Annotated in this window: 52 protein-coding genes and 1 pseudogene (1 of these 53 cut by a window edge); 30 read left to right on the plus strand and 23 right to left on the minus strand. The window is 72.3% G+C overall.

Features of this window, described 5'->3' with window-relative positions:
• The 3 genes from PV682_RS36820 to PV682_RS36830 form a co-directional block, all read left to right on the plus strand.
• Positions 1–836 (plus strand): ABC transporter substrate-binding protein (locus tag PV682_RS36820; protein ID WP_319736093.1); only part of this gene is annotated, 836 nt, incomplete at its 5' end.
• An 82-nt stretch (positions 837–918) separates the two neighbouring features.
• Entirely contained in the window at positions 919–2,124 is a 1,206-nt protein-coding gene (locus PV682_RS36825; RefSeq protein ID WP_319736094.1) for a sensor histidine kinase, read from the plus strand.
• Positions 2,121–2,774 (plus strand): response regulator, encoded by a 654-nt coding sequence (locus tag PV682_RS36830; RefSeq protein WP_109362541.1) that lies wholly within the window; start codon positions 2,121–2,123, stop codon positions 2,772–2,774. The genes PV682_RS36825 and PV682_RS36830 overlap by 4 nt, the downstream gene beginning before the upstream one ends.
• Positions 2,775–2,815: 41 nt before the next feature.
• On the opposite strand, the gene PV682_RS36835 is transcribed toward PV682_RS36830, so the two are convergent.
• Positions 2,816–4,264, minus strand: coding sequence for an alpha/beta hydrolase family protein (locus PV682_RS36835; protein WP_319736095.1), 1,449 nt, complete (start codon positions 4,262–4,264; stop codon positions 2,816–2,818).
• Positions 4,265–4,567: 303 nt separating this feature from the next.
• Here PV682_RS36835 and PV682_RS36840 point away from each other — a divergent pair, with 303 nt between their 5' ends.
• The 3 genes from PV682_RS36840 to PV682_RS36850 all read left to right on the plus strand — a co-directional run bounded on the left by PV682_RS36840 (position 4,568) and on the right by PV682_RS36850 (position 6,639).
• Positions 4,568–5,752: a sensor histidine kinase gene (locus tag PV682_RS36840; protein WP_319736096.1), complete on the plus strand. Its 1,185-nt coding sequence runs from the start codon at positions 4,568–4,570 to the stop codon at positions 5,750–5,752.
• Complete coding sequence (locus PV682_RS36845; protein WP_319736097.1) at positions 5,749–6,411, plus strand: response regulator transcription factor; 663 nt, start codon at positions 5,749–5,751, stop codon at positions 6,409–6,411. Before PV682_RS36840 ends, PV682_RS36845 begins: the two co-directional genes overlap by 4 nt.
• 84 nt (positions 6,412–6,495) lie before the next feature.
• Complete coding sequence (locus PV682_RS36850) at positions 6,496–6,639, plus strand: hypothetical protein (protein ID WP_319736098.1); 144 nt, start codon at positions 6,496–6,498, stop codon at positions 6,637–6,639.
• A 104-nt stretch (positions 6,640–6,743) separates the two neighbouring features.
• Here the strand turns inward: PV682_RS36850 and PV682_RS36855 are convergent, their stop codons facing one another.
• From PV682_RS36855 to PV682_RS44435, 8 genes are all read right to left on the minus strand, one after another.
• Positions 6,744–7,631: an alpha/beta hydrolase family protein gene (locus tag PV682_RS36855; RefSeq protein ID WP_319736099.1), complete on the minus strand. Its 888-nt coding sequence runs from the start codon at positions 7,629–7,631 to the stop codon at positions 6,744–6,746.
• 145 nt (positions 7,632–7,776) lie between these two features.
• Positions 7,777–9,585, minus strand: a complete 1,809-nt coding sequence (locus tag PV682_RS36860) for a family 43 glycosylhydrolase (protein WP_319736100.1) — start codon at positions 9,583–9,585, stop codon at positions 7,777–7,779.
• Between the two features lie 4 nt (positions 9,586–9,589).
• Positions 9,590–10,939: a right-handed parallel beta-helix repeat-containing protein gene (locus tag PV682_RS36865; protein ID WP_319736101.1), complete on the minus strand. Its 1,350-nt coding sequence runs from the start codon at positions 10,937–10,939 to the stop codon at positions 9,590–9,592.
• A gap of 76 nt (positions 10,940–11,015) precedes the next feature.
• The gene (locus tag PV682_RS36870; RefSeq protein ID WP_319736102.1) at positions 11,016–11,870 is read right to left on the minus strand and encodes a GDSL-type esterase/lipase family protein; all 855 of its coding nucleotides are present in this window, start codon (positions 11,868–11,870) and stop codon (positions 11,016–11,018) included.
• A 49-nt stretch (positions 11,871–11,919) separates the two neighbouring features.
• Positions 11,920–12,948: a rhamnogalacturonan acetylesterase gene (locus PV682_RS36875; protein ID WP_407705809.1), complete on the minus strand. Its 1,029-nt coding sequence runs from the start codon at positions 12,946–12,948 to the stop codon at positions 11,920–11,922.
• Between the two features lie 111 nt (positions 12,949–13,059).
• Positions 13,060–14,118, minus strand: coding sequence for a glycosyl hydrolase 53 family protein (locus PV682_RS36880; protein WP_319736104.1), 1,059 nt, complete (start codon positions 14,116–14,118; stop codon positions 13,060–13,062).
• A gap of 209 nt (positions 14,119–14,327) precedes the next feature.
• Positions 14,328–15,560 carry a glycoside hydrolase family 5 protein gene (locus PV682_RS36885; RefSeq protein ID WP_319736105.1) on the minus strand — a complete coding sequence of 411 codons (1,233 nt, stop codon included), beginning with the start codon at positions 15,558–15,560 and terminating at the stop codon, positions 14,328–14,330.
• 612 nt (positions 15,561–16,172) lie between these two features.
• A complete protein-coding gene (locus PV682_RS44435) occupies positions 16,173–16,688 on the minus strand; it encodes a helix-turn-helix domain-containing protein (protein WP_407705804.1) in 516 nt (171 codons plus the stop codon).
• A gap of 418 nt (positions 16,689–17,106) precedes the next feature.
• Between PV682_RS44435 and PV682_RS36900 the strand changes: the two genes are divergently transcribed.
• Positions 17,107–17,691: an AAA family ATPase gene (locus PV682_RS36900; protein WP_319736150.1), complete on the plus strand. Its 585-nt coding sequence runs from the start codon at positions 17,107–17,109 to the stop codon at positions 17,689–17,691.
• A 146-nt stretch (positions 17,692–17,837) separates the two neighbouring features.
• The gene (locus PV682_RS36905) at positions 17,838–19,196 is read left to right on the plus strand and encodes an alpha-L-fucosidase (RefSeq protein WP_319736106.1); all 1,359 of its coding nucleotides are present in this window, start codon (positions 17,838–17,840) and stop codon (positions 19,194–19,196) included.
• Between the two features lie 7 nt (positions 19,197–19,203).
• Here PV682_RS36905 and PV682_RS36910 read toward each other — a convergent pair whose 3' ends face one another.
• From PV682_RS36910 to PV682_RS36925, 4 genes are read right to left on the minus strand one after another with little or no spacing between them, the layout of a single operon-like run.
• Entirely contained in the window at positions 19,204–20,136 is a 933-nt protein-coding gene (locus tag PV682_RS36910; RefSeq protein ID WP_319736107.1) for an ABC transporter substrate-binding protein, read from the minus strand.
• Between the two features lie 12 nt (positions 20,137–20,148).
• The gene (locus tag PV682_RS36915; protein ID WP_319736108.1) at positions 20,149–20,811 is read right to left on the minus strand and encodes an ABC transporter permease; all 663 of its coding nucleotides are present in this window, start codon (positions 20,809–20,811) and stop codon (positions 20,149–20,151) included.
• A 1-nt stretch (position 20,812) separates the two neighbouring features.
• Positions 20,813–21,454, minus strand: a complete 642-nt coding sequence (locus PV682_RS36920; RefSeq protein WP_319736109.1) for an ABC transporter permease — start codon at positions 21,452–21,454, stop codon at positions 20,813–20,815.
• Entirely contained in the window at positions 21,451–22,509 is a 1,059-nt protein-coding gene (locus PV682_RS36925) for an ABC transporter ATP-binding protein (protein ID WP_319736110.1), read from the minus strand. The genes PV682_RS36920 and PV682_RS36925 overlap by 4 nt, the downstream gene beginning before the upstream one ends.
• 142 nt (positions 22,510–22,651) lie before the next feature.
• Between PV682_RS36925 and PV682_RS36930 the strand changes: the two genes are divergently transcribed.
• From PV682_RS36930 to PV682_RS36940, 3 genes are all read left to right on the plus strand, one after another.
• The gene (locus PV682_RS36930; RefSeq protein ID WP_319736111.1) at positions 22,652–24,166 is read left to right on the plus strand and encodes an aromatic amino acid ammonia-lyase; all 1,515 of its coding nucleotides are present in this window, start codon (positions 22,652–22,654) and stop codon (positions 24,164–24,166) included.
• Between the two features lie 81 nt (positions 24,167–24,247).
• Complete coding sequence (locus tag PV682_RS36935; protein WP_319736112.1) at positions 24,248–25,864, plus strand: glycoside hydrolase family 13 protein; 1,617 nt, start codon at positions 24,248–24,250, stop codon at positions 25,862–25,864.
• Positions 25,865–25,919: 55 nt separating this feature from the next.
• Positions 25,920–26,975, plus strand: a complete 1,056-nt coding sequence (locus tag PV682_RS36940; protein ID WP_319736113.1) for a LacI family DNA-binding transcriptional regulator — start codon at positions 25,920–25,922, stop codon at positions 26,973–26,975.
• On the opposite strand, the gene PV682_RS36945 is transcribed toward PV682_RS36940, so the two are convergent.
• Genes PV682_RS36945 through PV682_RS36960 form a run of 4 tightly spaced genes read right to left on the minus strand, consistent with a single transcriptional unit; the run spans position 26,938 to position 31,485 of the window.
• Complete coding sequence (locus PV682_RS36945; protein ID WP_319736114.1) at positions 26,938–28,287, minus strand: glycoside hydrolase family 32 protein; 1,350 nt, start codon at positions 28,285–28,287, stop codon at positions 26,938–26,940. The genes PV682_RS36940 and PV682_RS36945 overlap by 38 nt on opposite strands.
• Positions 28,284–29,144 (minus strand): carbohydrate ABC transporter permease, encoded by an 861-nt coding sequence (locus PV682_RS36950; protein ID WP_319736115.1) that lies wholly within the window; start codon positions 29,142–29,144, stop codon positions 28,284–28,286. The genes PV682_RS36945 and PV682_RS36950 overlap by 4 nt, the downstream gene beginning before the upstream one ends.
• Entirely contained in the window at positions 29,141–30,079 is a 939-nt protein-coding gene (locus PV682_RS36955) for a carbohydrate ABC transporter permease (protein WP_319736116.1), read from the minus strand. Before PV682_RS36955 ends, PV682_RS36950 begins: the two co-directional genes overlap by 4 nt.
• A complete protein-coding gene (locus PV682_RS36960; RefSeq protein WP_319736117.1) occupies positions 30,076–31,485 on the minus strand; it encodes an ABC transporter substrate-binding protein in 1,410 nt (469 codons plus the stop codon). The genes PV682_RS36955 and PV682_RS36960 overlap by 4 nt, the downstream gene beginning before the upstream one ends.
• A gap of 176 nt (positions 31,486–31,661) precedes the next feature.
• Between PV682_RS36960 and PV682_RS36965 the strand changes: the two genes are divergently transcribed.
• On the plus strand, positions 31,662–33,179 hold the full coding sequence (locus PV682_RS36965; protein ID WP_319736118.1) for a glycoside hydrolase family 32 protein: 1,518 nt from the start codon (positions 31,662–31,664) through the stop codon (positions 33,177–33,179).
• A gap of 28 nt (positions 33,180–33,207) precedes the next feature.
• Positions 33,208–33,812: pseudogene (locus PV682_RS36970) on the plus strand (DeoR/GlpR family DNA-binding transcription regulator); the annotation flags it as partial.
• Positions 33,813–33,829: 17 nt separating this feature from the next.
• Here PV682_RS36970 and PV682_RS36975 read toward each other — a convergent pair.
• Positions 33,830–34,309 (minus strand): hypothetical protein, encoded by a 480-nt coding sequence (locus PV682_RS36975; RefSeq protein ID WP_319736119.1) that lies wholly within the window; start codon positions 34,307–34,309, stop codon positions 33,830–33,832.
• A gap of 22 nt (positions 34,310–34,331) precedes the next feature.
• Positions 34,332–35,399, minus strand: coding sequence for a MerR family transcriptional regulator (locus PV682_RS36980; RefSeq protein WP_319736120.1), 1,068 nt, complete (start codon positions 35,397–35,399; stop codon positions 34,332–34,334).
• Positions 35,400–35,806: 407 nt separating this feature from the next.
• Here PV682_RS36980 and PV682_RS36985 point away from each other — a divergent pair, with 407 nt between their 5' ends.
• Positions 35,807–36,463 carry a hypothetical protein gene (locus PV682_RS36985; RefSeq protein ID WP_319736121.1) on the plus strand — a complete coding sequence of 219 codons (657 nt, stop codon included), beginning with the start codon at positions 35,807–35,809 and terminating at the stop codon, positions 36,461–36,463.
• 91 nt (positions 36,464–36,554) lie between these two features.
• Here PV682_RS36985 and PV682_RS44440 read toward each other — a convergent pair whose 3' ends face one another.
• A complete protein-coding gene (locus PV682_RS44440) occupies positions 36,555–36,821 on the minus strand; it encodes a hypothetical protein (RefSeq protein ID WP_407705807.1) in 267 nt (88 codons plus the stop codon).
• 266 nt (positions 36,822–37,087) lie between these two features.
• Here PV682_RS44440 and PV682_RS36995 point away from each other — a divergent pair, with 266 nt between their 5' ends.
• From PV682_RS36995 to PV682_RS37015, 5 genes are all read left to right on the plus strand, one after another.
• Positions 37,088–38,098: an ABC transporter substrate-binding protein gene (locus PV682_RS36995; protein WP_319736122.1), complete on the plus strand. Its 1,011-nt coding sequence runs from the start codon at positions 37,088–37,090 to the stop codon at positions 38,096–38,098.
• 56 nt (positions 38,099–38,154) lie between these two features.
• Positions 38,155–39,120 (plus strand): FecCD family ABC transporter permease, encoded by a 966-nt coding sequence (locus tag PV682_RS37000; RefSeq protein WP_319736123.1) that lies wholly within the window; start codon positions 38,155–38,157, stop codon positions 39,118–39,120.
• Between the two features lie 20 nt (positions 39,121–39,140).
• Positions 39,141–39,938, plus strand: a complete 798-nt coding sequence (locus PV682_RS37005) for an ABC transporter ATP-binding protein (protein ID WP_319736124.1) — start codon at positions 39,141–39,143, stop codon at positions 39,936–39,938.
• 542 nt (positions 39,939–40,480) lie between these two features.
• The gene (locus PV682_RS37010; RefSeq protein ID WP_407705808.1) at positions 40,481–41,686 is read left to right on the plus strand and encodes an FAD-dependent monooxygenase; all 1,206 of its coding nucleotides are present in this window, start codon (positions 40,481–40,483) and stop codon (positions 41,684–41,686) included.
• Positions 41,687–41,794: 108 nt separating this feature from the next.
• Positions 41,795–42,454, plus strand: coding sequence for an MSMEG_1061 family FMN-dependent PPOX-type flavoprotein (locus tag PV682_RS37015; protein WP_319736126.1), 660 nt, complete (start codon positions 41,795–41,797; stop codon positions 42,452–42,454).
• Between the two features lie 34 nt (positions 42,455–42,488).
• Here the strand turns inward: PV682_RS37015 and PV682_RS37020 are convergent, their stop codons facing one another.
• Complete coding sequence (locus tag PV682_RS37020; protein ID WP_319736127.1) at positions 42,489–44,150, minus strand: TIGR03086 family metal-binding protein; 1,662 nt, start codon at positions 44,148–44,150, stop codon at positions 42,489–42,491.
• A 150-nt stretch (positions 44,151–44,300) separates the two neighbouring features.
• Between PV682_RS37020 and PV682_RS37025 the strand changes: the two genes are divergently transcribed.
• The 4 genes from PV682_RS37025 to PV682_RS37040 all read left to right on the plus strand — a co-directional run bounded on the left by PV682_RS37025 (position 44,301) and on the right by PV682_RS37040 (position 46,221).
• The gene (locus PV682_RS37025) at positions 44,301–44,486 is read left to right on the plus strand and encodes a hypothetical protein (RefSeq protein WP_112476295.1); all 186 of its coding nucleotides are present in this window, start codon (positions 44,301–44,303) and stop codon (positions 44,484–44,486) included.
• Positions 44,483–44,794, plus strand: coding sequence for a hypothetical protein (locus PV682_RS37030; RefSeq protein ID WP_319736128.1), 312 nt, complete (start codon positions 44,483–44,485; stop codon positions 44,792–44,794). The genes PV682_RS37025 and PV682_RS37030 overlap by 4 nt, the downstream gene beginning before the upstream one ends.
• A gap of 171 nt (positions 44,795–44,965) precedes the next feature.
• Complete coding sequence (locus PV682_RS37035) at positions 44,966–45,715, plus strand: dienelactone hydrolase family protein (protein ID WP_319736129.1); 750 nt, start codon at positions 44,966–44,968, stop codon at positions 45,713–45,715.
• A 191-nt stretch (positions 45,716–45,906) separates the two neighbouring features.
• Complete coding sequence (locus PV682_RS37040; protein WP_319736130.1) at positions 45,907–46,221, plus strand: VOC family protein; 315 nt, start codon at positions 45,907–45,909, stop codon at positions 46,219–46,221.
• 118 nt (positions 46,222–46,339) lie between these two features.
• Here the strand turns inward: PV682_RS37040 and PV682_RS37045 are convergent, their stop codons facing one another.
• Positions 46,340–46,768 carry a MarR family winged helix-turn-helix transcriptional regulator gene (locus tag PV682_RS37045; RefSeq protein WP_319736131.1) on the minus strand — a complete coding sequence of 143 codons (429 nt, stop codon included), beginning with the start codon at positions 46,766–46,768 and terminating at the stop codon, positions 46,340–46,342.
• Between the two features lie 89 nt (positions 46,769–46,857).
• On the opposite strand from PV682_RS37045, the gene PV682_RS37050 reads away from it, so the two are divergent.
• Complete coding sequence (locus PV682_RS37050; protein WP_319736132.1) at positions 46,858–47,226, plus strand: winged helix-turn-helix transcriptional regulator; 369 nt, start codon at positions 46,858–46,860, stop codon at positions 47,224–47,226.
• A gap of 76 nt (positions 47,227–47,302) precedes the next feature.
• Here the strand turns inward: PV682_RS37050 and PV682_RS37055 are convergent, their stop codons facing one another.
• Entirely contained in the window at positions 47,303–47,698 is a 396-nt protein-coding gene (locus tag PV682_RS37055; RefSeq protein WP_319736133.1) for a nuclear transport factor 2 family protein, read from the minus strand.
• 387 nt (positions 47,699–48,085) lie between these two features.
• Here PV682_RS37055 and PV682_RS37060 point away from each other — a divergent pair, with 387 nt between their 5' ends.
• The 6 genes from PV682_RS37060 to PV682_RS37085 all read left to right on the plus strand — a co-directional run.
• Positions 48,086–48,943, plus strand: coding sequence for a hypothetical protein (locus tag PV682_RS37060; protein WP_319736134.1), 858 nt, complete (start codon positions 48,086–48,088; stop codon positions 48,941–48,943).
• Positions 48,940–53,235, plus strand: a complete 4,296-nt coding sequence (locus PV682_RS37065) for a caspase family protein (protein WP_319736135.1) — start codon at positions 48,940–48,942, stop codon at positions 53,233–53,235. The genes PV682_RS37060 and PV682_RS37065 overlap by 4 nt, the downstream gene beginning before the upstream one ends.
• A gap of 138 nt (positions 53,236–53,373) precedes the next feature.
• Positions 53,374–53,541: a hypothetical protein gene (locus PV682_RS37070; protein ID WP_162947387.1), complete on the plus strand. Its 168-nt coding sequence runs from the start codon at positions 53,374–53,376 to the stop codon at positions 53,539–53,541.
• Positions 53,542–53,604: 63 nt separating this feature from the next.
• Complete coding sequence (locus PV682_RS37075; protein WP_319736136.1) at positions 53,605–56,067, plus strand: DUF6624 domain-containing protein; 2,463 nt, start codon at positions 53,605–53,607, stop codon at positions 56,065–56,067.
• Positions 56,064–57,260 carry a hypothetical protein gene (locus PV682_RS37080; protein WP_319736137.1) on the plus strand — a complete coding sequence of 399 codons (1,197 nt, stop codon included), beginning with the start codon at positions 56,064–56,066 and terminating at the stop codon, positions 57,258–57,260. The genes PV682_RS37075 and PV682_RS37080 overlap by 4 nt, the downstream gene beginning before the upstream one ends.
• Positions 57,257–57,400 carry the beginning of a JmjC domain-containing protein gene (locus PV682_RS37085; RefSeq protein ID WP_319736138.1) on the plus strand. Its footprint extends 1,029 nt past the window's final position, so the window shows 144 of its 1,173 coding nt (coding positions 1–144); the start codon lies at positions 57,257–57,259; the stop codon falls past the right edge of the window. The genes PV682_RS37080 and PV682_RS37085 overlap by 4 nt, the downstream gene beginning before the upstream one ends.

Raw genomic sequence — 57,400 nt, forward strand, 5'->3', positions numbered from 1 at the left:
AGTACCACGACGTCCGCATCGACAACCAGCTCGCCACCGGCACCCTCGTCCCCGACGTCGTCCAGCTCCAGACCCTCCAGGACTTCACCCGCTGGAAGCGCCAGGAGCAGCTCCTGCGCTACAAGCCCGCCGGATTCGGCAAGCTGCACCCGCAGTTCCGCGACCCGGACGGCGCCTGGGTGGCCGGCGCGGTCATCTCCTTCAGCTACCTGTACGACGTCGCCGCGGCCGGCGCGAACGCGCCGCGTACCCCGCTCGACCTGATAGACCCGCGCTGGAAGGGCGCCATCGCCTCGACGTACCCGCACGACGACGACGCGTCGCTGTACCTCTTCGCGCTGTACGTCGAGAAGTACGGCTGGGACTGGGCCGCCGCCTTCGCCGCGCAGCAGCCGCAGTTCGCGCGCGGCTCCTTCTCGCCCGGCGTCGCGGTCAACAGCAAGCAGAAGGTGATCGGCGTCGGCACGGGCGCCAACCCGACCGTCACCGGCCCGGCGAAGATGGGCATGACCGAGGGCCACCCCTTCATGGCGTGGGGCCAGCGCATCGCGATCCTCAAGCAGAGCCCCCGCCCCACCGCGGCCAAGCTCTTCCTCAACTGGCAGATCTCCACCGAGCGCCAGTCCTCGGCGAGTTGGTCGGTCCGCACGGACGTCCCCGCGCCCACGGGCCTGAAGCCGGTGTGGGAGTACCCGGACGCCCACCTCGACGGCTTCCCCCGCTTCATGGAGGACCGCGCCGAGGTCGAGCGCCTGAAGCAGACGTTCGCGCTGTACTTCGGCGAGGTCAGGGGCGAGCCCACGCCGGGCTGGCCGGGCCTGCACCCCGGGCGCTGAGCCGTGGACGTCTCGGGTCAACTCCCTTGATCGAAAGCAGGTTTACACTCGGTGATCCGTCGTCGGACCCGAGGACCGCCCCGTGCCGCCTGCCACCTACAAGGGCCTGCCGCTGCTGCGGTCGCTCCCGCACCTCCTGCTCCTGATCGTCGTCCTGAGCACCCTGGCCCGGCTCGTCCGGGTGCCGAGCGCGCTGTGCTGGTCCGTCGCCCCGCCCGTCGTCCTCCTGGCGACGGGCTACGGCCTGGGCCTCGGCCTGTGGGACCGGATGGGCCCCCGGGTACGGCGTGTCTGGTTCGCCCTGCTCCTGGGCCTGTGGGCGTGGGTGGCCTGGGTGCTGCCGACCAGGCTTGCGGGCGGCTACATCTGGCTCGCCGTACCGCTGGCGGTGCTGGCGCTGCGGATGTTCCGGGACTGGGCCGCGCCGGCCGCCGTGGGGCTGATCACGGTGCTGCTGGCCGCCGCGATCCTGCGGACGGAGGGCACGCTCAAGCCGGACCTCGTCGTGCCGCCCGCGGCGGCCGTCTGGTTCACCGTCGCCCTCTACCGCAGCCAGCAGGGGCTCGTGCACGAACTCGCGCGCACCCGGGACGAGTTGGCGCGCCGGCAGCGGGAGGCCGGGGTTCTCGCGGAGCGCTCCCGCATCGCCCGCGACCTGCACGACACCCTCGCCCAGGAACTCTCCGGCAACCGCATGCTCCTCCAGGCCGCCGAACGGGACTGGGACCGCAGCCCGGAGTCGGCCCGCCGGCAGGTCCACGCGGTCGCGGAGGCGCTCGGCGCGAGCCTCGCGGACACGCGCACCATCATCCGCGACCTGACCCCGGCGCCCCTCGCGAACGGCGATCTGACGGCGGCGCTGCGGGAGGTGTGCACGCACAAGGGCACCCTCGAGGGGATGCCCCGCATCTCCTTCGCGACGCGGGGCGAGCCGCGCGAGGTGCCCCCGGAGCAGGCCGCCGCGCTGCTGCGCGTCACCCAGGGGCTGCTGGCCAACGCGTGCGAACACGCGGACGCGGCCCAGGTGCGGGTGACGGTGGACCACCGGGAACCCGACGCCGTCACGGTCGAGGTCCACGACGACGGCATCGGCTTCGACACAGCCGCCCCCGGAACGGCGACCGCGCCTGCACCGGAAAAGGCCGGTCGCGGCTTCGGCCTCGCCGCCACCCGCGACCGCCTCGCCGCGTACGGCGGCACGCTCACCGTCGACAGCACGCCCGGACACGGCACGAGAGCCCGCGCGACCCTGCCCGTCCCGGCCCTCGTCACCGGAGCCCCCCGATGACCGGGCCCGTCCGCATCCTCCTCGTCGACGACCACGCCGTCGTCCGCGCGGGCCTGTTCGCCCTGCTCGACGGCGAGGACGGCTTCGCGGTGGTCGGCCAGACCGGCGACGGCTACGAGGCCGTCCACCTCGCCGAGGCCCTGCGCCCCGACGTCGTCCTCATGGACCTGCGCCTCACGGACGCCCCCGGCGTCGGCGAACGGGACGACGGCATCGAGGCGACCCGCCGGATCGTCGCCGTCCTGCCGGACGTACGGGTCGTCGTCCTCACCAGCTACCAGGGTCAGGGGGACGTCGTCCGGGCGATGGAGGCCGGCGCGCGCGGGTACGTCCTCAAGGCGGGGCCGCCGGAGGAGCTGTTCCGGGCGGTGCGTACGGCGGTCGCCGGGGGGACGGTGCTCGCGCCCGAGGCCGCCGAGCGGCTGGTCGGGCACGTGGCCGATCCGGCGTCGGCGCTGACCGGCCGGGAGACCGAGGTCGTCCGGCTGCTGGCGCGGGGGCACAGCAACCGGGGGATCGCGGGGGCGCTGTTCCTCACCGAGGCGACGGTGAAGACGCACCTCGTGCGGATCTACCGCAAGCTCGGCACCGAGAACCGGGCGAGCACGGTGTCGGAGGCCGTCCGCCGGGGGCTGATCGAGCTGGACTGAGACCGCCCCCGACTCGCATGACGCGTCAACTATGTCGGAGTTCATCGAGAGCGGTACCTTCCGCTGTCGCCCGGGCGGTGGACGGTGAGGTCGCCGTAGGACGACAGGACGCCGGCCAGGTCACCGGGCTTGTGCCGCAGCGTGCTGTCCAGGAACGCGAGCGTGATCGCGGCGACGACGCGCGGGCTCTCGGCGCGGCCCAGGGAGCCGATGATCGAGGGCACGGGCGGCAGGTACAGGGGGCCGTCCATGAAGGTGAGGTGCGCGGCGCCGGGGACGGTCAGCCGGTAGCTCGTCGCGGCGCCGGACCTGAGGGCCTCGGTGAGGCGGGGCAGGTACTGCGGGTCGGTGTCGGGGGTGATGGCCTGGGTGAGGGCCAGGGTGGGCCGGCGCAGGGGCGGGGAGGCGGGGCCGTGGGGGTAGCCGTCCAGGTCGACGACGGCGTCGAACCGGCCGTCCCGCCGGGCTGCCTGGAGGGCGGCGGCACCGCCCAGGGAGTGGCCGGTCACCGCGACCCGGCCGGTGTCCAGGCGTTCGCTCAGCGGGCCGGTGAGGTGGTGGCCCAGCTGGGTGAGGACGAAGCTGAGGTCGGCGGCGCGGACGGCCGTCCACTCGGCCGCCAGCACGTCGTCCTTGGCCCGGTCGCCGGTGGACGCGGTCCTGCCGCGCAGCGTCCGGCCGTCGGCGAGGACCACGGCGGCGGAGTCGTACGGGTGGTCGAGGGCGGCGACCACGTAGCCGTGACTGGCCAGTTCCTCCGCCCAGGCCGTGTTCTGGGTGCGCACCCCGCCCGACCCGGGGGAGAACAGCACGACCGGGAAGCGCCCGCTCCCGCCGGCCACCGGGGCGTCGAAGACCGAACGGGTCCGGGCGCGCGGGACGCCGTCCATCAGGAAGCCGGGCACGCCGACCTGCCGGGCGAGCGCGTCGGAGACGATCCGCGCCTCGTGCTCGGTGCGCCCCAGATACTGGGCCCGCCGCGCGCCCGCGGGGCTCTTTCGCGCGGGATACCAGAGCTGGACCACGACCGTGCGCCGGTCGGACGGGTCGGCGGTGAAGGTCTCGGCGCGGTGCGGGTCGGTCCACTGCACCACCCGGGTGCCGACCGCGTAACGCCCCGACGGCTCGGGAAACACGGGGACGGGAAAGGCCCACGCGGCCACCGGGCCCAGGGCGATCAGCCCGACGCAGGCCGCCGACCCCGGCAACGCCAGCCACCAGCGCGCCCGCCACGCCGGACGGCCGCCACGGCGCCGCAGGAGCGGAGAGACGGCGAACGGCAGCGCGAGGGCGGCCCCCGCCAGCACCGGCAGCACCTGCCAGCGGACGCCCGCCACACCCAGCGCGAGCGCGCACAGCGCCCCCGCCGCGATCGTGACACGCGGGCGGGCGGCGGGAGGAAGCCAGCGCGCCACCACCAGCGCGACGGCACCCAGCACGGCAAGGAATTCCAGCGGGGACAGGTACAACCCCGTGACGATCTCGGTCATACGGCCATGCTCGGCGCGGGGCCCGCGATGCCACATCGCTCCCCGGTCGCCGCCGCGTGCGACTCCGGTCGCAGGCCGGGGCCGGTCCCCCGTGCGACCGCGGTCGCAGTCGGACACGCCGGTTCGGCGGCCGTTTTACGACCACGGGGGTAGCGGGACTCCTCCTGCGGTCGTACCCCGGCGCGGTGCCCTCCGACGGTGGACTCATGCGGGCAGCCGGAACCGCGGCCTACCGTGACAGGGCCGTACGCGGTGGTGTCCCCGGCCGGGGACACCAGGACGCTCGATCGACAGGGACGTGTGATGACCCAGGTGGCCGCGGCATCCGGGCGACCGGTGAGAACCGCCCGGCGCCGGGGTCTGGGGCTGCCGCCCGTGGTGGTGCCGGTACTGCTCCTGCTCAACATCGTGACCACGTACGCCCCGCACCGGCTCCCGGTGCCCCTGGCCCTCACCGCAGCCCTCGCGCTGCCCCTGGTGTGGCGGCGCCGGGCCCCGCTCACCGTGTTCGGCGCCGTGACCGCCGCCGCCTTCGTCCAGTTGCTCGCGGACGTCCAACTCCCGGCCGACATCGCCCTGTTGGTCGCGCTCTACACGGTGGCCGCGCACCATGGCCGACGCACCACGCTCGCCGCAGCCGCCGTCGTGGAGTGCGGGGCCCTCCTGGCCTGTCTGCGCTGGGCCACGGACGGCGCGTTCCTGACCCCCTTCGTCGCGCTGACCGCGATGGTCGTCGCCTCCGCCGTCCTGGGCATGAACGCGCGGACCACGCGCGCCTACCTCGCGGCCCTGGAGGAACGGGCCGCACGCCTGGAACGCCAGCACGACCAGCAGGCACGCCTGGCCGTCGCGGAGGAGAGGACACGGATCGCCCGGGAGATGCACGACATCGTCACCCACAACCTGTCCGTCATGGTCGCCCTCACCGACGCCGCCGTCTACGCCCAGCACCGGTCGCCCGACCGGGTCACCACCGCGCTGCACCAGATCGCCGAGACGGGCCGCCAGGCCCTGACCGACATGCGGCGCACCCTGGGCCTCCTGCGGACCGACGAACCGGACGCGGAGCGCCACCCGCTGCCCGGCATCGCCCAACTGCGGGCCCTCGCCGACCAGATGGCCGCCGCCGGGCTGCCGACCCGCGTCGAGATCCAGGGCGGCCACACCCACATCCCCGCCACCGCCCAACTGACCGTCTACCGCCTGGTACAGGAAGCCTTGACCAACGCCCTCAAGCACACCCCCGCCGGCACCCGCGCGACGGTCCGCATACGGTGTTCGGCCGAGACCGTCACCGTCGACGTCACGGACACCGGCCCCCGCCCGCCCCGCCGCGTCGCCACACCGGCCGGCCACGGCATTCCCGGCATGCGCGAGCGCTCGGCCGCCTACGGCGGAACGCTGCGGACCGGACCGCTGCCCGGTGGCGGCTGGGAAGTCCACACCCGCCTCCGCCTCGGCGGCGCCGCAGGAGAGGTCCCCGCATGACCGTCCGCATCCTCATCGCCGACGACGAAGCGCTGCTCCGCATGGCTTTCGGCACGGTCCTGGAGGCCCAGCCCGACATGGCACCCGTCGGCGAAGCCGCGGACGGCGCGGAAGCGATCCGCCTCGCCCGGGAACTGCGCCCCGACGTCGTCCTCATGGACGTCCGCATGCCCGGCACCGACGGGATCGAGGCGACCCGGCAGGTCGTGCGCGTCTCCCCGCGCAGCAGAGTGCTCATCCTCACCACCTTCGACCTCGACGAGTACGCCTTCGCCGGGCTCAACGCCGGCGCCTCGGGCTTCCTGCTGAAGAACACCCGGCCCGAGGAACTCCTCACCGCGATACGCAGCGTGGCCGCCGGCGACGCGGTGGTCTCCCCGCGCATCACCCGCCGCCTGCTGGACAACCTCCGCCCCCACATCCCCGACGGCAGCAGCGCCGAACGCGACGAACGGCTCGGCCGGCTCAGCGCCCGCGAGCGCGACGTGCTCGTCCAGGTGGGCCGCGGCCTGTCCAACACCGAGATCGCGGCCACCCTGTACCTCGCGGAGGCGACCGTGAAGTCCCATCTGGGGCGCGTCCTGCACAAGCTCGAACTCCGGGACCGGATACAGGCCGTGATCTTCGCCCACGAGAGCCGCCTCATCGACCCGGCATGACCCCGCCGCGCCGGCCCCCCTCCCGAGCCGGCGGCCGAGGAGCGCCCCAAACCCGTACGCCGGGCCGGACCCACGCCGGTCCAGATGCGCGCGGCGACGGTCGGCCAACTCGCGAACTCCCTGCGCACGGGGCACTTCGGGGCGCTGCCCGGCCCTGTTGCCCGAGCGGTGCCCGACGACCGGTCCCGGTCAGACCCGGCGGCGGGTGAAGCGCTGTTGCCGCTGTAGGTCCACTGGGAGATGCGGGCACCGTCGGCGGTGGAGGCCCCGTTGGTCTCGGAGGCCTTGCCGCTGTGCTGGGCCGGCAGGGGGGAGCGGCCCGGGACTCCGGGCTAGTTGCCCAGCCGGGCTTCCCACCGGGTGTTGGACCCGGACGCGTCGGCCGGGAGGCGGTCCCGTGCGGCGGTGTCGCCGTACATGGTCCAGCGGGCCCAGTCGACGACGGTCCTCGGGAAGCGCTGGTCGCTCCAGAAGCTGGTGTGGCTGCCGCCGACGAAGGTGAGGAACGCCTTGGGCCAGGTGATCTCCGAGTACGCCTGCCGGGCGGAGGAGTACTGCGTGGTCGAGTCCCGGTCGCCGTGGACGAACAGGACCTTGGCCGAGACCGAGCTGGACGGGTTGCCCATGTCCACGCAGGACTGCGGGTTGGCGGAGACGATCCGGCTGTCGGGCCAGGAGGTCAGCAGACCGTGGGTGACCATGCCGCCCAGGGAGTGGCCCGAGACGCCGACGCCGATGCGGGTGTCGATGTGCCCGGCCAGCGGTCCGTTCGCGTTGAGCGCGAGGGTGTTGGTGAGGATCTGTGAGACGTCCTTGGAGGTGTTGCCGTTGTTGACGTCGTTGAAGTTGTGGTTGAAGTGCGGGGCGGGGACGATGAAGCCCGCCGAGGCCAGGGCCCGGATGATGAACAGGGAGTTCTGCGGGCTGCTCCCGTAGCCGTGGGTGAAGTTGTAGACGGGGAAGACACCGGCGGCGACCGGGGCGTTCGTCACCGGACTGCCGCCGGCGGTGCCGGTGGCCGGGTAGTAGACGTACGTGGTGCACGGGCGGTTGCCGCGGGTCCAGTTGTACCGGCGCACGCCGACCGCGAACGGCGTGGTCGGTGCTGTGCCCAGTGGCGCGGCGGCGGCCGGTGTCTGGCCCGCCCCCAGCAGGGACAGGCCCACGCCCGTCGCTCCGGCCGCGGTCATGCCGAGGAAGGTCCGTCGTCGCAAGGTCATGGTGACTCCGTAAGGTGTTGGTCGGCCCGGGACGCGTGTTCGCCGTGGACCGAGGTGTCCGACTGCTTCGTGGTGGGCGTGAGGCCGGCGCCGATGGAGGCGGGCCGGCCCACGACGACCAGGACGGTGCTGAACTGCGCCGGAGCTAACGCCCCGGACGCGCTGGTGTGCCGGCGGAGGTCTTGACGAGGGAGAGCTGGTCGACGGTGACGCCGCCCGAACCCGATGCCCGCACGGTGACGGTGACGGCCCCGCCGGGCAGTTCGACACCGGTGAGCTCGCGCTTGGTCCAGCCGCTCGACGACGGGATGGCGAGGGTGCGCCGGCTGCCGTTGGCGCCGGTGATCACGGCTTGTCCGGCGCTGCCGCGGGTGTGCAGGGACAGGGTGTAGGTGCCTGCGGGCGCCGACTCGATCCGCTGCTCGACGCCGCCGCTGTTGCTCACCTGGAGGGCGAAGCGAGACCCGTTCACCCCACCGTTGACGTTGGTCACCGAACCGCCGAGGTTCCGCCATCCCCGCACGCCGGAGACGATGACGCGGTCGGCCTGGATGTCGGGGTTGAGGATGTGGTTGTTCGCCGGCCCGACGCGCCACTCCCCGGTCGTGGCGTTGAACTGCCACTGGCTCACCGAGTGGAACTGCGGCCGTGCGCCGGTCTTGGTGATCGGCACCCACTGGTTGTACCCGATGCCGTTCCAGGCGAAGTCGGCCCAGCGGTCGCCGGCGTAGAGCACCGTGTTCTGCTTGGTGCCCTTGACCGTCACGAAGAACCCGGTCTGGGTCACGTGGCTGTAGTCCATCTCGGTGCCGGCAAGGACGTACTCGCTGCTGTAGGAGCCCTGGACGTTGCCGCTGGTCGACTCGTTGACGTAGTTGACGGAGGTGTTCCAGCCGTGCAGGTCCGACGCCGCGTGGTAGTACCTGCCGTCGAGCTTGAACATGGCGTTGCCCTCGCGGCCGGCGCCGCTGCGGATCTGCACGGCCGGCTCGATCCGCAGCGAGTCGGACTCCCGGAACTTGGCCACGAAGCCGCGCGAGCGTCCTTCGCGGTTGGAGAAGACCAGGTAGTCCTTGCCGTCCTCGTCGGTGAAGACGGTCTGGTCTCCGGTGCCGGTCGTCGGCGAGTTGGTGATCTGGGTCTGGAAGTAGCCGTAGTCGAAGGTGTCGGTGGGGGAGTCGCCCTGGAGCAGCAGGACACCGTGCCCGCCTCCGACGTAGGCCTGGGTGGCGAGGACGTACTTGCCGGTGTTCTCGTTGTACGAGACCCCGAGCCGCCCGACCCATCCCGCCTGACCGAGGGTGGCCCCGTTGTTGATCTTGGTCGAGCGCGTCGCGACGTTGTTCTCGAACTTCCAGTTCACCAGGTCCTTGGACGAGTACACGGGGACCGAGACGAAGCTGACGTTCCTGTCGTACTTCCTCGTGGGATTGGCGCGGTAGAGCTCGGCGCCGGTGTAGTGCACGCCGTACCAGTAGTAGGTGTCGCCGAACTTGAAGACCCCGCCGCCCTGCGAATAGATGGGGTTGCCGCTGGTGTCGTTCCAGAAGGTGTCGTTCGTGATGGTCTGGAACGTGCCCTCGTCGGCGGCCTTCAGATCGGCGGCGGCGCTCATCAGTGCCGTCTTCGCGTCGGCGACGTCCGACGTGGTGGCCGAGGAGTCGCCGGCGACCTCGGCCGCGGCGGTCAACGCCTTGGCGAAGGGCTTCCAGGAGTCAGCCGTGTACTTGGCCGGAGTGCGCTTCTGGTAGTCGGACACCAGGTATTCGAGGCCGCGATCCACCACCGGTCCAGCAGCGGCCCCCTGGCCTTGGAGCTCCGTTGCCTGTGTCTGTGTTGCGGGTGTCTCCGCCGCGGCGGTGCTCGCCGAGAGCGGCGCCGCCAACGCCACGGACAACAGGGTGGCGGCGGCCAACTTCCCGTACGGGGAGACGACACGCGATCTTTGTTTCACGAGGTCACCTTCCGTCATTCTCGAAGGCGCCGAGATCCGGCGCACTTCCGCTGAAGGGGAGTCCCACGTCGGTGCCCTTGTCGATCAGGGCACTGGTCGCCGCGAGACGCAGGTGGGGCAGCACGGGCAGGCTCCCGTCGCTCTGGCGGGGCGCGTCCCAGCCCGACGTCGACACGCTGCGGAACTGGGAGTCGGACAGGGGGACGCCGAGGTTCCAGGAGTTGTGAGCGGCGTTCGTGCCGCTCATGTTCGATGTCGCCGTTCCGGTGTAGGCGATGTTGTTGCGCAGGGTGCCCCGGCCGACGGCGGCGCCGCGCGAGTCGATTCCCAGCATGTTGAAGTTGGGGTGGTTTCCGTAGCCGGTGTTGTTGAAGAAGTCGTTGGCCACCGGGTGGTGGTTGGCGTAGAAGCCGGCCGCCTTGTTGAGGAACGCCACCGAGGAGCGGACGGTGTGCTTCGGCGCGTTGGCCTCGTAGTCGCCCCCGTAGCCGCCGGACTTGAAGCCGGCTCCGTTGCCGGAGGGCGTCGTCGTCCCCGGCACGTACCCGTTGCGCCAGGCCCACGAGTTCTCGATGAGCACGGGCGAGTAGGTGGAGATGAGGTCGAACCCGTCATCGGCGTTCCACCACGATCGGCAACCCCGGAACACGTTCGCGGGGCGGCCGGCCGGCGTGTAGTGCGAACCGAACCCGTCGGCGTTCTCGCCGGGCCCGTCACTGCTGCGCAGGTCGTAGTTGTCATGCGCGTCCGAGTCGAGGACGAGGTTGCCGGCCCCGCCGCTGATGAACAGGCCGGTCCCCATGTGGTGGTGGGTGTCGATCTGCTCGAAGACGTCGTTGCTGCCGGAAACCCAGATCCCCCAGGACTCGGCGTTGCGGTTGTTGTTCTGGGGAACCCCCTTGACTTCCAGTCCTTTGAGGTGGATCCAGCTGCCGGTGACGCTGAAGCCCTTGATGCGGCAGTCGTCCGTCATCCGTGAGAAGTCGAAGACCGGCTTCTCGCCCGGCTGGGCCCAGTACCGGATCGGGTTGCCCGAACTGCCGCTCTTGCCGAGGGTGATCGCGTCGACCCTGGCGGTCTGACTCGAACAGGCGCTGTTCGCGCGGGTGTAGGCGTAGGTGCCGCCCCGGAAGTAGACCGTGTCGCCCGCCTTGGCGACGGCCTGCGCACGGGCGATCGACGCCCACGGAGCGGCCTGCGTACCTGCTGCGCCGTCGTTCCCGTTCGGGGCGACGTAGTAGATGTTTCCCGCCGCGGAGGCGCTCGCGGACGCCGAGCCGGGGGACATGGCGACGGAACTCGCCACGACCACCGAGAGCAGAAGCGCAAGGGTGCCGAACTGCGCGGTTCTCACAGCGTCATCTCCCGAGTGGACCGACTTCGTGACACTGCCATGGACGCGTGTACCACCTTCCGAATCCGTGTCCGCACTACCTGAGATATCCGGCGAGCGGGAGGTTCTGGCGGCGTACGTCACCGGCGACGAGCCCCGCGACGCGCTGGGCGCCGTAGGTGTCGAAGTGGGTGTGGTCGTCGCAGAAGAAGGTGCCCAGAGGGCCGCTGCCTCCGTAGTCGCCGTTGTTCGGGCAGAAGCGCAGACTGTTGTAGAGCGAGACAGAGAGTGTCTGGAGGTCGATGACGGGGGCCCTGGTGGCGGACCCGGCGGCGAAGGTCTCGTTCACGAAGCCGCGGTTCTTCGTCGCGGTGTCGCCGGAGCAGGTGATGGCGGCCACCGGGGTGAGCAGCACCGGGTGCGCGCCCCGGGCCAGGGCGGCCTGGGCCATCGTGGTCATCAGCTGTCGGTACCGGGCCGGGCCGACGTGCCGGGGGCAGGTCGAGGAGGAGTCGTTGATGCCGAACTGGATGAACAGGTAGTCACCCGCCTTCATCCCGGTGCTCGCGTTCAGCATCGCCTGCCAGCGGGATGAGTACGCGGTGGAGGTGAGGCGGCACTCACCGTCCGAGCCCTTGGTGCCGCTGACGTTCCCCTCGTACATCCAGGTCTGGATGCTGCGGCCTCCGACGGCCTGGTTCTTGACCGTCACGTCGCTGTTGAACAGGGCGTCGAACTGGCTGCCCCAGCCGACCGGACACCGGCCGGAACTCGGGTTGGCCATGGTGGAGTCGCCGGCCAGCCACACGGTGACCGGCGCGGCGACCGCCCGTGCGGCCGGGGCCTGGGCGTGGGAGGCGCCGGTGCAGTCCGTGGCGACGCGGTCCGCCGCGGACGCGGCGCTGACACCGAGGCTCGACAGGGCGATCACGAGCGCGGTCGTGATGAGCATGCGTAGGTTCCTCAACGGGTCCCTCCTTGGGGCTGGTGCCGGGCGTCGGTCAGCGCAGGTACGCGGCCAGGGGCAGGCGCTGCTCGCGGATGCTCTGGAGCACCAGCCCGCCCATCTGGCTCGCGCCGTACTGCGAGAAGTGGGTGTTGTCCGTGACGCCGTCGACGGAAGAGCGAAGGTAGAGCTGTGCGGAGGCGGACGGGCCGAGGGACTCGACCAGCGTCCTGCTCTTGGTGGTCAGATCGATCACCGGCACGTTCTGCGCGGTGCCGACCGAGCGCATCTCGGCGGGCAGGTCCACTCCGATGCCGTTGACATGCAGTGCTGTGGACGTGAGCCGGCTGCCGTTGAACTGCCGGCGGACCGGCGGGGTCACCAGGACGGGGACGCCGCCCTTCGCGCGGACCTGCGTGACCATGGAGGTGAGGTTGCTCCGGAAGGCCGATGCGCTGGTCTGCTTGTCGTTGTGGCCGAACTGGATGAAGACCGCGTCGTTCGCCCTGACCTTCGCCAGCAGCGCCGGGAAGAGCGCCGAGTTCCGCAGGAAGCTGCCCGAACTCTCCCCCGAGTCGGCGTAGTTGGCGACGGACGCGCCGGGACCCACCGCCGGCGTGATCATCTGGCCCCAGCCCGTGTACGGGGCGACGGGCTGGTCGCACACGGTCGAGTCACCGGCCAGGTAGGCGACCAGCGGCTGGGCCGCCGGTTTCACGGAGACGGCCGACACCTGCGGGCTGGTCCCCGCGAACCGGAGGTCAAGACCGGGGTTTCCGGTGCCGCCCTGGCCGGTCGGCTGCCCCTCCGGCTGCCGCACGTTGACCGTGAACGAGTACGTGGCGGCGGCACCGGCCGCCGTCTTCGTCGCCGGAAGCATCAGGCGCCGGGCCTCGGCCCACATGTCGGTCTCGGCGGCACCGGCACCGCCGAGGGAGACCGTCACGTCGTAGTTGCCGGGGGAGACCGCGTAGTGACACCTGATCGGCGCACTGCCGGAACAACCGGCCGGCAGCGCCCGCGTGGCGGCACCGGCCTGCGCCGTACCGGTGCCGGCCAGTGTCGCGAGGGTCAGCAGCCCCACTGCTCCCAGCCTGACCCCGTACCCTTCCAGACTCAATGTCATGCTCATTACAATCACCAATCCCAGTTCTCGACCGTGGAGTTGCCCGGGTTGAGGTCCCTGGCCTGCCGCTCAGGCCTCGGTGAAGCCGTTCATGATCGCGGTGGGCCGCTTGCTGGAGGAGTCCCAGGCGCCCATGGCGTAGCCGGTGAACGGGGACATGCACTCCGGCTCCCAGTAGAAGATGCCCTGTCCGCCGTTGGCCTTGAGGGCCTTGATGTAGGCGACCAGCGCGGCCCGGGTGGCGGAGACGCGGTCCGCCCGGCCCCCGAACTCGCTCTGTAGGAACGGTTTTCCGTACTGCGCGGAGATCTTCTTCATGTTCGCCACGATCCCGGGGGCGAGGTCGGCGCTGCCGTAGGAGGAGAACACCGACATGTCCCACTTGCCGCCGCTCGCCGCGTAGCGGCTGAAGAACGTCGTCATCACGTCGTACTTCTGCGGCTGGGCCAGGTGGATACACACGGTCGAGTTCGGTGACACCGCCTTGACCTGGTCGTACGCGGCGTTGAGCAGCCCTGTCATCTGCGCCCCGTTGGAGACGCTGCCGACCGGGCGGCAGATCCCGCTGTTGATCTCGTTGCCGATCTGCACCCAGGTGGGCAGCACGCCGTTGTTCTTCATGACCGTCATGGTCCGGTTCACGTACGTGCCCATCGCGGTGCGCATCTGGCTGTAGCTCATGCTCCGCCAAGCCGCGGGCGGGTTCTGCACGCCGACGGAGTTCCAGGTGTCGCCGAACATGTAGTCCAGCATGACCGACATCCCGGCGGCCTTGACCCGCTTGGCGAAGGCGGCGACCTCGTCGATGGAGCAGTGCCCGTCGGTCGGGCTGCCGGAGGGGTTGACGAAGGTGCGCAGGCGTACGGCGGTGATGCCGTAGCCCTTGAGGATGGTCAGCAGGTCCTGCGTCTGACCGCTCGAGTTCTTCCAGGAGTAGCCGCGCGCCTCCATCTGCGGCGCCCAGCTGATGTCCACGCCGTTGACGAATCCGGCGGCGGCCTCGGCAGGGGGCGCGAGTTCGGCGAACGCGGCGGCGGTGGCGAGCGCCCCGGCCGTCGCGGTGGTGGCCCTGAGCAGAGTCCGGCGGCTGATGCGCCCGGCAACTGGTGTGGGGGGTTGCGGGGACATGGTCGGTCCTTTCCTTGCGTTGGCCGCGGGTGGGACGTCGCGGCGGCGGAGCGGGGCGGGGAGACCTTCAGGAGCGAGGCGGGTGCGCGGGGCAACGGACGCTCAGGTCCATGGGGTTCGTGTAGGGACTGTGAGCGTTCACAGAGGGGGTGCATCACGCAGCAGCGTGATTTCTCCGACTGGTACCCGTCGCCGGGATGCGGGTCCTGCTACGTGCCGGACGCAAGGCCGGAGCCGGAGCCGGTGACGCCATTCATGATGGCGTTGATGATGCCCTGTTGGGTGACCGTGAGGGAGCGGCGGTTGAACAGCCCGAACCCGTACCGATCGGTTGCACCGTTGTCCCAGTAGATGGTGGCTGCGCCGTATTTCTTGGCCGTGGCCACGACGGCCCGTGCGAAGTCCGCGCGATACCTGTTGTTCGACGAGTCGAAGGATGACTTGTCGATGGCACCGTATTCGCCCACCACCACCGGATACCCTTTCGAGACGAACACATCGCGCATCAACTTGAGCTGCGCGTCCAGATAGTCCTCCTGTCCCCAGGTCGACGTCCTTGACGGGTCGGTCGCCGCTCGGCCCCATTGTGTGATGGTGCCGTTTTCCTCTCCGGCGAAGTCCCAGGGGCTGTAGTGATGGACGGATATCATGATCCGTCGCTCATTCGCGGGAATGGAGGGGGAGCGGTACTGGTCGGATGGGAGCGCGAAGCCGTAATTCCCTGCGGTGTAATCGACGTTCGTGTTCCAGCCGGCCACGAGCAGCCACCGCGAACTGTTGTTTCCGCCCGTTTTCCGCACGGTGTCCACGAAGATCTGGTTGTAGCTGTTGATGTTCGAGTAGCACGGTTGGGTCGGGCGGCCGTACTGCCCGTCGAACTCCTCGTTCATGGACTCCAGGATCAGGCGCTGGTCGTAGTTCCTGAACTTGTTCGCGATCTGCTGCCAAGCTTTCTCGTACTTGGCCTTGATCGTCGACTGGGAAGGCGAATCGCAGATCAGCCAGGAGCCGTTGACGGTCTTGTACCCGTCGCCGTGCATGTTGATCAGCACATGCAGGCCCCTGTTGTAGGCGTAGTCGACGACTTCTTGGACTCTGTTCAGCCAGGAGGCGTTGATCGTGTAATTCGGGCCGGGGCCTATGTATCCCAGGTAGGAGACCGGGATTCTGATCGTCTTGAACCCTGCCGCCCTCACTTTGTCGATGAGGGCCTGGGTCACCGTCGGCTGGCCCCATGCTGTTTCACTGGGGTATCCGTTGGTGGTGGCTTCGAGTTGGTTCCCCAGATTCCAGCCCGCTCCCATGTCGGCCACGATCTGTGAAGCGCTTGACTGTGCCGCGGTATCGGCCGATGCCTGATGCGCCGCGCCGTAAACCGATGCGGTGACTGCCAACAGGCCGGCAAGGAAAATTACTCTGATCTTCCCTGCTGGTGAAACCATGAGCTTTCCTCTCCTGCGTCCTTGAGGGCGAGTACAGCCGATCACGGCAGACGCACGTGGGTGCTCTTCAACTCAGAGCGGATTCCCAGGTGGTCGTGCTGGAGGTGGCGTCGGAGCGAAGGCGGTTGCGCGCCGCGGAAGGTGCGGCCCGCGCCCGCGGCTTTGGCTGCGCTCGGCGTCATGGGACTGCGCCGCTGCATGGTCATGAAGACTCCTGGTGGGGGGTGCGGAGCGTTGTTCGGTCAGGTGCCGGGGGAGGCGGGGGTGATGCCGCGGCGGTGAGACTGACCTGGGTGGTGGGGGAGTTGGCGGTGCGGGTGGTCGGGGCGGCGAATCGCGCGCGGTGGAGGACGTTCCGGTCCTGACCGTGGTGGTCATCGGCGTGGTACGGCCTTGTGCGAAGAGACGTGTCTAGCCGCTGAACACCGGCCGGACCGTGACTCGCTGAGGGAGCGGCTCCTTGGCGCTCACCTGCTCACCTGGCTGACAGGTGGTGTCGATTCCGCAGCCACGGTGCAGGGGTGCCTCTCCTTCCGTTCGTCGTGTGCTGCGCCTCTGGGAGCGTTCCCACATGTCTTGCAACAGGTACATTCCCGATCGGGTGCCGGTCTGTCAATCATTGGCGCTCAATTCGGTTCTCTTCGACGCGGATTCGACAGATCGCGGGCGCTGGAGGCACGGTGTGACGTCTTCGGGGCCCGCCCGATCACACGCGCGGCGGCCCGCCGTCACCTGTGGCCGATGCCCGCACTCATGCCGGCGATCGTGGGCCCTGATGCCGGGGTGAGGTCCCTGCGCGGACCGGGTCGCCACGGAGCGGACCGGGCGGCGCGGCCGGGACCGGGCGGTGCGGTGGCGTACGAGGTCGAAGAGGTGGCCGCGCTCGTCGTGGGACAGTCGCAGCGCACGCGCCACGGAGTCCAGGACGGCATCGGAGACGCGGGGGTGACGGCCCTGTTCGAGGCGGGCGTAGTAGTCCGCGCTCACCCCGGCGAGCCGCGCGACCTCCTCGCGGCGCAGACCGGGGGCCCGGCGGACACCGGGCCCCGGAGACGGCCCGGCGTCGGCCGGGTTCAGGCGGGCTCGTCGGCCGCGGAGGAAGTCTCCGAGTTCGGCGTCCTGCTCCATCGCCTCAGCATTCGGCCCGGCCGGCAGGCGCGCCGCGCCGAAGGTGGCCCACCTGGACCCCGGCTCGACCGGGCCACGTACGGCGCCGGACGAGCCGCAGGGCCGGGAGAGCCTGGACGGTGTCCCCTCGGCCACGTCCCCCGGAGCGCCACGCCTGTCCTCGTGTACCTCCTCGGCCTCGGCGCCTTCGCGCAGGGCACCTCGGAGTTCATGCTCTCCGGGCTGCTGCCCGCCGGCCGACGACCTCGGCGTGTCCCTGCCGGACGCCGGGCTGCTGGTCCCGGCGTTCGCGGCGGGGACGTGGCCCGGACGTGAACCCGCCAGTCGCGGCGGCGGGCTCGCCCTGTCGCGCGGCGTGCGCCCGAGAGCCCTCGGCGTCGGGCAGCGTGTGCCAGGGAGCCCGCGGTGTCGGCGGCGTGTGCCAGGGCGCCCTTGCCGTCGGCGCCGATCAGCTCCCCGGTGCCGCGGAAACCGTTTCCGCCACCCGCGACGCCTCCGCGAGGATGACCGGATGAGCGCGCGCCCCGACCCCGTACTGATCCTCCTCTGCGGCCTCCCCGGCGCGGGCAAGACGACCCTCGCCAAGCGTCTCGCGCGTGAGATCCCGGCGGTGCGGCTGTGCCCGGACGACTGGCTGGACGACCTCGGGATCGACCTGTTCGACGAGGGGACGAGGGAGCGGCTGGAGCGGCGATTCTGGGGGCACGCCCAGGAGTTGCTGAGGCTCGGGCAGACCGTGGTGCTGGAGTTCGGGTTCTGGGGGCGGGCCGAGCGGGACGAGAAGCGGACGGCGGCGCGGGCGCTCGGCGTCGGCGTCGAACTGCGGTACCTCGCCGTGCCCGTCGAGGAGCTGGCCCGGCGTCTCGAAGCGCGGGGGCGGGAGGGCGGGCCGGGGACGGTCCCGGTCGGGCGGGAACTGCTCGACGAGTACGCGAAGGTGTTCCAGGCACCCGACGCGGAGGAACTGGCGCTTTTCGACACCCCTCTGAGATCCGACCTTTAGCGGACCGGGTGATGCATCGCCGCGCACCTCTGGACGTGATCGTGATCCACCCCCCAGAATTCATCCGATGTGTGACGCCGGGCCCCACGCCCATGACGACCCGTCACGCGCCGCCCCGCTGTCCCCGGACCCCCAGGAGCCGCTCCGTGTCCAGCCTCAGCCGACGTTCGCTCATGAAGGCCGCCGCCCTCGCCGGAGGCACCGTCGCCTTCGGACTGCCGGGGACGGCCCAGGCGTACACCGTCCCCGCGAAGATGGACTGGTGGTACCGAGCGAGGTTCGGGATGTTCATCCACTTCGGCTCGTACTCCTACCGGGGCCACGGCGAGTGGGCGTTCTACAACGAGAACTGGGCCAAGGCCCCGTACCAGAACCAGGTCAGCGCCCCCTTCGCGCCTACCTCCTTCAGTGCCGCCGCCATCGCCGAACTCGCCGCGAACGCCGGCATGAAGTACCTCGTGATCACCGCCAAGCACCACGAGGGCTACGCGATGTGGGACTCGGCCGTACCGGGCTTCACGGACACCACCGGGACGAAGGAGTACAACCTCCACGACTACAGCGGCTACCGCCCCGACCTGCTCGCGGAGCTGAAGCGGGAGTGCGAGCGGCGCGGCGTACGGTTCGGCCTCTACTACTCGATCATGGACTGGAGCCACTCCTCGCAGACCGCCAACCACCGCACGAACTTCTCGTCGGTGTCGTCCCTGTCCGCCCGCACCGCGTACATCGCCGACATGAAGGCCCAGCTCCAGGAACTCCTCGACCGCTACGACCCGGCGGTCCTGTGGTTCGACGGCGACTGGTGCGGCAACCCGGCGACGCCGACGCTGGACGACTGGTGGGTGGAGTCCGACGGCCGGGAGCTGTACGACTGGCTGATCGCCCGCAAGCCGAACCTGATCGTCAACGAGCGCGTGAAGCGCGACCTCGGCCTCGGCGACTTCGCGTGCCCGGAGGAGAAGGTGCCCCCGGCCCCGCTGAACCGGCCGTGGGAGACTTGCGTGACCATGAACGGCGCCTGGGGCTACAACGAGGCGAAGGAGAACTCGTACCGTTCGGTCCACGCCCTGCTCCAGGAGTTCGTCACGGTCGTCTCCCGCGACGGCAACTACCTCCTCAACATCGGCCCCACGGGCGCGGGCACCGTCACCGCCGGCACGACCAAGGTCCTGACCGCCTTCGGCGCGTGGACGGCCACCTATGGCGACAGCGTCTACGGCACCACCGGCAGCCCTTTCGCCACCGAGCCCGCGTGGGGGAAGTTCACGGCGAAGGACGGCAAGCTCTTCGCGCACGTCTTCACCTGGCCGGCCACCGGAACCCTCCAGATCCCGGCGGTCCGCAACACGATCAAGCGCGTCCACCTGCTGAACGCCCCCACGGCCGGCCTGCGGTACCGCCGCACCGGCGACACGATCACCATCACGCTCCCGGCGACCGCGCCGGACCCGGACGTCTCGGTGATCTGCGTGGAGGTGTGCGGCCGGCCCGCCGGGGTCTGACCGTCCGCTACGTCAGCAGCCCGTGCCGCTTCGCGTACGCGTTCGCCACGTCGTCCGGGTCCTTCTTCTCCCCGTCCACCTGCTGGTTCAGTTCGGTCAGGTGGGCGGTGGTGAGGACGTTGCCGAGCCGGGCGAGGGCTTTGCGGACGGTCGAGTCGGCCTTGCGGTCGGCGATGAGCGGGACGATGTGCTGGCCGGGGATGAGGTTCTTGGGGTCGGTCAGGACGACCCAGCCGTTGTCGAGGATGTCGGTGTCGGTGGTGAAGAGGTTCGCGACGTCGACGTCGCCCTTCTTCAGCGCGCCCTTGACGAGCGGCCCGGAGGAGTCGAGGGACTTGAACTCCTTGAACTCGACCCCGTACACCTCCTTGAGACCGACCACCCCCACCTTGCGCTTCTTGACCTCGGGGGCGGCGCCGAGGATCAGTCTGCCGTTCTGCTTGCGCAGGTCGGCGAGCGAGGTCAGCCCGTACTTCTCGGCGGTCGCGCGGGTGACGGCGAACGCGTCGGCGTCCTCGGCGAGGCCGTAGGGCAGGACCTGGAGGCCGTTCGGCAGGGCGATGGTGAGCGCGTTCTGCATCTCGCCCTCCTCGGTGGCCGTCGCCTTGTGGTCGAGGTAGTCGAGGAGTGCGCCCTGGTATTCGGGCAGCAGGTCGATGTCGCCGCCCTGGAGCGCGGGGATGACGATCTCGCGGGTGCCGAGGTTGGGGCGGACCGTGACCTTGACGCCGGCCTGGGTGAGGACGGCCGCGTAGAGGTAGCCGAGGATCTGGTTCTCGGTGAAGTTGGCGGTGCCGATGGTCAGCCCGCCCTTGCCGGCGCCGCCGCCTGAGGTGTCCGTGCTGGTGTTGTCGAGCGAGGTGATGCCGCCGGAGCAGGAGGCGAGCGCGGGGACGGAGGCCGCGGCGACCAGGCCGCCGAGGAGAGCACGTCGGTTCATGTGAAGGGGTTCCTAGGCGGTGCGGTGGCGGAAAAGGAAGCGCTGGAGGCCGCTGAGCAGCAGGTCGAGGACGACGGCGACCGCGGCGACCAGCACCGCGCCGCCGAGTACCTGGACCAGGTCGCGCTGGGCGAGCCCGTCGAAGACGTACCGGCCGAGGCCGCCGAAGGAGACGTACGCGGCGATGGTCGCCGTCGCGACGACCTGGATCAGCGCGAGCCGCAGCCCGGTCATGATCAGCGGCAGCGCGAGCGGCAGCTCGACCTGGAGGAGGACCTGGTGGCCGCGCATGCCCTGGCCGCGCGCCGCGTCCTTGACGTCCGGGTCGACGGCCGTCATCCCGGCGTACGTGTTGGTCACGATGGACGGGACGGCGAGCGCGACGAGCGCGACGTACACCGGCAGCATCGACAGGCCGCCCGCGAGGAAGACCAGGACGACGAGGCCGACGGTCGGCAGGGCGCGGCCGAAGGACGCCAGGTTGATCGCGAGGAAGGCGCCTTTGCCGGTGTGGCCGATGAGCAGGCCCAGCGGGAGGCCGATCGCGGCGGCGACGAGGGTGGCGGTCAGCGAGTACTGGAGGTGCTCGGCGAGCCGGTGGGCGATGCCGTCGGGGCCGGACCACTGGGCGCCGCTGGTCAGCCAGGAGCCGAGGTTCTCGAAGAGTTCGTACATGTCAGGCTCGCCGCCTCTGCCACGGGGTCAGGACGTACTGGACGGCGACCAGCGCGGCGTCCGCGACGATCGCGAGGAGGATCGTGAGGACCACGCCCGCGATCACCGGGGTCGGGAAGTCGCGCTGGAAGCCGTCGGTGAAGAGCTGGCCGAGCCCGCCGTCGCCGATGTAGGTGGCGACGGAGACGAGGGAGATCGACATGACGGTGGCGATCCGGACCCCGGCCATGATCACGGGCAGCGCGAGGGGCAGCTCGACGGTGAGCAGGACGCGCAGCGGGCGGGTGCCCATCGCGACGGCCGCCTCCTTGGTCTTCGCGGGCACCGAGTCGAGGCCCTCGACGGTGTTCCGCAGCAGGACGACCAGGGTGTAGACGGTCAGGCCGATCACGGTCGTGGTGCGGGTGAGGCCGCTGACCGGCAGCAGGAGCACGAAGAGCGCGATGGACGGGATGGTGAACAGGACGTTCGAGATCCCGAGGAGGACGCCGCGCAGGGCGCGGACCCGGTGCGCGAGCACGGCCAGCGGCAGCGAGATCAGCAGGCCGAGCAGGACGGCGGTGAGGGCGGCCTGGAGGTGGGAGACGGTGAGGGTGGTGAGGTCGTCGGTGTGGTCCGCTATCCAGGACCAGTCGACACTCACGCGGCGCTGCCTTCCGGCGCGGCGGCCGGTGTGCGGGCCTCGGTGTGGGCGTGGCCCGCGTGCTCGTGGATGTCGTCGCGCCAGGAGACCCCGGTCAGGACGCCGTCGGCGTCGACGCGGGCGATCAGGCCGGTGGGGGAGGCGAGGGACTCGTCCAGCGCGGCCAGCAGGGAATCGTTGTCACGCAGGGGCCGTACGGGAAGCTCGGCGTCCCCCGACTTCCAGTGCCGTGGCCTGCGCGCCTCGTCGAGGACGAGGCGCCAGTCGCCGCCCTTGGGAGCCGGGCCCTGCGGGACGCCTGCGAGGCTCTTCAGCGACAGCAGCTTCAGGCCGCGCTCGGCGCCGAGGAACCCGGCCACGAAGTCGTCGGCGGGGCGGGCGAGGAGTTCGGCGGGGGAGGCGCACTGCACGAGGTGGCCGCCGGTGCGGAAGACGGCGATCCGGTCGCCGAGCCGTACGGCCTCGTCGATGTCGTGCGTGACGAAGACGATGGTCTTGCTCAGCTCCTTCTGGAGGCGCAGGAGTTCGTCCTGGAGCTGGGTGCGCACGACCGGGTCGACCGCGCCGAAGGGCTCGTCCATGAGGAGCACCGGCGGGTCGGCGGCGAGCGCGCGGGCCACGCCGACGCGCTGCTGCTGGCCGCCGGAGAGCTGGTGGGGGTAGCGCCCGCCGACCTCGGGGGCGAGGCCGACGGTCTCCAGGAGCTCACCGGCGCGGGCGCGGGCCTTGCGGCGGCCGTGGCCGAGCAAGAGGGGGACGGTCGCGATGTTGTCGAGGACCGTGCGGTGCGGGAAGAGACCGGCCTGCTGGATGACGTAGCCGATGGAGCGGCGCAGGTCGGCCGCGTCCTGGCGGGTGACGTCCCGGCCCGCGACCCGGATGGTGCCCGAGGTCGGCTCCACCATCCGGTTGATCATGCGCAGCGTGGTGGTCTTGCCGCAGCCGGAGGAGCCGACCAGGACGGTCACGCCGCCTTCGGGCATGTCCAGCGTGAGGTCGTGCACCGCTGTCGTGCCGTTGGGGAAGCGCTTGTGGACCGCGTCGAATTGGATCATGTGGTGCCCCTTGCCCGGGATGCATAACGTCATGCAGAGTTCATCGTGACTGAATAACTTGTCAACGGTTCGACGCCGATCCATCGTGGCGGATGATCGGTAGGTGGGACTAAGTGTCCGCATCTGGGAGGTTATTTCTTCAATGTCGTCTCGGATTCTGGACAACACGGACGCCGTGCAGGGCGGCATCGTCGTCCTCGACGGCATCGCGCTCGGCGTCGCGGACGTCGTACGCCTCGCCGACGGCACCGCACGCCCCGTCCCCGGCACCGACGCGATGCGCCGCACGACCGACGTCTGGGACGCCGCCCGGCAGATCGCCGCCACCGGACGCGTCTACGGCCGCTCCACCGGCGTCGGCGCCAACCGGGGCGAGGACGTCCCCACCGAGGAAGCCGCCGCCCACGGACTGCGCCTCCTGCGCAGCCACGCCGGAGCCATCGGCGAGGAACTCCCCGCCCGGCAGGTCCGCGCGATGCTCGCCGTCCGCGCCAACCAGATCCTCGCCGGCGGAGCGGGCCTGCGCCCCGACATCGTCACCGCGCTCTGCGAGGCCCTGGAGAGCGGCGCCCACCCCGTCGTCAACGAGTTCGGGTCCGTCGGCACCGGAGACCTCGCGGCCCTCGCCCAAGCCGGCCTCGCGCTGGCCGGCGAACACCCCTGGCGCGGCACCGGCGCACCCGCACCTCAGCCCCTCGACAACAACGACGCGCTCGCCCTCATCAGCAGCAACGCCCTGACCCTCGGCCAAGCCGCCCTGGCCGTCACCGAGTTGCGCGCCCTGGTCGAGGCCACCCAGGTCGTCGCCGCGCTCTCCCTGCTCGCCGTGGACGGCTCCCACGAGGCGTACGCCGCCCCCGTGCACGCGGCCCGCCCGCACCGGGGCTCCGTCGGCGTCGCCCGCCGCATGCGGGAGCTGATCGGCGCCGAGGACCGCCCCGTACCGCCCCTCGGACGCATCCAGGACCCCTACGGCTTCCGCTGCCTGCCCCAGATCCACGGCCCCGCGCACGAGGCCGCCGACGCCCTGGAGGACGTCCTCGGCATCGAGATCAACGCGGCTGCCGAGAACCCCCTCATCTGCCCCGAGGACCAGGCCGCCTACCACCACGGCGGCTTCTACCAGGCCCAACTGGCCCTCGCCCTGGACCACTTCAGGCTCTCCCTGGTCCAGGTCGCCCGCCTGTCCACCGCTCGCCTCTCCACCCTCAACGAACCCGCCTACACCCGCCTGCGCCCCTTCCTCGCCGAGGACCGCCCCGGCTCCTCCGGCGTGATGATCCTGGAGTACGCCGCCGGCGCCGCCCTCGGCGACCTGCGCGCCTTCTCCGCCCCCGCCTCCCTCGGCCACGCCGTGCTCTCCCGGGGCGTCGAGGAACAGGCCAGCTTCGCCTCCCTCGCCGCCCGGCAGACCCTGCGCGCCTGCGGGGCCTACCGCCTCGTCGTCGGCTGCGAACTCGTCGCCGCCGTACGGGCGTTGCGGCTGCGCGACGTGAAACCCGCGCCCGGCCTGCCGATCGGGCGCGCGCTGGAGCTGGCGCAGGAGACACTCGACGCCGAACACGCCGACCGCCCCCTCACGGCCGACGTGAACGCGGCGGCCCGGCTGCTGGACCGGTTCACGGAGATCTGGCGGGAGACACACACGGGCACCTGAGCCCCGGTGGAATCCCGCCACGAACGGGCAGCCTTCGCCGTGTACGGACCACACGCCCGCCCGACGTACCCAGGAGCCTCCGTGCCCACACCCCCTTGGTGGCGCGACGCCGTCATCTACCAGGTGTACATCCGCAGTTTCGCCGACGGGAACGGAGACGGAGTCGGCGACATCGCCGGCCTCCGCTCCCGGCTGCCCTACCTCAAGTCGCTCGGCGTGGACGCCCTGTGGATCAACCCCTGGTACACGTCACCGATGGCCGACCACGGTTACGACGTCGCCGACTACCGCGAGATCGATCCGCTGTTCGGGACGGTGGCCGACGCCGAGCAACTCATCGACGAGGCACACGCGTTGGGCATCCGGATCGTGCCGGACATCGTGCCCAACCACTCCTCGGACCAGCACGCCTGGTTCCAGGCCGCGTCGGCGGCGGGACCGGGGAGCCCGGAGCGCGAGCGGTACATCTTCCGGCCCGGGCGCGGCCCCGACGGCGCGCTCCCGCCCAACGGCTGGCACTCCCGGTTCGGCGGGCCCGCCTGGACGCGGGCCGCCGACGGGGAGTGGTACCTCCACCTCTTCACTCCGCGGCAACCCGACCTGAACTGGCAACACCCGGACGTCCACGCCGAGTTCGAGTCCGTCCTGCGGTTCTGGTTCGACCGGGGCGTGGACGGGTTCCGGATCGACGTCGCGCACGGGCTGGCCAAGGACCCCGAACTCCCCGAGGTCTCCGAGGCCGCCGCCCACCCGTTCTGGGACCGCGACGAGGTCCACGACATCTACCGCGCCTGGCGCAGGCTCGCCGACCAATACCCCGGCGACCGCGCCTTCGTCGCCGAGGCGTGGACCGACGCGCCCGAACGCCTCGCCGCGTACGTCCGCCCCGACGTCCTGCACACCGCCTTCAACTTCGACTTCCTGATGACCGACTGGGACGCGAAGGACCTGCGCGCCGTCATCGACGACACCCTCACCACGCTGGGGGCGGTCGGGGCCCCGGCCACCTGGGTCCTGTCCAACCACGACGTGATGCGCCACGCCAGCCGGTACGGCCGCAAGGCCGCGCGCAAGTGGGTGGCCAACGAGTCGTACGTCCCGGCCGGGCCGGCCGACCTCGCGCTCGGCAACCGCCGTGCCCGGGCCGCCGCGCTGCTCACCCTCGCGCTGCCCGGCGGGGCCTACGTCTACCAGGGGGAGGAACTGGGACTGCCCGAGGTGGAGGACCTTCCCGAGGCTGTGCTCCAGGACCCCGTGTGGGAGCGGTCCGGGCACACCGAGCGCGGCCGGGACGGGTGCCGGGTGCCGATCCCGTGGTCGGGGACGGGCGCGCTGTACGGCTTCAGCGGTGCGGGGGCCGCCGCGCCCTGGCTGCCGCAGCCCGCCGACTGGGCGCCGTACTCCGTGGCCGCGCAGACCGGCGACGCGCGGTCCATGCTGGAGCTGTACCGGGCGGCCCTGCGGATACGGCGCGAGCATCCCGCCCTGGGGGACGGCGAGTTGACGTGGCTCGACGACACAGCGGGAGTGCTGGCGTTCCGCCGCGAACCGGGGTTCGTGTGCGTGGTGAACCTGTCGGGCGAGCCGTACGCGCTGCCGGAGCACACCGGGGTCCTGCTGGCCAGCGGGCCGGTCGAGGGGGACACGCTGGCGCCGGACCGGGCTGTGTGGCTCGCGGTGCAGACGCACCGGCCCTGACCAGGGCCGTCCGCGGGTAGGCTGAGCCGGTCGGACGAGGTCGGTGGGGACGGGCATGGACGGGGTCGGGAAAGCGCGGGTCGGGCGGGCGACCTCGCGGGATGTCGCGCGGCTCGCGGGGGTGTCCCACACGGCGGTGTCGTTCGTGTTCAACGGACGCGCCGAAGGCAACCTCTCCGCCGAGACACAGGAGAAGATCCGCGCGGCGGCGGCCCGGCTCGGCTATCGGCCCAACGCCGTCGCCCGGGGCCTGCGCCGCAGCCGTACGGCCGTGATCGGGCTGGTCACGGACGAGATCGCGACCTCCCCGTTCGCCGGCCGGCTGCTGCGCGGCGCCATGGACACGGCCCGGACCGCCGACCACCTCGTCCTCACCGTCGACTCGGGCCAGGACCCGGCGACCGAGGACGCGGCCGTCGCGGAACTCCTCGACCGCAGGGTCGACGGGATCATCTATGCCGCCCTGTCCCTGCGCCGCGCACGCGTCCCGCAAGGGCTGCACAGCACCTACGCCGTGTTCGCCAACTGCCTTCCCGAGGACGGGTCGTTGCCGGCCGTCATCCCCGCCGAGCGGGCCGGTGGCCGCAGCGCCGCCCGGGTCCTCCTCGACGCGGGCCACCGCCGGATCGCGCTCGTCGGCGGCCTCGACGACATCGCCAGCGCCGAGCGGCTGCGGGGGTTCAGGGACGCGCTGCGGACCGTCGGTCTCACCGCCGAGAAGGAGTGGATCACCCGGACGGGAGGCGAGATCAGCGCCGGGTACGAAGGCGCGCTGCGGCTCCTCGACGGCGTCCCCGCAGACCGCCGTCCCACCGGCATCGTCTGCTACAACGACCGCGTCGCGGCAGGCGTCCTGCACGCCGCCGCACGCCTCGGCCTCGACGTCCCCGCCGACCTCTCCGTCGTCGGCTACGACGACCAGGAGCACATGTCCGCGTTCCTCACCCCGCCCCTCACGACGGTCGCGCTGCCGCACCGCGCGATGGGGGAGACGGCGGTCCGCCTCCTCCTCGACGCCCTCACCACGGGCACCCCGCCCGCCGTCACGACCCGCCGCCTGGAGTGCCCGGTCGTCACCCGGGGTTCGGTGGGCCCAGTTTCCAGCAGCTGACCTCGACATCGGCCCCGGTGACCGCCAACTCCGGTACATCGTCGGGCCGTCGATACACGCGCTCGGTCGCCGCCACCCGGTCGCCGACGAAGAGTTCGAGCAGCGAGCCGTCGACGAGAACACGGACGGTGAGAGGCTCACTCGGCAGGGCATTCAGCATCAGCGGCCCGCCACCGCCGGTCCGCGGCCACCCCGTCCGGTCCACCGTCACCGTCCCGCCCAACGGGTCGATCCGCACGGCGAGTTCAGCCCCGGACGCCGCCCGCAGCAGCTTCACGGTCGCCGCCGAACGCGCGGTCACCAGCAGATCGTAGGAGGGAGGCAGTGGCCCGGCGCCGAACGGGCGTCCCATACGCAGGAGTTCGAGTTCCGGTGCCGGCGCGACCCGCAGCGTGCCGTCCTCCCGCAGATCCACCACCCGAGGCGCCGTCAGCACCCCCGACCAGCCCGCCCGCTCCACCTCCTCACGCGCACGCGCCTCCCAGGACCAGCCCCACAGAAGAGTGCGCCCGGCGTCCTGGAGGACAGCGGGGGCGTAGAAGTCGCGCCCGTGGTCCAGCGGGCCGCCCGCACGCGCCGCGAACCTCAACCCGCCGTCGCTGTCGACCAGTTCCCCGGCGAGGTACGCCGTACTGAGCGGGTCCCCGTCCCACAGCGCCACCGCCAGCGTCCACCCCCCATCGCTCTCCCACAGCTGCGGACACTCCCACCCGATCGCCCGCGTCCCGAAGACCCGCGCCGCCACCGGGTCCCGCCCGTCCAGCAGGACCCCGGCGAACCGCCACGCGTACAGATCCTCACAGTCGTACACGAGAACCGACGGCGTACCGTCGGAGTGCCCCGCCCCCACCAGCGCCCAGCGACGGCCGCCGAACCGGAAGACGAAGGGGTCGCGGAACATCGTCACGCCGAGGCCGGGCGGCGGACCCGCGACGACCGGCTCCGGGAGCTGCTTCCAGGCGAGCAGCTCCTCGTCCTCGGCGACGGCCAGGCAGATCGCGCTCAGCCCCTGATGGCCGTGGCGGATCCCGGAGTACACGGCGGTCGCGACCCCGTCGTCGTCCACGACGCACCCGGACCAGCACCCCGCCTCATCGGGCCCCCCGGCGACGGGCCGCAGGGCGATGCCGTGGTCGTCCCAGTGAGCGAGGTCGGCGCTGGAGGCGTGCCCCCAGTGCACGTTCGTATGCACAGGCGCCTCGGGGTTGTGCTGGTAGAAGAGGTGATAGCGCCCTCCCCAACGCACGGGCCCGTTCGGGTCGTTGATCCAGTTGGCCGGCGGTCGGACCCGGAAGCGCGGACGGTGACTCAACGGTTGACTCCTGCGGACGTGATGCCCTCGCGCAGAGGGCGCTGGCCGACGACGAACACGGCGACGGCGGGAAGCATGGACAGGACGACCCCGGCCAGGACGACGGAGATCGAGCCGGTGCCGAGGTTGCCCTGGAGGGAGACCAGGCCGAGCGGCAGCGTGAGGTTCTCGGAGGACGTCTCCAGGATCAGCGGCCGGAAGAACTCGTTCCAGTGGTAGTTGAAGGCGAGGACGCCGACGACGGCGAGCCCGGGAGCCGCGAGCGGCGCGTACACGGACCGGAAGACCCGCCAGGGCCCCGCGCCGTCGATCATCGCGGCCTCGCCGAGATCCTTCGGCATACCGAGGAAGTACTGCCGCATCAGGAACGTGCCGAACGCGGTCGGGAACGCGGGGACGATCAGCCCGAGCAGCGTGTCGGTGAGCCCCAGCTCCTTCAGCTCCAGGAACACGGGGACGATCGTGACCTGCAACGGCACCATCATCGTCGCCAGCACCAGCGCGAACAGCGGCTTCTTGAACCGGAATTCGAGCCGCGCGAACGCGTACCCGGCAAGCCCCGCCGTGACCATCTGGCCGGCCGCGATCAGCCCGGTCACCAGCGTCGAGTTCAGCGCGTACAGCCACACGTCGATCTGGTCGAACACCCCGCGATAGGCGTCGAGCGTCGGATCGGCCGGGACGATCTCCGGCGGCAGGTCGAAGGAGCGCGCGGGGGTCCGCAGCGACGTCGACACCGTCCAGATCACCGGACCGAGCGTCAGCAGCGCGCACACCGCGAGACCGGCGACACGGGCCCACGGCCGCAGCCGCGCCGCGGAAAGGGAGGACGTACTCAAAGGGCTCACCCGGCTCACTGGTAGTGGACGAAACGCCGGCTGAGCCGGAACTGGAGGGCGGTGACCGCCATGATCAGCACGAAGAGCAGAACCCCCACGGCGGACGCCTCACCGAAGCGCAGCTGCTCGAACGCCGTCTCGTAGATGACCATCACGACCGTGCGCGTCGAGTCGCCGGGACCGCCGGCCGTGAGGACGTACGGCTGCTCGAAGACCTGGAGCGCGTTGATGATCCCGACCACGGACGCCACCAGGAGCGTCGGCGACAGCAGGGGCAGCGTGATCGCGAGATGCTTGCGCAGACCGCCCGCTCCGTCGAGGGCCGCCGCCTCGTGGACCTCCTTCGGGATGGTGTTGAGGCCGCCGACGAACAGCAGGAACGAGAACCCGAACTGCTGCCACACGTACGCCAGGACGACGGCCGCCATCGCCCCGTGCTCCGACGTCAGCCAGGGCACCGAAGGGATACCGACCGTGCCCAGCAGCCAGTTCACCGGGCCGAAGTCCTGGTTGAACAGGTACTTCATCACCACCGAGATCGACGCGGCGGACAGCACCAGCGGGAAGAAGAACGCCGACCGGAACACCGACCGCAGCCACACCGGCATCCGCCCGTTCACCGCGATCGCCAGCACCAGCGCGATCACCAGTTGCAGCGCGACCGCGAGGACCATGAACACGAGCGTGTTGCGGAAGGACACCAGGACCGTCGAATCGGTGAGGATCTCCCGGTAGTTGGCGCCTCCCGCCCACGTCGGATCGTCGATCACGTCCCACCGGAAGAAGCTGAGCACGACCGACCCGACGATCGGGACGACCGTGAACACCACGATCCCGACGACGGTCGGCGCGAGGAACAGCACGGCGAGCAGCCGGTTGCCCCGGCCGCGCGGGGGCGCCTCCCGGGTGGGGACCGGCAGCGGACGTACGGGCCTGATCTCGGTGTCCGTCACAGCTCACGCTCCATCGCCTTCTCCAGGTCCCCCTGGAGCCGTCGCAGCGCCGGACGCACCGAGCCGGGGCTCGCCAGCGCGGTACCGGTGTGCTTGATCAGCAGTTGCTCGACCTCGTTGACCTGCGGTGGAGCCGGGATCGGGCCGGTCGAGGGGATCTTGTCGAGGGTGTCGTAGAAGGTCTGCCAGTGGGACGGCCCGGTCGAGCGGTAGCGGGCGGCGTTCACCATCGAACGCCGGGCCGGGGTCGTCTGGTTGGCGGCGAAGAGGCGGGTCATGACGTCCTCGCGCGCCGTGTACTTGATGAACTCCCAGGCTTCGTCCCGCATCGTCGACGTCCGCAGCAGCGCGTACCCGGCGGCGCCGAACTGGTGCCGCTGCGTACGCCAGCGGGGGAAGTACCGGACGTCGAAGGCGTCCGGCTCCATCCCCGCCAGATGCAGGCCCCCCGCCCAGAAGCCGCCCGCCGGGGTCACCCCGACCCGGCCGGTGGAGAACACGCCGACCAGGTTGCGCCCGTCACCCCCCTCGGGCCGCGTGCACAGGTCCTCCTGGATGAGCCCGGCGAGGTAGTCGTACACCTCCGCGACCCGCTCGGAGCCGGCCTGCGGAGTCGTCCACCGGTACCCGCCGCCCCGCCCGCGCCGCTCGGCCTCGGGGTAGAAGGCGTCCCACAGCCAGTCGCCGCCCGGCGCCTTGGACTCGGCGAGGAGGTTCGTGCCGTTCGCGAACAGCCACGGCACCACCCCGCCCCACAGCCGGTTGGTCCAGAAGTACGGGGTGAACCGGTCGCCGCCCGCGCGCTTGAGCGACCGCAGCAGCGCCGTGAAGTCGTCGCGGTCCCAGTCGTCGGGGGGAAGGACCGCACCGGCCCGTTCCAGGGCCTGGTTGTTGAGGTACATGTCGGCCGCGTTGAACTCGACCGGCAGCTGGTACAGGCTCCCCTCGTACATCATCGACTCGACCAGCGAGGGGTGGACGTCGGCGAAGTAGGGGCGCAGTTCGGCCGCGTCCCGCTTCACCCACGCGTCCAGCGGGACCCCGAGGCGCTGGGCGAAGAGCTGGACGCCCTCGGTGGCGACGTACACGAGATCCGGCGCGGTGCCCGCCGCGATCTGCGTGAGGATCTTGGAGAAGAAGTCCGACCAGTCGTACGCCTGCACGGCGTTGACGCGGATCTTTATGTCGGGGTGGACCGCGTGGAACCCGTCGCGCAGGGCGCGCTGCGTCGCGGGGTCGAAGGCGGAGCCCAGGGTGGCGATGACGAGCGAGCCGTCGTCGCGGCCGGGAATGTCGGCGCCGGTGAGGCGGTCCCAGTTGGCCGCGACACCGGCGAGCGCGGCGGTGCCGGCACCGTAGGCGCCGTAGCGCATCAGGTCCCGGCGGGAGAGGAGCGGGTGGGTCATCGACGGACCTAACTCGTGTTAGCCCAACTTGACCCCCCGATGATGGGAACGCGCTGATCCTCTGTCAAGGGGTGTGTACGGGTGGGGAGTCGAGGATGCGGAAGGGTTGACCTTTAACGAGTTAGGGGTAGGGTTCCGGCCATCCTGACGACGGAGTCGGGGAAGGGAGCCGCACCATGCCCAGGTTTTTGTCGAGACGGTCGCTGCTGGCGGCCTCGGCCGCGGGACTTATCCTGCGGCCCGGTCCCGCGGTGGCCGCCTGCGCGGGCAGCTACCGCGCCGACTACCACTTCACCGTGCCCGACCAGTGGATGAACGACCCCCAACGGCCCCTCTGGATCGACGGCGAGTACCACTACTACTACCTCTACAACCCCGACTACTCGACCGGCGGCACCACCGCGGGCACCGCCTGGCGCCTCGCCACCAGCACCGACCTCGTCACCTTCACCGACCGGGGCATCGCCGTACCGAAGAACACCACCCCCAACGGCGACGTCTGGTCCGGCTCGGCGGTCGTCGACACCGACAACACGGCCGGGTTCGGGGCGGGCGCGGTCATCGTCCTCGCGACCATGGCGCCCGACGACGTCACGCAGGCGCAGTACCTGTACTACTCCACCGACGGCGGCCGGCACTTCACCAACCACGGCACCGCGCCCGTCCTGCCCAACCCCGGCGTGCGGGACTTCCGCGATCCCAAGGTGATCCGCGACGAGGAACGCGGGCGGTGGGTGATGCTGCTCGCCGAGAACGACAAGGTGGGGTTCTACCACTCGGCCGACCTCAAGTCGTGGGCCTACGTCGGCGGGTTCATCAAGGGCGGCATCGGCGTGCTGGAGTGCCCCGACCTCTTCCGGATCAGGGCGGACGACGGCACCTGGAAGTGGGTCCTCGGCGTCAGCGCCAACGCCAAGGGGGCCGGACTGCCCAGCACGTACGCGTACTGGACGGGGTCCTTCGACGGCACGACGTTCACCGCCGACGCCCCCGACCCGCAATGGCTCGACCACGGCTGGGACTGGTACGCGGCGGTCACCTTCGAGAAACGGGACGCGGCCGGGGCGCTCGACCCGGCGGTCCGGCACGCGATCGGGTGGCTGAACCACTGGGACTACGCCGGCACGACCCCCACCATGGAGTGCGACGGGTTCAACGGCACCGACTCCATCGTCCGCGAGGTGCGGCTGCGGCGGGACGGGTCGGGGGCGTACTACCTGGCGTCCCAGCCCGTCGCGGCGCTCGACCGGTACGTGTCCCGCGAGATCGACCTCGGTGATCTCGCCGTCGACGGCTCACGGCTGCTCCCCTACACCGGCACGGCGTACGAACTGACCTGCACCGTCACCTGGGACCAACTGACCGGTGCCGGACTCCAGTTGAGGCGCTCCCCGGACGGCGCCCGGCACATCGACGCCGGTGTCTACGGCACCTACGCCTTCGTCAACCGCGGCTACACCGTCAGCCCCTCCGACCGCTGGCAGGAGAGCCGCACGCCCTACGACCTGTCCACCGGCACGGCCTCGCTGCGCATCCTCGTCGACCGGACGTCCGTCGAGATGTTCATCGGCGACGGGCGCCACACCCACACGACCGAGATCTTCCCCGAACCCTCCGACACCGGGCTCGCCCTGTTCACCATCGGTGGTCCCGCGGTGTTCCGGAACACCGTGATCCGGGAGTTCCGGATGTGATCGCGAGCGCACGGTGGTGTCCCAGCACAGAACCCTCGCCGCACAGGGCGCCCTGGAATGGGCCCCGGGCGGGGCGCGCACGCTGCTCCTGCGCGGCGAGGAACCGCCGTTCGCGCCGCGCTCCCACGAGGCGGGCGCCGCCGAGGTGTCCTCCCTGGTAGCTGACGGCGAGACCGTCCTCCTGGACAGAGGGCGACGTGCGTGGAGGTGGCCCGCCTGCTGCGGGACCGGCCGGTGACGGTCCTGGCGCTGTCGCTCCAGGCGATCCACGTGCTGAGCGACCCGCCCGGCCGTTCCTCCCTGCCGGTCCCCGGCGGACGCCCCCGCGCGGGGGAGGGCACCCTCATCGGCCCCCTCACCCTTGCCGCTCTGCGTTTCGACACGGCGGTCATCGGCTGCTGCGGGCTCAGCGCGGCCGAAGGCCTGACCACGTACGACCTCGACGAGGCGGCGGTGAAGAAGGCGGGCATCTCCTCGGCACGCCGGGTCGTCGCAGCCGCCGACACGACGAAACTCGTCCACACGGCCCACGCGTACGCCGCCCTCGTCTACACCCTGGTCACGGGCACCGGCGTGCCCGGCGACGGGGTCGAGGCGCTCGAAGCGGGCGGGACGGTCGTGCGGGCCGTGTGACGTCGTGCGGCACGGTGTCAGGGGCGCTTGGTGGTGTCGCGGCGGGAGACGGTCTCCGCGACCTCGTCGAGGGCGGTGCGCAGGAAGGCGCCGTACGTGTCCTGGGGGAGGCTCGGGGCGTGTTCCCTGGCTGCCTCGATGTGCTCGGCCGCCGCCTCGAAGGAGCCGAGGCGGCGGTAGGCGTCGGCCAGGTTGAGGTGCAGGGACGGGTAGAAGCCGGCGATGCGCAGGCCGGCGTGGTGCTCCTGGACGCGCTGGTCGGTCACGGCGTCGGCGGCGTCCAGGGCCCGGACGTCCCAGGCGAGGGCCTGGGCGGGGTCGTCGTGGAGATCGGCCAGGTGGTGGGCGAGTGAGCAGCGGTGCAGCGGGTCGCCGGTGACGCCGATCTGCGACCACAGGGCCTGGAGCTTGTGGCGGGCGGACGAGACGTGGCCCGCTCGGCCTTCGGTGACGGCCTGGGCGATGGCTTCCATGGTGGGGTCGGGCGCGGAGGGCATGACGTGTTCCTTGTCGTCGGTCTCAGGGGGCGCACTGGACGGGCATCGCCAGGGTGGTGAGGTCGCCGCGGTCGGCGGAACGGATCGTGACGGGGCTGTCGTGTCCCCGCAGGTCGAGCAGGACGTCGGGGCCGATGGCGGTGCTCACGGCGGGATAGAGCGTGGTCATCTCGAACCGGATCCGGAGGGGCTCGCCCGTCACGGTGGCGGGGAGCCGGTCATCGGGGTCCTTGCCGTGCGAGGGGCTGACGGTCACTCCGTGAGCGGAGATATGCAGCGTGACGTGTTCGCCGGGGTGTTCTTCCAGGGCGCGCAGCAGCAGAGCCTTCGGGACCGTCGCGCGGGTGCTGGTCTCGCCCAGGGAGGCGAGCATCAGCCGGTGGTCGGGGAAGTCCTCGGACAGTGAGCGGCAGTAGCGGTCCTCGCGTTCGGGCATCCGCAGCCGGATTCCGTGCGGCACCGCTTCGACGCGGACCAGCGGGCTGCGCCGGACGGTGGCGACAGCGGCCCGCAGGTCGTCGCCGTCGAGCGTGCCGGCCCACGTCCGCTCCGCCGGCCGCGCCGGTACCAGGGTCCGGGTGGAGAGCCGGTACCGGTTCGTCGCCGTGAGGGCGATCTCCTCGTGACGCGCCTCCAGATGCAGGCCGGCGAGCACCGCCGGGCCCGGCTCGTGCGCGGTCGCGGTCAGGACCTGCTCGACCGCGTCCGCCAGCACGGGTCCCTTGAGCAGGGCGATCAGTACGCCGGGTACGTCGCCGCCGAGCGCGGCCTTGACGGCAGCGGCCTTCTGCCGGGCCGCCGCCGCGTCCTCGGCGATCCGGGCGACATGCTCGTCGAGCAGCCGCGCCGCCTCCCCGGCCTCGGCGTCGAGGACCGCCTCGACCGTGGCGAGGGGCATGGCGATCTCGCGGAGCCGGCGCAGGGCGGTGGCCCGCGCGACCTGGTCGGCGGAGTAGTAGCGGTAGCCCGTGACCGGGTCCACCTCGGCAGGGGGCAGCAGCCCGGAGTCGGCGTAGAACCGCAGCGCGCTGGGGGTCAGGCCGGTGCGTCGGGCGAAGACGCCGATGGGCATCAGGTCGGAATTCGGCACGTCGCCATCATTGGGCTTCGACCAACTCGAAGGTCAAGGCCGAGGTGGGGCATCAGCGGCGGCGGGGTCGGCGAGGGGCGGGGCTGGCAGGCTTGGCCAGGGCCAGGGCCAGGGCCAGGGCCAGGGCCGACAGGGGGCAGGCCTGGCAAGGGGGCGGGGCTGACAAGGGGGCAGGCTCGGCAGGGACAAGGCCGGCAAGGGGCGGGGCCGACAGAGGGCAGGCCCGGCAAGGCGCAGGGCCGGAAAAGGGCAGGGCCGGCAGGGAACCAGGCTCGGTAAGGCGCAGGGCTGGCAGGCAGCGGGGTCGGCAAGGCGCAGGCTGTTTCCGGTCGGCGTGACGTACGCCACCAGCAGGGGCCGGGAACTCGGAGGGGGTATCGGCCGACTTCTGGTGCGGAGGGGGTGCGATGACCGTCGGAGGGTGGTGCCGCGCGCTGCGGGCGGGCGTGTTCGCCGCCGTGTGCGCGCTCCTCGCCGCCGTCGGACACGGGGTCATGTCGGGTACGCCGGTTCCGTGGTGGGCGGTGGCCGGTGGGGGCGCCGTCGTGGGGGCGGCGGGCTGGGGGCTGGCCGGGAGGCAGCGGGGGAGCGCGGTGATCGTCGGGGGTGTGGTCGCCGTACAGGTCGTACTCCACGAGACGTTCGCCGCGGCGCAGAGCCTCGCGCCCGCGGCGAGGGGCGTGCCGGGGTCCGGAGGCGGGACGGCCGGCATGGACGGCCTGGGCGGCACGGCAATGGCCCCCATGGCGCACGCGGCGCACCTCGCGCACACGACCCACGGCACCGAACCCGCCCTCCACACCCCCAGCATGGCCACCGCCCACCTCCTCGCCGCCGTCCTGTGCGGACTGTGGCTCGCCCACGGCGAACGTGCCGTCTTCCGGGTCCTGTCGGCCGTGGCCGTACGCCTCGCCGCACCCCTGCGGATGCTGCTCGCGGTCCCCGCCCTGCACCACCCGCCCGCGCCCCGGCGCCGCCCCGGCGACCACCCGGCGCCCGCCCGCCGCCTCCTCTGCTTCTCCGTCACCTCCCGGGGACCGCCCACGGGTGCCGCTGCCCGCTGAGGCGGCCGGAACCACCGGGGCGGCTTTCGCGCCCCGCGCACCGCCGTGGCCGGGTCGGCCCGGCGCACCCGTTCGAGGACCGAGAGGGACATCACGTGACCGCTTCTTCCCTGCCCGCGACGTGCGGTGACCGCACGTCCGCCGACGCCGCGACCGCCCGGGCGCTGGCCGCCCGCAGCGGCGACGCCGGCGCGGCCGAGTACTTCGTCCGCGCGCTCCACGGCGACGTCCCGCGCTTCGTCGCCCACCTCAGCGGCGACCCGCAGACCACCGACGATCTCGCCCAGGACACCTTCGCGCGCGCCCTCGGCAACCGCTTCGAGGGCCGCGCCTCCGCCCGCACCCGGCTGCCGTCCATCGCGCTTCCGCCGCGCGGCCGTACGACCCCGGATCGCCGGCACCCGCGACGGGCAGACGGAGGCGGAGCGCGCCCAGTCCCGGGGTGTGCCGGGGTTCGGGGACGGGATCGCTCTCCTGGACCCGCCGGAGACGCCCCCCGACGACCGGCGCGAGACGTTTCTCCTGAAGTCGCCTTGTACGCAAGGAAGTTGACGCATGTTCGCGGGAATTGACCGGTCCCGGCGCCCGACTACTGCACCGGAACATCTGAAGCAAGGAGCCTCCATGTCGATCAAACGGCCGGTCGCCGCCGCGCTGTGCCTGCTCACGGCGGCGTGCGGCGCGTCGCCCGCCGGGGAGCGGGCGGGCGGTACGGCGGAAGCCGGCTATCCGGTGACCCTGACCAACTGCGGGCAGGAGGTGACGTTCACGAAGTCCCCGCGCCGGGTCGTCGTCATGAACGGCGCCTCCGTCGCCGAGGTCTCCACCCTCCTCGCCCTCGGCCTGGGGGACCGGATCGTCGCCAACCAGCAGAGCTACGGCGCCTCCGAGGTCCCGGGCCGGGCCGCCGAGATCAAGGCGCTGCCCACCGGGAACGTGAAGCCGAACGACGCCTACGACATCCCCCGCGAGTCGATGCTCGCCCTGCGCCCCGACCTCGTCCTGTCCGTCACCTCGTACGGCTTCGAGGAGAAGAACGGCTTCGCCACCCGCGAGCAGTTGAGGACGGTCGGCGCCAACAGCTATGTCTCCCCGGCGGGTTGCGACCAGGACCCGTCGAAGATGACCGTCGCGGACAGCTACCGGCTCCTGCGCGACATGGGGAAGATCTTCGGCGTCCCCGACCGGGCCGAACGGCTCGTCGCCGCCTCGCAGAAGCGCATCGCGGCCGTCACGGCGAGGACCGGGGCCGCGAAGAAGCCGAACGTCATGGTCCTCTTCTCCAACATGTCCATGGGGACCAACGACTTCAGCTCGGTCGTCTCCCGGGGCATCTTCAACGACATCCTCGCCAAGGCCGGCGCCGCCAACGCCTTCGCGGACGCCGCCACCACCACCTTCGCCGACCTCAGCAAGGAGAAGGCCGCCGCGACCAGCGTGGACGCGCTCGTCGTCATCGCCTACAACGACCCGAACCCGGCGGCCTACGCCGAGAAACTGCTCAAGGAGTTCCCCCAGTGGCCGGCCGCCCGCAGCAAGACGTACGTGACGCTGTCCGACTCGATGTACCTCGGCCCGAGCAACGACCTGGCCGTGGAGAAGATCGCCAGGACCCTGCACCCGGACGCCTTCTGACCCGGTACCGGACGGCGCTGGCGTGCACGCTCCTGCCGTGCGCGCTGGCCGTCTCGATGATCCTGGGCATCAGCGTCGGCGCGGTCACCGTCCCCGTCGGCGACGTCTGGACGATCGTCCTGCACCACGTCACCGGCGTGGGCGCCCCGCCGTCCGACCCGGCGCTCGACCAGATCGTGTGGACGTTCCGCACCCCGCGCGTCCTGCTCGCCGCCCTCGTCGGCGCCGGGCTCGCGGTCTGCGGCGCGGTGCTCCAGACCGTCGTGTCCAACCCGCTCGCCGACCCCATCGTCCTCGGCTTCTCCTACGGCGCCACGCTCGGCGCGGTCCTCGTCATCACCCTCGGCGGCGGCGCCGCGCTCGCCGGGCTCGGGGTGTCGGGGGCGGCGTTCCTCGGGGCGGTCGCCGCCGGGGCGGTGGTCTTCGCGCTCGGCCGGCGACAGGGGCGCCTCGCCCCGACCCGGCTGGTCCTCGCCGGGGTCGCCGTCGGGTACGTGCTGCTGTCCGCGACCAGCTTCGTGCAGCTCCAGGCGTCGCCGACCGAACTGCGGACGGTGATGTTCTGGATGCTGGGCAGCGTCGCGGGCGCGGAGTGGGAGCAGGTGCCCGCGGTCGCGGTGGTCGTGCTGGCCGCGACGGTGCTGCTGGCGCTGTTCGGCCGCCGCCTGAACGTCCTCCTCGCGGGCGACGAGTCCGCCACGGCGCTCGGCGTCGACGTCAACCGGCTGCGGGCCATCCTCCTGGTCCTGTGCGCGCTCCTCACCGGGACCGTCATCGCCGTCGCCGGCAGCATCGGCTTCGTCGGCCTGATGATCCCCCACCTGGTCCGCCTCACGCTCGGCGCCGACCACCGCAGGCTGCTGCCGCTGACGGCGCTGCTGGGCGCGGTGTACCTGGTCCTGGTCGACCTGCTGTCCCGCACGCTGAGCCGCCCGAACGAACTGCCGCTGGGCATCCTGACCGCGCTGCTGGGAGCGCCGTTCTTCCTGTGGCTGCTGCGCCGGAACAAGGGGCTGGACTGATGGAACCCGGAGCTGGACCGATGCGACTCACCGTCGAAGGACTCCATGTCACCCTCGACCGCACCCCGATCCTCCACGGCGTCACCCTGGAGGCCGGCAAGGGCGACATCGTCGGCCTGGTCGGCCCCAACGGCAGTGGAAAATCAACCCTGTTGCGGACCGTCTACCGCTCCCTGCGCCCCGCCCGGGGAGTGGTCCGGGTCGGCGAGGACGACGTCTGGTCCCTGACGCCCCGGGCCGCGGCCCGCCGTACGGCCGCCGTCCTCCAGGACACCGCGGGCAACACGACCGGCCTGACGGTCGAGGAGATCGTCGCCCTGGGCCGCAGCCCCCACCACGGCCTGCTGACCCGGGACGGCGCGGAGGACCGGCGGGCCGTGGACGACGCGATCGACCGCTGCGGCGTACGCCCGTACGCGGACCGCCCCTACGCCTCCCTGTCCGGCGGCGAACGCCAACGGGCCCTCCTCGCGCGGGCGTTGACCCAGAACCCGGACCTGCTGGTGCTGGACGAACTCACCAACCACCTCGACATCCGCGCCCGCTTCGAACTCCTCGGCCTCATCCGCGCCACCGGCGTCACCACCCTCGCGGTCCTCCACGACCTCGACCTCGCGGCCCGCCTCTGCGACCACCTGGTGGTCCTGGACGCCGGCACCGTCGTCGCGGCGGGCCCGGTCCTGGAAGTCCTCACGCCGGAGATCCTCGCGACCGTCTTCGGCGTCCACGCGACAACGGAACGGCACGCGGACGGCGTCGTACGCATCACCTACGCGGCGCAGCCCCTGGCGCACGCCGGACGGGAGGGCGCTCGCTGACCACACGCCGGGCCCCTGCTCCCGCCTGGGACGCCGAGCGGAGGCAGGGAGCCCGCGGCACACGCTCCGGCCGTCGCGCCGTCGGTCGGGCAGAAGGGGTTCGCCCGCTGAAGGCGTTCCGGCACGGCCGGGGCAGGACCGCCGCGGACACCGGCCACGTGGTCGCTGCGGAGCCCGAGCCGCGCCGCCGCGAATCGGCGCGTCAGGCGGCGCGGCGTCGCCGTCGACGTCGGAGGGGGCGGCACCCGGGCGGTCGTGTCCGGCCGTTCCGATCGGCTTCCCCCGCGTCTGCCACCCCCGCCGTCCTCCCGGCACTGCCCACGCGCCTCCTCGGCGGCGACCACCCGGTCGGCTTCGTCGACCGCCGCCCGGGCCTGACCCCCGATCAGAACACCACGGTCAAGAGCACGACCGGCACGCGGCTGCTGGGCCCGGCCGCGAACTGAGCGTGCCGCGCAGTACCCGCCTCCCCCTTCACCACCGCAAACACCCTGCTGGCATGATGCGTTGAAGCGGTACGCGGGCAAGTTCGGAGGCACGGAATGCACGGTGGACGGGTTGCGGTCGTGGGCGGGAGCATCGCGGGAAACGCGGCGGCGATCGCCCTGCGACGGGCGGGGGCCGAGGAGATCACGGTGTACGAGCGTGCCTCGGGCCGCATGGCCGAGCGCGGGGTCGGCGTCGCCGTCCACAACGACCGGTACGCGGAACTGGAGGCGGCCGGGTACATCGACGCCGCCGTCCCGTGGGGGCGGATCGCCCACAACCGGTTCTACGTCCGCGACGGCGCGGCGGACCCGCGCGGCCGTCAGGTCGCCGTCATGCCCTTCCCCTTCCGCACCTACAACTGGGGCTCCCTCTGGCAGGACCTCAGCCGCCGGATGCCCGAAGGAACGGACGTCCGCACCGGCACGGCGGTCGAAGCGGTCGAGGTGACGCCGCGGGGCGCCGTGGTCCACGCGGGCGGGCGCAGCGAGCGCTACGACGCGGTCGTCGGCGCCGACGGCTACCGCTCCGCGGTCCGCTCGGCCCTGTACGCCGACGTCCGCCCCGAGTACGCCGGTTACCTGGCCTGGCGCGGCGCCTACCCGGACAGCAGGCTGCGCGACCCCGAACTCCTGCCCGACGGCGACGGGGCGTACATCCTCTTCGACGGCGGCCACCTCGTCGTGTACCGCATCCCGGACGGGACCGGCGGACACCGCGTCAACTGGGTCCTCTACTCGACCCCGCCGCCCGGCCTCGACCAGGGCATGGAGACACCCACCAGCGTCCCCCCGGGCACGGCGGGCGACGGACTGCGCGCCCACCTCGCCCACGTCTGCGCCGAGTCGCTGCCGCCCTACTGGGCCGACCTGGTCCAGGAGACCGCCCCCGGAGAACTCCTCCTCCAGCCCATCTACGACTTCACCGCACCCCACTACGCCGTGGACCGCGCCCTGCTCGTCGGCGACGCGGCCACGGTCGCCCGCCCCCACACGGGCGCCGGCGCCGTCAAGGCCCTCCAGGACATCACCCTCCTGGAAACCTCCCTGACCTCGGCGGACACCTGGTCCGAAGGGTTCGCCGCGTACGACGCGGGCCGCGCACCCGTCGGCCGGGGCATGGTCGGCCTCGGACGGCAGCTCGGGCAGGCGCTGGTCACGGAGACGCCGAACTGGCGGACGTTCGACCAGACCGCGCTGGAGACGTACTGGAAGGAGGCGACCGGCGCGGGCGGGTTCGGGGGGCGGCGACTGAAGCGGTAGGGGGGCTCCGGGGGCGGTCGGCGTGGTGGGCGGGACGTGGACTCCCCGCGCAGCCGCCCCGCGGAAACTCCTCCGCGAAGATCGCCGGCACCGCCTAGGGTCGACGGCATGACGACATCGCTCACCGGCACCGCCTTCGACTCCCTCAGCCTCGACGCCGTACGCGACACCGAGACGCTGCGCCTGACCTACGAGGACCCCGGGGACGCGGCCAGGCGCAAGGAGATGACCGAACTCACCGAGCAGACACGCCGGTTGATCGGCTGCGCCGCGCTGGTGATGATCGCCAGCGCGGACGCCGAGGGCAACTGCGACGTCTCGCCGCGCGGCGGCCCCGCCGGGTTCGTCTCCGTCCTGGACGACCGGACGCTCGCGATACCGGACGCGACCGGCAACAAGCGCCTGGACACCCTGCACAACGTCATCGCCACCGGCCGCGCCGGGCTCCTGTTCGTCATCCCGGGACGCACCACGACCCTCCGGGTCAACGGCCGCGCCTGTGTCTCCACCCGCCCCGACCTGCTGTCCCAGCTGACCGCCGTGGGCAAACCGCCCGCCAGCGCCCTGGTCATCGGCATCGAGACGGTCTACCCCCACTGCCCGAAAGCCCTCCTGCGCAGCTCGGCATGGAAGCCGGACGACTGGCTCCCGGCGGACGCGCAGCCCACCTCGGCGGAGGTCACCCTGGCCCAACTCCGCAACCCGGACCTGACGATCGAGGACATCCGGCAGGCGGAGGCGGACTCCCTGAAGTACCGGTACGAGTGACGCCGCGCCCATGAAACGGCGGCTGCCGTACGGTCTAGGACCGCGGCGTCCGGCCCATGAACGCCGCCAACTCATCGAGGGCCGGAGCGTGTTCGGGTACGGGCTGCACCGGGGCGAGTGACCCGCCGGCGGTGCGGGGCAGGCCGCCGTAGATCTCCCGGACCACCGGCAGCGCGGCGCGCGCGATGTCGGGCTCCAGGTCGCGGTCGTGGCCGAGGGCGGTCGCGAGGTCCCAGCCGTGCACTAGGAGTTCGATCAGGAGCTGCTCGACCACGCGTCGGCCGGGGGCGGGGCCGAAGGGGCGGGTCAGCATGCCGGGCTGCCGGAAGGCGGCGCGTGCCGCGGCGGCGGCCGTCGTGAAGGCGGTGACGTGGTCGTCGCCGAGGTGGTCCTCGGTGTGGCCGACCGCGGGCGGCGCGCCCTGCGCCAGGCCGCCCCACACGAGGTTCTCCCACACCAGGTGGTCGAGCAGGTCTCGTACGGTCCAGTCCGCGCAGGGGGTGGGCAGGCCGAACAGGTCCGGCCCCGCCGCGCGCACCAGTGCCCCGACGGTGTCCTGGACCCGGACGAAAGCCTCCAGCACCCCTCCCGGCCAGGGGTCCGTGCCGTCGGCGTAAAGGGCTTCGAGCCGGGCGCCGCGCACCCCCGGCGCGGGGTTGGCGAGCAGGGCGGCGACGAGCCACCGGCCCTCCTCGGCGATCCCGGCGGGCACGGGCCGGCCACCGAGGACGCACAGCAACTGCCAGAACCGCTCGACGACGGGCTCGGCGGCGGCGGTGAGCTGCTCACGCAGCAGCCCGCGTGCGTTGGGGCCGTCGGCGGTCACGGCCGGGCTGGTGCCCGGGGTCGAGCCGGTGCCAGAGGCCGGGCCGGTGTCCAGGGCCGGGCTGGTGTCCGGGGCCGGGTCGGTGGGAGAGGCTGGGCTGGTGTCCAGGGCCCGGCCGGTGTCCAGAGCCCGGCCCGTGTTCGCGCGGCTGGGCAGCCAGGCGGCGACGATGGCCGCGACGACCGGATCGGCGGCCGGGGAGTCCGCCGCGATGCCGGCCCGCATCGCCTCGCGGACGTGCGCGGTCCAGGTGTCGGTGAGCGCGCGCATCTCCGCCGCCGCGCCGGGGTCCCGCACTCCCTGCCCCTGCCGGGCGGCGTACGCGGCCATCCGCCGCATCGCGGCCCGCAGTTCGTCACCGGCGATCAGCTCGCCCAGCTCCAGCCACGCGTCGACCTGTTCGTCGGTGGGGTTCTCCGGCAGGTCGGCGCTGGCCGAGAGGAGCCCCTCGCGGAAGTCGGGCACGTTCAGATCGCCGAGGGCGCCGGTGAGGAAGTCGTGGACCAGCTCGCGGCGTTCACCGGGGGACAGGTGGGCGGTACGGGTCATCAGGGCGAGCCCTTCGTGGGTGGTGCGGCGGGTGACGGCGCGCAGGACGGCCTGGTGGGTCCGCAGCCGGCGGATCCGCTCCTCCAGCGCCTCGGCGTGGGCCGCGGCCACCTCCTGGAGCCCGCCCTCGCGGTCGAGCGCGGCCCGGATCTCGCCGAGCCCCATCCCCAGGTCCCGCAGAGTGCGGGCCATCCGGAGCCGGGCCACACCGGCGGTGTCGTACCGGCGATAACCGCCGGCGGTCCGGTGAACCGGCGCGACGATGCCCACGTCGGACCAGTGTCTGACCACCTTCACCGGCAGCCCGGTCTGCCGTGCCACGGCCCCGATGCTCCATGTGGACCCCGGCCCGTCGTCCTTGCGCATGCGCTCTACCCTCGACTCTCCCTCCGTGGGAGAGTCAAGCCGCACCTGCCGCCGACGGGGAAGCTCCCCTTCCGTGACGGCACCCGTGCTACTAGATTCGGTGTCATGACCGCCATCACCCTGCGCATCCCCGACGCCATGGACAAGCCCCTGCGGGACGCCGCCGCAGGCGCCCCCTCGCTGAACGACTACATCGTGCGCGCCGTACGCCGCCAGATGACGCTCGACGCCGCCCGCAAGCTCGCCTCCCTCGCGCCCCTCGACCTCGCGGGCGAGGGCGACGCCCTGTGACCGTCCGCAAGGGCGACGTCTGGGACGTCGACACCGGCAAAGGCACCCGCACGGTTCTCGTCGTCAGCCTCGACGGCCTCGCCGAGGCGTACGGCGCCGTCGTCGCCGTGGCGCTCCACGCGCCCGCGCAACACCCCGACACGGCGATGAGCGTGCGCCTGACCGCGCCGGTCGACGCCTCCCTCGTCGCCGTCAACCTCCTCCAACTGGCCGCCCCACGCTTCGAGACCGGCACGCTGCACGGCAACATCGGTCCCGAGCAGCAGGAACGCGTGGACAACGCCCTGCGCGCTGTGCTCGACCTGTAGAAAACCCGTTGGCGGATCGCGCGGCCCCTGTTAGCTTTCCGGTGGCCGTGCAGGAGAACGAGGAGGTGGTACCCGTGAACGCTGTATCGACATGGGTGCTCCCCTCAGGGGTCACGGTCGGGCGGTAGGCCGTCCGGGAGCGCCGTCGTGTACTCCCGAAAGGCTCGACCCATGCAGTTCATCTCCGAGCGGCGCCTCGACGACGGTGTCCTCGAACGTGACTTCACCCTCGGCGACACCCCCGGCACCCTGTGGACGCCGGACTCCGCGCAGCCGCTCCCGCTGATCCTCATGGCCCACAACAACGGCATGTCCCGCAAGCAGGACAGGCTGAAGGCGAGGGCCCGCTACACGGCGGCCCGCGGTTACGCGGTCGCCTCGATCGACGCCGCCGGCTGCGGCGACCGCCCTCGTACGGCCGCCGCCGACCAGGCCCGCGCCGACGTACGCCGGGCGATGCGGGCGGGCGAACCGGCAGACGACGCCTTCGAGGCCCTCGTCGGCCCCCTGGTCACCGGCGCCGCACCGGAGTGGCGGGCCGCCCTGGACGCCCTCCTCGACCTCCCCGGCATCGACGGCCCGGTCGGCTACTCCGGCTGGGCCGCCCTCGGCATCCACCTCACCGCGACCGACCCCCGCATCCGGGCGGCCGGCCTCTTCGCCGGGGGCTACGTCCCCCACGCCCAGCGCGAGGAGGCCCGGAAAGTCACCGTCCCCCTGCTGCTCCTGCTCCAGTGGGACGACGAGGGCAACCCCCGCGAGCGTGCCCTGGACCTGTTCGACGCGTTCGGCAGCGAACAGAAGACCCTCCACGCCAACCTCGGCGGCCACACCGGCACCCCGTGGTTCGAGCTGGAGGACGGGGACCGCTTCTACGGCCGCCACCTGAAGCCCACGCTGCTCGAAGGAAGCGCCGCCTGACGTGAGGCTCAGGCAGCGGTCCTGCCCAACCGGGCCCGCTGCCTGAGCCGTACGCGTCCCGGCGGCGGGTGGCGTACTCCAGGTTCGCGTAGGTCTCGTGCCCGGCGACCAGCGGGAAGGCGGCCCGGCCGTTCTCGATGCGGGGACCATGGAGACCGCAACCGCCCCCCAGCAAGAGGACCCGACCCCACATGACCGACCCGAACGCGGCCCGCATGACCCTGCTGGTGCTCTACTCGCCCCGACTGGAGGAGTGCCGGCGCTTCTACGGGAACCTCGGCCTGCGCCTCACGCCGGAGCGGCACGGCCAGGGCCCCGACCACTACGCCGCCGTCCTCGGTGACGGCACGGTCTTCGAGCTCTACCCCGCCCGCCCGGACCGCCGGACCGACGCCCTCCGGCTGGGCTTCGCGATCGACAGCGCGACGGCCTCACCCCCGCTCGCCGAGGGCCGTCACCTGCTCACCGACCCGGACGGGCGCACGGTCGAGGTGCACGCGACCTGACGAGCGGGAGGCCGCCACACACGCCGAGGCCCACATGCCGCAGGTCACCGCGGGCAACCACTCCCGCGCGTACCCGGTCCCCGCCCCGTGACCTCCGGGGGAGGGCCGCCCGGCGCTGTCACCGGGGCCGGGCGGCCCGCAGCGTACGGAGCGTGGCGCCGAACGCCTCCAGCTCGTCCCCGGACAGGACCGAACCGATCCGCAGGTCGAGTTCCGCGGCGAAGTCCTTCTCCGCCGCGTCCGTCAACTGCCGTCCCTCAGGGGTGAGTTCGATGAGGGAGGAGCGCCGGTCGTGCGGGTTCGGACGGCGGCGGCAGTAACCGGACGCCTCCAGCCGGTCCACCACTTTGCTGGTGCCCCCGACCGTGATCCCGAACGCCTCCGCGACGTCCTGGACGCGGCACTCGGAGCGCTGCCCGAGGAGCCGCATCACCTCGAACGAGGTGAGGGGGAGGCCGTGCGCGGCCCGCAACCGGGAGTCGACGGCGTTCCACAGCTCGATCTCGAACTGGACGAGATCGCGGTACACCTGCTTGAGATCAGCCACAAGGTATCTTCCGCAGAACATGCTTCCAGGGATACTGAATGGTATCCCCGCACGTACGTCCGACGTGAACCAGCAAAGGTATGCCGCGCATGACACAGCCTCAGGCCTTCGACATCCTCACGGCGACCTGTCCCTCCCGGACCTCGCTCGCCCGTATCGCCAACAAGTGGACGGCCATGGTCGTCATCTCCCTCACCGAGGGCCCGCTGCGCTTCCGCGACCTGCGCACGACGGTCGAGGGCATCAGCGCGAAGGTCCTCACGGACACCCTCCGGGACCTGGAGCGAGACGGCATCGTCGTGCGGCACAGCTACGCTGAGGTCCCGCCCCGCGTCGAGTACGAACTGACCGCCCTGGGCCGCAGCCTGCACACACCCCTCGAAGCGCTGGGCCGCTGGGCGCAGGAGCACATCACCGAGGTGATGACGGCCCGCGAGGCGTACGACGCCCGGGGCTGACGGGCACCCGGAAGCGATGCCGCCGCGAGCCCCGAACCCGCGGAACGCCCCCTCTGCCGGGCAGGGTGGGGTCCGCCTACTCGCCCCAGAAGGCGTCCTCGGCGGCCTCGTCGGCGGAGAACAGCCACACCTCGACGATCTTCCCGTCGCCGACGCGCAGGACGTCCACGCCGTCCATGCTCATGGACGCGTCGTCGCGCCGTCCGGCGAAGTGGATGCTCGCGGCCACCGTGTCGCCGTTGCCCATCAGGGCGTGGACGGTGTCGATGGCGAAGCTCCCCCGGCTGGCCTCCATCATCCCGCCGAGCATCGCGAACACGGCGTCACGCCCCTTGTGCTCGCCGGAGAACCGGTTGGCGCCCGGCTGATGCCAGACGACGTCCTCATCGAGGAGTTCCCCGACCCTGGGCAGGTCGCCGGTCTGGATGGCGGTGAAGTACTCGCGGGCGATGTCGACGTTCTCGCTGGTCATGACGGTTCCTCCTGATGCCCGCGACGGGGCGGGCGGTGTGGCGCTCTGGCAACTGGCTGGGGCGGCGGCTCGGGGTGCCCCCCGATCGCGCCGCCCCGCCATCGTCACCGTCGGTCACCGGTCACCTCAACGTAACCAATGGGTCCATGTGTCCCAGGTCACCATCAACGAGGGCCACAGGCCGATGCCGGCCACCCCCACGCCGCCCGCCGCGTCCTCGCGCAGAACCTGCTGTCCGGCGCCGCCGCCCTCGCCTGCCACGAACCCGCCGAGGGGACGTGCCGTTCAGGCCCGTGCGACCGCTGACCGCGTGATTCCAGGACTCTCCCCGGGCGCCGGAAGTCCTGTGTACGCTCGGTGAGTTCAGGCATGTTCGGGGGAGGCACGGTGGCCGCAGTCGTCGTCGTACACGGCGTGGGACAGCAGTACCTGGGACCGAGATCGCTGCACACCGGCATCGCGGCGGCCCTCGCAGACGGCGTCGCCCTGGCAGGCGGACCCCCGCTCACCGCCGACGACGTGGGCGTGGCCTTCTACGGTCACCGCTTCCGCCCGCCCGGCCGGTTCAAGGGCGAACCCGCGCTGACCCACCGCGATGTGACCGACCCGCTGGAGCGGGCGCTGCTGATGGAGTGGTGGCGCGAGGCGGCCCGGCTCGAACCCGGCCGGGTGCCCGCGCCGGACGGCGAGGCCGCCACGAAGGCCATCACCCCGCGGACCGTCCAGCGCGCCCTGTACGCGCTGGCCGGGACCCGGTTCGCCGGCCGCTCCGGGGACCGGTTCCTGCTCGGGGTGCTGCGCCAGGTCAGCCGGTACTTCACCGAACCTGAACTGCGCACCCGGGTACAGGAGTCGGTCGCGGATGCCGTCGCCGACGACACCCGGGTGGTGGTGGGCCACTCCCTGGGCTCCGTCGTCGCCTACGAGGCCCTGTGCGAGCACCCGCAGTGGCCGGTGCACACCCTGGTGACGATCGGCTCCCCCCTCGGCATCCCGAACATCGTCTTCGACCGCCTCACCCCCGCCCCCAGCGAGGGACGCGGCGCCTGGCCCGCGGGCGTGCGCGGCTGGACCAACCTGTGCGACCGCTACGACGTCGTCGCCCTGCGCAAACGCCTCGCCCCGCTGTTCGGGGACGTCCACGACGTCGCCGTCGACAACGGCTGGCAGGCCCACGCCATCGACCGCCACCTCACGGCCGCCGAGACCGGCACCGCGATCGCGGAGGGGCTGCGCAGGGCATGACACCCCGCTGGGTGGTCGTCGCGGGTGTCGCCGCCTACGACCACGAGGAGAACCCCCCGCTGCCCCTCGTCCCCGGCGACCTCGACACCGTCCGGGCCCTGTTCACCGGCCTCGGCTACCGCGACGCCAGCCGCACCCTCGACGCGACCGCCGCGCAACTGCGCGCCTTCCTCTCCGACTGGGCCGCCGCCGACGACCGCGACGACGGCGCCCTCACCCTCTACTTCAGCGGCCACGGCGACCGCGGCCCCGCCGACGAGCGCCACTACCTGCTGTGCCGCGACAGCAGACCCGGCCGCCTCAAGGGCACCGCCCTCGCCGCCGACGACCTGGTCGGCCTGGTCACCGAGACCGGCCTGCCGCGCCTGCTGCTGATCGTTGACACCTGCTACGCCGGACAGGGCGCCGTCGACGCCGTACGCGCCCTGGCCGCGCAGCTCGTCGCCGCCCGCGACGCCGACCCCCGCACCCTCACCGCGTTCTCGGTGATCGCGGCGGCCCGCCCCCTGGAACTCGCCGAGGACGGCGCGTTCGCCCGCGCCCTGCGCACCGCCCTCGACGACCCCACCCTCGGCGGCAACCGGCAGCCCAAGCTGTACCTGGAACAGGTCGTCGACCGCGTCAACGAACTCCTCGGCCCCTTCCAGCACGCCACCTGGGGCACCCTGCCCAGCGGCGAGGGCTTCGACTTCCTGCCCAACCCCCGCTACTCCCCGGACGTCCCGCACGAAGGCACCGACCTCGCCGAACAGCGCACCGCCCTCACCCCCGAAGGGCGCCGCCGCCGCGAGGAACTCCTCAGCCACTTCGGCCCGCGCGGCAGGGGAGTGGAACGCACCGGCGACCGCGGCACCTACTTCACCGGCCGGGCGAGCGCTCTGACGCACCTCACCGCGTGGACGGACCCCGCCACCGGCCCCGGCGACGCCCTCGTGGTCACCGGCAGCGCGGGCGTCGGCAAGTCCTCCCTGCTCGGCCGCCTCGTCCTGCTCGCCGACCCGGCACACCGGGCCGCCCTCCCCGACCTCGACCCCACCGCGCCCGCACCCCCGCGCCGCGTCGACGCCGCGATCCACGCCCGCCACAAACTCCTGGACGACATCGTCGCCGCCATCGCCGACGCGGCCGGCGTCCCCGCCGACCGGGCCGCCCTGCCCCGCGCCCTCGCCGAACGCACCGACCCGCTCCTGATCGTCGTCGACGCCCTCGACGAGGCGGGCACCGCCGGCGCCGACGGCACGGACGGCCGGCAGGTCGCCGCCTACCTCGACCGGCTCGCCCGCACCGGAGGCGTACGGCTCCTGGTCGGCACCCGGCCCCACGTGGTGCCCGCGCTCGGGACCCGGTTCGCCGTCATGGACCTCGACGACGAACGGTGGACCGCGCCCGGCGACCTCACGGCGTACGCGCGCAAACTCCTCCTCGCCCCCGACGGCCCCGGCAGCCAGGGCCTCGCCACCGGGCCCGGCACGATCACCACCCTCGCCGCCGCCGTCGCCGAGCGCGCCGAGGGGAACTACCTCGTCGCCCGGCTCACCGCCCGCGCGCTGGCCCACCGCACCACCCCCCTCGACACCAGCACCCCCGACTGGGCCGAGCAACTGCCCCGGCCCGCCACCAAGAGCTCCCGCCCCGCCGGACCCGCCTTCCGGTGGGCCCTGGACCAGCGCCTCGGCGCCGAGTCCGGGCGCGCCGGCACCCTCCTGCTGCCGCTCGCCCTCTCCGAAGGCGCCGGCCTGCCCTCCACCGGCCTGTGGCCCGCCATCGCCTCCGCCGTCTCCGCCGTCCCCACCGGACCCGACGACATCCGCTGGATCCTCGACCACGCCGACTCCCACATCGTCGAGGCCCTCGACTCCCACGGCCGGTCCGTCTACCGCCTCTACCACGAGTCCTTCGCCGACGAACTGCGCGCCACGGCGGCCGACACCTCCGGCGCCGTCACCGGAGCCCTGCTGGACTCGGTGCCCGTCGACCCCGCCACGGGCCTGCGCGACTGGAGCGCCGCACAGCCCTACGTACGCGACCACCTCGCCACGCACGCCGCAGCCGCCGGCACCCTCGACGAACTCGTCGTGGACCCGCTGTTCCTGCTCACCGCCGAGCCGGTCGCCCTCCAGCGCGCTCTCACCCGGGTGACATCGCCGCAGGCCGTCGCCGCCCGCACCGCCTACGAACGCGTCGGCGTCGTCCTGGCCCGCGAGCGCGACCAGGGCGTGCGCTACGCCCAACTGCGGCTCGCCGCCCTCCAGTCCGACGCGGCCGACCTCGCGGAGGCGATCCGGCGCCGGGCACCGCACCTGCCCTGGGACACGCGGTGGATGCTCCCGCTGCGCGCCGCCACCCCGTACCGGACGATCGGCGCCTTCGACTCCGCGGTCGTCGGCGTCGCCGTCGTCGAGTCGGAGCGCGGCCAGGTCCTCGTGACCGCCGAGTACGACGACGGGCTGCGGGTCTGGGACCTGGCCGGCGGGGAACTCCTCGGCACACTGCCGGGCCCGACGGGGTTCGAGGTCCGCGCGATGACCCCGAGCGGGCGGCTGCTCCTCGTCGAACGGGCCTTCGGGGAGCCGCCGCTCGCCTTCGACCCGGCCACCCGGGAAGCCCTGCCGCTCGGCGACGGGAAGCGGTGGCCGTCGTGGACCGCGTGGGCCGTCGCGGAGACGGACGGCGGACGCCTGGCGGCCCGCCTGACACAGGAGTCGCTCGAAATCGTCGACCTGTCCCACGGACGCGACCCGGTGTTCCTGTGGCTCCCGGTCCGCCCGGAGAGCCGCCTCCGGCCGCGAGCCGTCGCCCTCGGCGGCCACGACGGACGGCTGACCGTCGCGGTCGCGTGCGACGGCATCGGAACGCACGGGTCCGGCGAGAAGCACACCGTCCACGAACTCGCCACCGTCCTCATCTGGACCCTCGACCCGTCGGCGCTCCCGGCACAGGCCGTGTCCGTGCCCGACACGGTCAGGGAGTGCCGGGGCGAGGAGATCCTGGCGCTCGCCGTCCTCGACGGCCGGGTCCTGGCCGCCACCCGGCACACCCGGGTGTTCCGGACGTCCGGCTGCCGGGTGCACCAGCACACCGCCACCCTCTCCGAGTGGATGTGGCCGCACCCCGCCCCCGACGGCTGCCGGTTCGTGCGCGTGCAGGGCACGCCCTTCCTGATGTACGCGGTGCCCGGCGGCGCGGAGTTCGTGGGCGCCCGGGGCAAGGTCGACTGGCGGACCCCCGACGACCCGCGCCCCGGGACCCGGTTCGCCGGAGTCGTGGCCGGTCCCGACGGCACACCCTCGGTCGTGTCCTGGCAGCAGAGCCGCAGCCCCCTGCGGATCTGGGCCCTGCGCCGAGGAGCCGCCGACGAACGCTCGGTCCTCTCCGGCACGGGCGCGCCGTCCTTGGCCGCCGGAGCCGTCGACGGGCGGCCGGTGCTGGTCCACCCCCGCGGCTCCGGGCCACCGTTGATCGTCGACGCCGCCTGCGGGGACCCCCTCGCCCACGGGGGCCGGCACTTCTCGCAGGCCGCCGGACGTCCGGGGGTCCCACCCGTGCTGTACTCCCCGGCACCGGGACTGCGGCGCAGACTGCGGGCCGAGCTGCTCGGCGCCCCCGGCCGCGACGTCCTCCTGCGCGGAGTACGGCGCGGCGACTCGCCCCACCTGCGGATGTCACGCCTCGACGGGCAGGACGTGCTCGTCGGCCTCTGCGTCAGCTACCTCGCCGTCTGGGACCTGACCGGGCGGCAGCTCCACCGCTGGGACATCTCCTTCGGCGCCCCCTTCGTCACCGACTTCCAGGTCGCCGCGGATTCCCGGGGCCTCCTCGTCCTCCTCCAACGCGTCCAGGGCTTCCGCGAGATCTACGCCCTGCGCGACGGAGAGGCCCTCTCCTACGCCCTCGACAACTGGACCCTGCGCGGCGACAGGGTCCTCGGCCGGTACGACAAGGGCACCGTCCTCAGCCTGGGCACCTGGCACGACGACATCGTGCTGGCCACCGCCGACAGCGTCCACCGACTCCACGGCACGTCCGTGTCCTCCATCGCCTCCTGGCACCGGACCGTCGGCCGCGGCGACCGCATCCTCCTGCACACCCTCCAGAACCACCGGACGGCCCTGGTCCTCGCCCAGGACGAAACCCTCTCCCTCTACGACGCGGACACCGACACCGTCCCCTGCCGCATCCACCTCGGCACCCAGGTCACAGCCCTCACCATCATCGACGACCACCTCCTCGGCGTCCTCACCCCGACGGGCCTGACCACCCTGCGCCTGCCGAGTCTGGACGCGGGCGGATGAGGAGGCGACCGCGGACCCGCTCACCCCGGAATTCCGTTGCCGGGGCCATGCGATGGCAATCCCACACCCTTGACACGCCTATTTCCCCCCGTTGTACTGATTGACGGTTCCAATACCCAGTGCGACAGGAGACTGTTCATGCAGGCTGTCGAGGAAAAGGGCCGGATCGGGTCGGAAGAGAGTGCGGATGACGTATTCGACCTGGTGATCGGCGATCTGGAACAGGATATTCCACCGCTCACGTCACCGATGAACTCGGGCAGCGGTACCTCGTGCGGCACATGTTCGAGGATCTACTGCTGTTGACGCGCGCCGGGTGGTGCCGTCGACGGCGGCGCCACCCGGACGGCACGAGCGGGGAGGGCAGTTTTGCCGGATGCGCGGGCGAACGCGGGGCCGCTGTGGGAGATGCGCGCCCCTGACGACGAGGTGAAGGACGCGGACGCTGAACTGCCGTACGCGGCACGGAAGATAGTCGACGCGATCCGCGACGGCGCAGCAGGCGCCCTGTTCCCGCCCGTGGTCGCCGACGGCCCCGAGGGAACGGTCGCGACGCAGCGCCTCCTCGGCGGCGAGTACGACGCGCGGATGCTCGCGCAGGCGCTTGGGGAACCCCGGTTCGGACCGCTCCTGGCCCTGCTGGAGCGGCTGGACAACTGGTGCGCGGACGCCACCCGGCATTATTCCGGCGTCATTTCCGAGGGCGTCCTGGAAATATCCAACGGCGATGTTTTCGGCCCCGTGGTCTCCGAGGCATTCGTCGCCTGCGCCGCCGGACGACCGCACTACACACGCGACCGCGTCAAGGAATGGGCGGCGCGCTGCGAGGCGTTTCTCACCCTTTTCCTGGAGAGACTACAGAGAGACACCGCGACCTGCTGGCCGGGGAATCCGGCATTCCGGGGCCCGGTCGTCGGACTGTGGACGCACGGCGAGGAGACCCACAACGGACGCCAGCGCGTCCTGCGCCTGGAGTGCGCGGGCGGCGGCAAGGTCGCCTACAAACCGCGCCCGGCATCCGGCGAACTCCTCTTCACCGCCGAGCCGGAGACCGGTCCGCCCACCTCCCTGTTCGGCCTCCTCGACGCGGCGCCCCCGGCCTCCGGCGAGGTCCGCCTCCCGCTCCTGGCCTGCTGGCCCGGCGCCGAGAAGGGCTACCTGTGGCAGGAGTGGATCGACCCCCCGCCCCAGTGGGCCCCGATCCGCACCGAAGGCCCCTGGCAGCTGACCGGCACCCGGCTCACCCCGCCTGAGGCGGCCCGCTTCTGGCACCGCGCCGGCTCCCTGACCGCCGCCGCGTTCGCCTTCGGCGTCACCGACCTGATCGGCGGCAACGTCGTCACCGGCACCCGCCCCGGCGACCCCGAACCCCTGCTCTACCCCATCGACCTGGAGATCTACTTCTGCAAGGTCACCCGCCTCTACGACACGGGCCTCCTGCACGACCCGACCGCCGACACCCCCCAGCACCACGTCGGCCTGGAGACCACCGCCCGCTGGTGCGCCCCCGAAGGCCCCCCGGTGTGCTGGCGCCCCACCCCGTCCGGCGCCCTGGCCCTGCACCGCCGCCACCGCGCGCACACGAGAACCGAGACGCGGACCGTCGTGGCGGACACCGACGGCCGCACCGGATACGGCCCCTACCTCCCGGCGATGCTGCGCGGCATGTTCGACGCCTGGACCCTGATGTGCCGTCAGCGTCCCGCGATCCGCCGCTTCCTCGCGGACACCGCCCCAGGCCACCACGTACGCGTCCTGCGCCAGCCCACGTTCCGCTACTACGACGCCCTGCTGCCGCGCTGGCTGTCCGGCGGCGGCGCTGACCCCGCCCCCGCCACCCCGGACGTCACCTTCGACCGCGCCGAACTCGCCCAACTGCGCCGCATGGACGTCCCCTACTTCCTGCGCGCCCTCGACGGCGGCCCCGTCCTCGCCCTCGCACCCCCGCCGCACCCCTTCACCACGTCACCGGTCACGGCCGACCCCGAACCCGAGGCGGGCTGGCCCCCGCACCCCGACCACCTCGACGCCGCGCACCTCACCCTCGCCGGCCTCGGCGTGGCCCTGCGCGACGCCGCCGAGCACGTCTTCGACGACCTCACCGACCTCGACGTCACCGACGAGACGCACGGCGTACGGCTGCTCCTGCACAGCCCCGGCGAGGGACAGGCCGCCTTCGACTGGCCGGGGGTGGGCCGAAGGATCACCTACCTGTGGAACCGGCGGACGATCCGCCTGCGCATCGACCCCCTGGACGCCCCCGAACCGGCGCCCGAGCCCGCGCCCGCCGGGGAGATCCGGCGCCGCCTCCTGCGCCTGCACCGGCTCGACGGCGCGATCCGCACCCCGTGGGCGGACGGCGGCATGACCGACACCGACGCCGAGGACCGCCTGCGGACCCTGACCGACGCCGGGATCGCCTGGCTGGCCACGGTCGTCGACGGGCACGGCTGGCCCGGCCGCGCCCTCGTCGGCGCCGCCGCGGCCGGCGTGGCGAGCCGCCTCGTCCAGCACGCGTACGGGCACCTCGACTTCCGCCGGCGCTGCCTCGACCTGATGCGGCAGGCGGCCGAGGGCGGCGACCTTCCCTGGCGCGACGTCGCCTACCTGACCGACGCCCTGCGCATCGACGAGGGCCGGCCCCAGGTCTACGGCACGAAGTTCGAGCCGGTGGACGGCCGCCTCGAACCGTGCCCCGTCGAGGACCCCGCGAACGTGGACCACCGCCGCGCCGAACTGGGCATGGAACCCCTCGCGGACCACACGGACCGCATCCGGCGCCGCTTCCCCAGCCCCCAGCGACCGAGGCGACCGCAGAGGCAGGCACCATGACCGTCGACTGGACCCGCTTCGCCCGCGACCACTGGGAACGCGAGCCCGCCCGGCTGAGTGCCCCGCCCCCGGCCGGCGTCGAGGACCTCCACGCGCTCACCGTCCGCGCGAGCGCCCCCTTCCGCGCCGGCACCCGCTTCTGGGTGATGCCCGACGTCCGCCTCCTCGTCGGCGACGGACGGCTCCGCGCCCCGGGCGCCCTCCTGCCGGACGACAGCGATCCCACCCTCGACGCCTACCACGAGCGCCTCGACGCCGCCGTACCCGGACAGGGCCGCCTGCTGACCGTGGAGCAGCCGCTGCTGCTCGACCACGCGCTGTGGGCGGCCGTACGCGAAACGGTCCAGGGGCTGTGGCGGGAGGTCGGCTGGCCCAATCTGCCGCTGACCGCCGAGATCCTCACCGGAGACCGCTTCACCCAGCACGCGGGGGCGGCCGAGGCGCCCACGCACGCGGCGTTCACCTGGATCCTGCGCGGGCGGATGGACGTACGGCTGTGGGACGAGCGCCAGGGGCCGCCGCCCGCCGGGATCGCCGAACCCGGCATACCGACGTTGAGCGGCGGGCCCGGTGACCTGCTGTACTGGCCCGGCGACCGGCGCCATGTCGACGTCTACCGGGAGCGGTGCACGGCGCTGCGGCTGCGGGTGCCCGTGGACCGGCGGCTGCCGTTCGCCGCCCTGCGCGACCTCCTCGCCGACCAGGTGCACGCCCGGCGGGGACACGACGAGACCGTGCCGTACTTCCCCCTCGGCACCGACACCGGCGAACCCCTGGCCCGCCTCACCGAACTCGGCGACGACCTGCGCGACCTCGTCGACGGCGAGGGCCTGCGCCGGACGCTGCGCGTGCGCTGGGCGGCGCTGCGCTCGGCGGCCGGACTCGAACCGATCCCCGCGCCCCGCGACGCCGTCCCCCTCGACCCGGACACCCAGATCCGCCTCACCGGCGAGATCGTCCGCATGCCCGACGGCCCCCGGCACGAGGTGTGGGCCGTCAACGGCAACGTCTTCACCCTCCCCGCCGCGGCGGCCGACCGCGTGTACGACGCCCTGCGCGGCGGCGCGGCGACCCCGGTCGCCGAGGTCTGCCATGCCCTCGGCGGCGACAAGAACGACAAGAACGTCCTCGCGCTGCTGGAGCGGCTCTACCGGCTGCGCGGCGTCGACCTGGCCGAGGTGAGCGCGCGATGACCCTGACCACCGAGAAGTCCTTCGACTGGGACACCTTCGTCGACCGCTACTGGGACCGGGCACCCGTGCTGTACAAGGCCGTCGACGACGGGCCGTTCGCGGAGGACGAGGTGTTCGGGGCCGCCGTGCGCGGCAGCCGC

The sequence above is a fragment of the Streptomyces niveiscabiei genome (assembly GCF_033794345.1).
In the GTDB taxonomy this organism is placed as follows: domain Bacteria; phylum Actinomycetota; class Actinomycetes; order Streptomycetales; family Streptomycetaceae; genus Streptomyces; species Streptomyces niveiscabiei.

Bases quoted from the DNA above. Each gene is read 5' to 3' on its own strand.
- PV682_RS36830 (WP_109362541.1), top strand. From the start codon at position 2,121: ATGACCGGGCCCGTCCGCATCCTCCTCGTCGACGACCACGCCGTCGTC.
- PV682_RS36835 (WP_319736095.1), bottom strand. From the start codon at position 4,264: ATGACCGAGATCGTCACGGGGTTGTACCTGTCCCCGCTGGAATTCCTT.
- PV682_RS36840 (WP_319736096.1), top strand. From the start codon at position 4,568: ATGACCCAGGTGGCCGCGGCATCCGGGCGACCGGTGAGAACCGCCCGG.
- PV682_RS36845 (WP_319736097.1), top strand. From the start codon at position 5,749: ATGACCGTCCGCATCCTCATCGCCGACGACGAAGCGCTGCTCCGCATG.
- PV682_RS36850 (WP_319736098.1), top strand. From the start codon at position 6,496: ATGCGCGCGGCGACGGTCGGCCAACTCGCGAACTCCCTGCGCACGGGG.
- PV682_RS36855 (WP_319736099.1), bottom strand. From the start codon at position 7,631: ATGACCTTGCGACGACGGACCTTCCTCGGCATGACCGCGGCCGGAGCG.
- PV682_RS36870 (WP_319736102.1), bottom strand. From the start codon at position 11,870: ATGCTCATCACGACCGCGCTCGTGATCGCCCTGTCGAGCCTCGGTGTC.
- PV682_RS36880 (WP_319736104.1), bottom strand. From the start codon at position 14,118: ATGTCCCCGCAACCCCCCACACCAGTTGCCGGGCGCATCAGCCGCCGG.
- PV682_RS36885 (WP_319736105.1), bottom strand. From the start codon at position 15,560: ATGGTTTCACCAGCAGGGAAGATCAGAGTAATTTTCCTTGCCGGCCTG.
- PV682_RS44435 (WP_407705804.1), bottom strand. From the start codon at position 16,688: ATGGAGCAGGACGCCGAACTCGGAGACTTCCTCCGCGGCCGACGAGCC.
- PV682_RS36910 (WP_319736107.1), bottom strand. From the start codon at position 20,136: ATGAACCGACGTGCTCTCCTCGGCGGCCTGGTCGCCGCGGCCTCCGTC.
- PV682_RS36915 (WP_319736108.1), bottom strand. From the start codon at position 20,811: ATGTACGAACTCTTCGAGAACCTCGGCTCCTGGCTGACCAGCGGCGCC.
- PV682_RS36925 (WP_319736110.1), bottom strand. From the start codon at position 22,509: ATGATCCAATTCGACGCGGTCCACAAGCGCTTCCCCAACGGCACGACA.
- PV682_RS36930 (WP_319736111.1), top strand. From the start codon at position 22,652: ATGTCGTCTCGGATTCTGGACAACACGGACGCCGTGCAGGGCGGCATC.
- PV682_RS36940 (WP_319736113.1), top strand. From the start codon at position 25,920: ATGGACGGGGTCGGGAAAGCGCGGGTCGGGCGGGCGACCTCGCGGGAT.
- PV682_RS36960 (WP_319736117.1), bottom strand. From the start codon at position 31,485: ATGACCCACCCGCTCCTCTCCCGCCGGGACCTGATGCGCTACGGCGCC.
- PV682_RS36965 (WP_319736118.1), top strand. From the start codon at position 31,662: ATGCCCAGGTTTTTGTCGAGACGGTCGCTGCTGGCGGCCTCGGCCGCG.
- PV682_RS36975 (WP_319736119.1), bottom strand. From the start codon at position 34,309: ATGCCCTCCGCGCCCGACCCCACCATGGAAGCCATCGCCCAGGCCGTC.
- PV682_RS36985 (WP_319736121.1), top strand. From the start codon at position 35,807: ATGACCGTCGGAGGGTGGTGCCGCGCGCTGCGGGCGGGCGTGTTCGCC.
- PV682_RS44440 (WP_407705807.1), bottom strand. From the start codon at position 36,821: ATGGACGGCAGCCGGGTGCGGGCGGAGGCGCGGCCCTCGAAGCGGTTG.
- PV682_RS36995 (WP_319736122.1), top strand. From the start codon at position 37,088: ATGTCGATCAAACGGCCGGTCGCCGCCGCGCTGTGCCTGCTCACGGCG.
- PV682_RS37000 (WP_319736123.1), top strand. From the start codon at position 38,155: ATGATCCTGGGCATCAGCGTCGGCGCGGTCACCGTCCCCGTCGGCGAC.
- PV682_RS37005 (WP_319736124.1), top strand. From the start codon at position 39,141: ATGCGACTCACCGTCGAAGGACTCCATGTCACCCTCGACCGCACCCCG.
- PV682_RS37010 (WP_407705808.1), top strand. From the start codon at position 40,481: ATGCACGGTGGACGGGTTGCGGTCGTGGGCGGGAGCATCGCGGGAAAC.
- PV682_RS37015 (WP_319736126.1), top strand. From the start codon at position 41,795: ATGACGACATCGCTCACCGGCACCGCCTTCGACTCCCTCAGCCTCGAC.
- PV682_RS37025 (WP_112476295.1), top strand. From the start codon at position 44,301: ATGACCGCCATCACCCTGCGCATCCCCGACGCCATGGACAAGCCCCTG.
- PV682_RS37035 (WP_319736129.1), top strand. From the start codon at position 44,966: ATGCAGTTCATCTCCGAGCGGCGCCTCGACGACGGTGTCCTCGAACGT.
- PV682_RS37040 (WP_319736130.1), top strand. From the start codon at position 45,907: ATGACCGACCCGAACGCGGCCCGCATGACCCTGCTGGTGCTCTACTCG.
- PV682_RS37050 (WP_319736132.1), top strand. From the start codon at position 46,858: ATGACACAGCCTCAGGCCTTCGACATCCTCACGGCGACCTGTCCCTCC.
- PV682_RS37055 (WP_319736133.1), bottom strand. From the start codon at position 47,698: ATGACCAGCGAGAACGTCGACATCGCCCGCGAGTACTTCACCGCCATC.
- PV682_RS37065 (WP_319736135.1), top strand. From the start codon at position 48,940: ATGACACCCCGCTGGGTGGTCGTCGCGGGTGTCGCCGCCTACGACCAC.
- PV682_RS37070 (WP_162947387.1), top strand. From the start codon at position 53,374: ATGCAGGCTGTCGAGGAAAAGGGCCGGATCGGGTCGGAAGAGAGTGCG.
- PV682_RS37080 (WP_319736137.1), top strand. From the start codon at position 56,064: ATGACCGTCGACTGGACCCGCTTCGCCCGCGACCACTGGGAACGCGAG.